The sequence below is a fragment of the Amycolatopsis sp. NPDC102522 genome (assembly GCF_055584485.1).
In genome coordinates, this window is sequence record NZ_JBVJLY010000014.1 from 55,100 (window position 1) to 111,378 (window position 56,279).

Genomic DNA, 56,279 nt, shown 5'->3' on the forward strand with positions numbered 1-56,279 from the left:
GCGCCGGCCGCTGACGCCGCCGGCGCGGAAAGAACCACCCCGACGAGTACAGCGGCGGCCCCCAGACCGGCGAACCGTGCAGGAAGTTTCGTCACCTTGCGTACTCCTTACCCCGCGACACTCACCCATTCGATGGAGTCGATTGCGGGGAAAGTAATCCAAAAGGAGTACAAAAGGGAACAACACGTAAGAAAATTTCTGAGATCAACCGACGAAAGACTGGCGCCGGTTCGTGACCTATTGGCCGGATTCGCCCTTCCACCTGGCGAGGCGTCCGGCGCGGTCGACGGCCCGCAGGCGTCGTTCGGCCGCGTCACGGACGTCGGAGGTGGTCACGACGAGTAACTGGTCACGTTCCTGGAGCCGGGTGTTCTTGTTCGGTGTGAAGCCGGTGCCGTCGCGGACGAGGAGGCTGATCGTCGCGCCCACCGGCAGCCGCAGTTCGGCCAGGTAGACGCCGTGCATCTTCGATCCGGAGTTGATCCGGACCTGCAGGAGTTCCGCGCCCATCTCGTCGAGTGGCGCGGAGTCGACGTCGATCTCGTGCGGTTCGGCGTGCTGGGCCAGCCCGAGCACTCTCGCGAGCGGGGTCAGCGTGGTGCCTTGGAGCAGCGTCAGCACGATGACCAGCACGAATACCGCGTCGACCAGTTCCTGCGCGCCGGGCACCCCGGACGAGAGCGGGATCAGCGCGAGCACGATCGGGACAGCCCCGCGCAACCCTGCCCAGGACAGGAACACCTGTTCTCGCCAGGGGATCTTGAACGGCAGCGCCGACAGCAGCACCGACACCGGGCGGGCGAGCAACAGCACGACCGCGCCGGCGACCAGGCCCTGGACCAGGCTCTCGAAGATCCTGCCCGGCGAGGCGAACAGGCCGAGCAGCACGAACAGCCCGATCTGCGCGAGCCAGCCGAGACCTTCGGCGAAGGACAGCGTGTCCGACCGGTGCGGCAGCTTCGAGTTCCCCAGCACCAGCGCCGCGACGTAGGTGGCGAGCAGGCCCGACGCGTGGGCGAGCTGCCCGCTCGAATACGCCACGACGCACACCGCGACCGTGGCCAGCGGATACAGACCTGTCGCCGGGAGCGCGGCCCGTCGCAGCGCCTGCGCCCCGAACCAGCCGAAGGCCAGGCCGATCACCAGCCCGGCCGCGAGTTCGTAGACCACCAGCAGCGGCAGCGACCAGTCCACGGTCGCGCCCTCGGCCAGGACGACGACCGCGATGTAGGCCGGGGCGTCGTTGATCCCCGACTCGATCTCCAGCGCGCCGACGAGCCGCTTCCCGATACCCGCCGATCTCAGCACCGAGAAGACCGCGGCGGCGTCGGTCGAGGCCAGCACCGCGCCCCACAGCAACGCCATCCGCCAGTCCAGGCCCAGCAGCCAGTGCAGGGCGGCGCCGGTGATCGCGATACTCACCGCGACGGCCACTGTGGACAGTGCGATTCCGATGCCCAGCGAGGGTTTCACGGCCGTCCACCGGGTGGTGAGACCACCTTCGGACAGGATCATCACCAGCGCGGCGAGGCCGAGCGACTGGGTGAGCTCGGGGTTGTCGTACTGGATGCCGAACCCGGCTTCGCCGAGCAGGACGCCCATCCCCAAGTACAGCAGCAGCGAAGGAAGGCCGACCTTGATCGACACCCGGACGGCGATCACGGCGACGAGAAGCACGGCACCGCCGGTGCCGAGGATGAGCGGGAGTTGCTCCATGTCGCCTCCCGTCCGGTCGCCGTGAGGGCTCCAGAATAGTGAGGCGGTGGTCGTCACTCGTTCGTGTACCGGTCGAAAACCGTCCGGTAAGCCTGTGTTACAGACTGTCCTTTACGGACTGCGCAGGGCAACCAGGTCGACACCGAGGTCCGCGAACGGCTTTTCCGCAGCGGGCAGGACTTTCACCGCGCGGTTGCCCTCACGGGACAACCAGCCGGCACTCACTCCGTGAGACAGTAACGCCGCGGGGACACGTCCCGCCAAATGATCACGGCGCACTGTCCAATCCAGACAGTCACGCAGCATCGGACGACGGCTGTCCGCGATCTCCACCCCGAGCGTGCCGAGCACCTCGCGGCCGCGACCGGTCAGCGTCAGGCCGTCGGCCTCGTCGATCAGCCCGGTGGCGAGCATCCCGTCCCGCAGCGCGACGCCGACCGTCCCGGCGAGGTGGTCGTAGCAGGTCCGGGCGAATTCGAGCCGTTTCACCCGCACCGACGAGCGCAACCCCTTCACCGGACGGTGTTCGGCGTGCTGCGCCAGATGCTCGATCAGCTCCGCCACCCGGGGGTCGGCGATCCGGACATAGCTGTGCCGCCCCTGCTTGACCCGGACGACGAAGCCGGCGTCGGTCAGCTTCGTCACGTGTTCGCTCGCCGTCGACGCCGCGACCTCGGCCGCTCCGGCCAGCTCGGTCACCGTCCAGGCACGTCCGTCGAGCAGCGCGAGGCACATCGACGCGCGGCTCGGATCAGCCAACACGGCCGCGACCTCGGCCAAGGCGATCGTTTCCATGCGTTCACCGTAGAAGACCCACGGTTCGGCGAAGGCCGAAACGTCAACCGGCCAGGAACTTCGCCGCCAGCCCGACCGCGGGTTTGGAGTCGTTGGAACCCGCGAGCATGACCGCGAAAGCCACGTCCCCGCGATAGCCGACGAACCAGCCGTTGGCGTCGGCGCCCGAGCCGAACTGCGCCGTCCCTGTCTTGCCGAAAACGGCGCCGCTGCTCTTCAACGCCTTCGCGGTCCCTGTCGTGCAGACCTCGCGCATCATCGCGCGGACCTGGTTCAGCACCCCGGCGGGCGGGGCCTGGTAACCGGCGTTGACCTTGGTCTCCAGCCCCTGCCACAGCTTCGGCACCACCGGCTTCCCGGTTGCGACCGTGGCCGCCATGAGCGCCGCACCCAACGGACTGACCTGCACCTTTCCCTGTCCGATCCCGGCCTCGACCTGCTCGTCACCGCTGCTCGACGGCTCTACCTTCCCGGTCTCGGTGGCCAGCCCCGGGATCTCGAAGTCGGCGTTGAGGCCGAGCTGGGTCGCGGCCTTCGCGAGGCCGTCCGCGGGCAGTCCCCCGGCGAGCCGCCCGAAGGTCGTGTTGCACGACGCGGCGAACGCGGTCTTCAGCGAAACGGTCCCCAGGTCGAACCCGTTCTCGTTCTTGAGCGTGCGGGTCCCGATCTGCTCACTGCCCGGACAGGCCACCGGCGTGTCGGCGGAGACCCCGCCCTTCTGCAACGCCGCGGTCGCCGTGGCGATCTTGAAGGCCGAACCCGGCGAATAGAGGCCGTTGAGCGCCGTCGGCTGGTTTCCGGCCGCGCCGTTCTGCGCGACCGCCAGGAGTTCGCCCGAAGTCTTCATCGCGACGATGATCGCGGGCCCCTTGAAGCCATCGACGGCTTTCTGCGCGGCGGTCTGGGAGGCCACGCTCAACGTCGAGACCAGCGGTTTGTCGGTCTCGACAGCCTGTCCGAAGAGGGTTTCGACCGGTTTGCCGGAGGCGTCGAGCCGCGACACGGCGACGGTGGCGGGAGTCCCGGTGCCGCCGTTCTGCTCGGACGCGACCTTGGCCAGCGCTCCCTGCAGGATCGGCGCGACGCCGGCCGCGTCACCACCGACCAGGGCTTTGCCGTCCCTGTCCGCCACGACCGGCTTGGCGGAAGCGCGCGCGACGGAGAGCTGCTGACCGGCTTCGAGCTTCGGGTGGATCACCGACATCGCCCAGCGGACCACCCATTTCCCGGCATTGCGGACCAGCTCCAGCTTGCCTTCGTACCGCCAGACGCTGTTGCCCGGGAAGCTCCACGCGGCGTGGAAGGTGGCCGACGTCGTGGTCGCGTCCCCCGCCGTGGTCGGGACTTCACCCAGGGTCGTCTTGACCGGCGCCGCACCGAGCGCGCCGCGCGTCACGGACAACGCGGCCGTGGCCGCCGCCGGGTCGTCGACCGGCGCGCCGGTCAGGTCGCCGGTGTCGAACTGCCGCAGGAACCGGGCCGCGACCTGGGTGGGACTGTCTCGCGCGCTCTCGGTGGACTCCCCCGGGCCGCCGGAAGCGGCGGGCGCCTGGTCTTCCCTGACCAGCAGCACCACCGCGGCCACCACGACGGCGACGACCGCCAGCGCGGCGCCGATCAGGATCCCTCTTTTCCGGGCAGGACTCATGGACTCGCTCTCCCCCAGTACGGCACGCGCCCCTCGCGCGTGCCCCCGGGCGTCAGCCTGCCGATTTCTCGCGCGCAAGGCTGGTAGGCGGCGAGAAAGCGACGGTTCCGAATCCGTTTCGTGATCCCGCTGATCGGGACCTCCCGGATGAGATGAATGGGACTTTCATTGCAAATTTTGCAATGAAAGTCCCATTCATCTCATGTGTGCGAGGGTCAGGCCTTGGCGACCGCCACGGTCACCTTGGTGCCCTCCCCGACCGTCCCGGCCGAGCCGTCGGCGACGTCGCCGTAAGCCACCGAAGTCGCCAGCGTCTCCGAAGCGATGAACCCCTCGTGCGTCTTCGCGGCGGTGACCACGTCTTCCGGCGCGTCTACCGTCAGCGCGATCCGGTCGGCGACGTCGAGTCCGGCGTCACGGCGGGCCTGCTGCACGACCCGGACCAGGTCACGGGCCAGACCTTCGGCCGCCAGCTCGTCGGTCACCTCGGTGTCGAGCAGCACCAGCCCGGCCCCGCCGGGCAGTTCCGCGGCCGCGCCGCCGCCCTTGGCGACCAAACGCCGGTCGTACTCGCCTTCGACGAGCTCGATCCCGGCGGCCACGACGGCGCCGCTCTCCGACGTCGTCCACTCGCCCGCCTTGACGGCCTTGATCACCGTCTGGACGTCCTTGCCCAGCCGCGGTCCGGCGGCGCGGGCGTTCACCGCGACCTCGAAACCGCCGTGGGCGGCGACGTCCGTGGTCAGCTCGACGGACTTGACGTTGACCTCGTCGCGCAGGATGTCGGTGAACTCGCGCAGCGAGTCGGCCTCGTGCGCGGCGACGACCAGCTTGGCCAGCGGCAGCCGCACCCGCAGCTTGTTCGACTTCCGCAGCGAAAGCGCCGAAGACGCCACCTGGCGCACCCGGTCCATCGCCGTCACCAGCGCCGCGTCGGCGGGCAGGTCCAGCGAGTTCGGCCAGTCGGCCAGGTGCACCGAACGGCCACCGGTCAGCCCGCGCCAGACGACCTCGGTGGTCAGCGGCAGCAGCGGCGCCACCACCCGCGACGTCACCTCCAGCACGGTGTGCAGGGTGTCGATCGCGTCCTGCTCGCCCGCCCAGAACCGGTCGCGCGACCGGCGCACGTACCAGTTCGTGAGCACCTCGAGGAAGTCACGGACGGTCGAGCACGCACCGGCGACGTCGTAGGTGTCGAGAGCGTGCTCGACGTCGGTCACCAGTTCGTGCGTCTTCGCCAGCACGTACCGGTCGAGGACGTGCTTCGAGTCCGTGCGCCACTGGCCTTCCACACCCTCGGCGTTCGCGTAGAGCGCGAGGAAGTAGTACGAGTTCCACAGCGGCAGCACGGCCTGGCGGACGGCGTCGCGGATGCCCTTGTCGGTGACGACCAGGTTCCCGCCGCGCAGGATCGGGCTCGCCATCAGGTACCAGCGCATCGCGTCGGAGCCGTCGCGGTCGAAGACCTCGTTGACGTCCGGGTAGTTGCGCAGCGACTTGGACATCTTCTGGCCGTCCGAGCCGAGCACGATCCCGTGCGAGATGCAGGTGCGGAACGCCGGCCTGTCGAACAGCGCGGTCGCCAGCACGTGCAGCAGGTAGAACCAGCCGCGGGTCTGCCCGATGTACTCGACGATGAAGTCGCCCGGATAGTGGTGCTCGAACCATTCGGTGTTCTCGAACGGGTAGTGCACCTGGGCGTACGGCATCGACCCCGAGTCGAACCAGACGTCGAACACGTCCTCGATCCGGCGCATGGTGGACTTCCCGGTCGGGTCGTCCGGGTTGGGCCGGGTCAGCTCGTCGATGAAGGGCCGGTGCAGGTTGTCCAGCCGGACACCGAAGTCGCGCTCGATCTCTTCGAGCGAGCCGTAGACGTCCGTGCGCGGGTACGCCGGGTCGTCCGACTGCCACACCGGGATCGGTGTGCCCCAGTACCGGTTTCGGGAGATCGACCAGTCGCGGGCGTTCTCCAGCCACTTGCCGAACTGGCCGTCCTTGACGTTCTCCGGGTACCAGGTGATCTGCTGGTTCAGCTCGATCATCCGGTCCTTGAACTCGGTCACCGCGACGAACCACGACGAGACGGCGCGGTAGATCAGCGGGTTCCGGCAGCGCCAGCAGTGCGGGTACGGGTGCTCGTAGGTCTCGTGGCGCAGCAGCACCGCGCCCTGACGGCCGGCCGATCCGGTGCCGTTCTTGAGATCCTTGATGATGTTCGGGTTGGCGTCGAACACCTGCTGGCCCGCGTAGTCCGAGACGGTGGCGTCGAACTTGCCCTGCGCGTCGACGGGGGTGACCGGGACGATGCCGACCGCGTCGGTGACGGCCTTGTCCTCTTCACCGTAGGCGGGCGCGATGTGGACGACACCGGTGCCGTCCTCGGTGGTGACGTAGTCCGCGGACAGCACGCGGTGCGCGTTCTCGTGCCCGGCGAAGTACGGGAACGGTGGGGCGTAACGGGTTCCGAGCAGTTCGGTACCGGTGTAGTGCCCGACGACCGTCGGCTCCTCACCGAGCTCGCGAGCGTACGAGGCGACACGCGCTTCGGCGAGCAGGAACCGCTTGCCTTCCTGCTCCTCGGATTCCACCACGACGTAGCGCACGTCGGGGTGCACCGCGGTCGCGAGGTTGGACGGCAGCGTCCACGGGGTCGTGGTCCAGATCAGCAGGTAGGTGCCGTCGAGCTCGTTGTCGTTGCCCTCCATGCGGAAACCGACCGTGACGGCCGGGTCCTGGCGGCTGGCGTAGACCTCGTCGTCCATGCGCAGCTCGTGGTTGGACAGCGGGGTCTCATCGCGCCAGCAGTAGGGCAGGACGCGGTAGCCCTCGTAGACCAGGCCCTTGTCCCACAGCTGTTTGAAGGCCCAGATGACCGACTCCATGTAGGACAGGTCGAGCGTCTTGTAGTCGTTGTCGAAGTCGACCCAGCGAGCCTGGCGGGTGACGTATTCCTGCCACTCGCCGGTGTAGCGCAGCACGGATTCGCGGCAGGCGTCGTTGAAGACGTCGATGCCCATCGCGTCGATCTCGGACTTCTCGGTGATCCCGAGCTGGCGCATCGCCTCGAGCTCGGCGGGCAGGCCGTGCGTGTCCCAGCCGAAGCGGCGCTCGACGCGCTTGCCCTTCATGGTCTGGTAACGCGGCACCAGGTCCTTCACGTACCCGGTGAGCAGGTGACCGTAGTGCGGGAGACCGTTGGCGAACGGCGGGCCGTCGTAGAAGACGTACTCGTTCGAGCCGTTGACGCCGGGGTCGCGGGCGTCGATGGAGGCCTGGAAGGTCCGATCGGATTCCCAGTACGCGAGGACGCGCTTTTCCGACTCGGGGAACGAAGGCTGGGACGGGACCCCGGTCTCGCCGTCCACCTGTGCCTTGGGATACATCTTCAGTGCTCCTCGCGGTTCGTCTCTCTCGTACGGGCTTTCACCCACACGGGGACGAGACGGCCGTTTCCGGCGCGTTCCGCGGTACCACCCCGCTTGCCCGGCCGGTGGTGTTCCGGCTGGGCCGCTCATTCGACGGCTGTGACGGGCCGTACCCGTCCGGTTCTACTGAGGGTGTGAGCCCTGTTCTTCCGGAGGCTCCCCGGTGATAGCCGGATCGGTGCCAGTTGGTTCAAGGGTAGCGCGCGAGGGCAACCGGGTTGTCCGGGGTGGGGTGGAAACCCGGAGGCGGCGGGCGGGTGCCGCGATCAGGCTGCCGCCAGGCCCCGCTTCGGACCACGCTTCCCGCGCGCTGGAAATCGCCGCGCGGTTCGACGCCCGCAACGGGAGCTCCGTCCCGGAGACCGTGGAGGAGCTGGCGTCCCGGGCCGAACGCAACGCGGACGATCCGAAGTTCGCGACCGCGATGTGGGACCGGTTCGACGAACTCCTGCCGAACCCCGAAGGCGTTCTGCTCGCCCGCCGCCTCGCCGGTTCCGGCGACCTCGCCAGGGCGGCGGACCTGTTCGGCTCGCTGGGCGACGAAGTACGCCGACAGGCCGTGCTCTCGCGGATCACCTCCACTGGTGTCTCTGAACCACAAGCATGCATCGACCGTCTGGCCACACTGAGCTTGGCGCAGGATCCCTTGCCTGGCTTGACGTTCGTCCGCGAGGCCGTCGACCGCTTCCAGTCGGAGTTCGACTACGTGAACGCCGCCCGCGTCCGGCTGATGGCGGTGTGGATCTTGGCCTTCACCGGGGACTCGAAGGCCGCGCTCGACCTGAGCGGCGAGTGCGACGCTGTCGGCGGGAACCATGAGGTGCAGGGCGAGATGCTGTACACCCACGGAAAGCTCTCGCAGGCGCTCGGCGATCTCGACGATCGACGAGGCCGCCGAAGACGGTCGGACTGAATTCGCCCCCTTCACGGGGATGAGCGCCGCGGAACGGCGGCAGGTCAGCACCTTGCCGTCCACGATCGCGATTCGGGTGCGTCGTGCTCGGATCCGTGACAGGTTTGTCTCCGTGCCGGACGATCATCACGCAGCGACATCGAACAGGCCGAAGCCGGATGTTCGTATCGTGCAGCTGACTGGACCCACGTTCGACTCGCTCGCTCGCGGCGATCTGGCCGGAGCGACCGCGACCAGCCCGGTACCGCTGACGACCTACCTGGCCGGGCCGAACCGGCGTGGGCTGTGGCAGAGGCGCAGCAGGCAGGTCGCGGCGGATCCTGGCTGTGCGGCCTGGGTCACCGGCATCATCTGGGATCAGCAGCAACAGTCGGCCGTCGGAACAGCCGGCTACCACGGCCCTCCCGACATGGCGGGGATGGTGGAGATCGGCTATGCCGTCGACCCGTTGCACCGCCGACGCGGTTACGCGAGGGCGGCACTGGAGTTGTTGCTGGCGCGGGCTGTCAGGGAGCCTCAGGTGCACACCGTCCGGGTCACGATCGGCCTCGGCAATACTGCCTCTTACCGGCTGGCATCGCAGTACGGCTTCGTCAAGGTCGGCGAACAGTGGGACGACGAGGACGGGCTGGAGATCATCTACGAGATCCCGGCGGACCACCGCCCGGGTCCGAGTTGCCGTCCCCGCCGACGCCTCTAGGTTGACGGGTATGTCGATCTACGGGGCCCGATGAAAGGGCCCGGACTCCTCCTCGTCCTGCTGGTGGTCCTCGGCGGTGTCAGCGGGCTCGGATTCCTGGCGGGACTGGGCAACGCGGCCGTCCTGGCGGCCCTCACCGCGCTCTTCTGCCTCATGGCGGCGGTCGGCGGGCCGCTTTGGGCGGATCTGCGGCTGCTGGCGTGGTTCGCTCCCGCGTTGATCCTCGCGGTCGGCGTGCCGCGGCTGCTGGGGGCGGTGTCGCAGTGGGCGGCGATCGGGCTGCTGGTGGTGATCGTGGTCGTCGCCGGGCTGCTGCCCGCGTTGGGGGCGCGGTTCGTCACTGTCGGGCTGGGACTCGGGATGGCGTCGCTGTTCGGCTACGGCTTCCAGCTGACGGGGACGGCTTCGGCGGGGCAGATCCTGGGCGCGCCCGCGCTCGCGGTGGGCGTCGTGCTCCTGCTGCGTGTGGTGATGGGCGCGAAGGACCCGGCCAAACCGACCCGTGACGCGCTGGCCGACGCGCTCGCGTCGAGCACCTCCGAAACGCAGGAGCGCGCGGCGAAACTGTGGCTCGCGGACCGGCCCCGTCGCTGGACTGCCAGGGTTCTCGGCGGAACGCTCCGGTACCGGGCGGCCACGGGACTGCTCGAAATCCGCCGGAAACGGCTGAACCACGAAGGAATCGGCGAAACGCTCGACGCGGCCAAGGAAGAAGCCGTCAGGCTCGCCGATGCCGTCCGGAACCCGGTAGCGCCGGACGACGTCGAGCCGGTGCGACGCAAGGAACCCGCCGAACTTCCCGGCGCCACGGCAAGGCTCGTCACCGCGCTTTGGGACTCCCTCGAAACCGTCCGGACCGCGGCGACCGAACGCGACGAGTCGCGTGTGGACGTTCCGAAAGGACTCCGGAAGGAACTACGCCGGATCGAGCTGAGCGGCGCGTTTTCCTGGCAGTCACCGCAGTTCCGGCACGCGCTCCGCTGCGGGCTCGGGGTGGCGCTGGCGCTCGTGGTCGCGAGTTTCCGGCCCGGCGACCCGCTCACCGTGTCCTTCCTGCTCGGCACGTTCGCGATCATGCAACCGGAATGGCGCGACAGTCTCAGCAAGGCCTGGCAGCGGATCGGCGGCTCACTCGGCGGCGCCGTCGTGCTCACCCTCGTCCTTTGGCTTCTGCCGCAAGGGTTTCTGCTGCCGATCGGGCTCGTGGCGCTGCTCGGCGGGTTCTCGTTCATGCAGACACAGCCGGCGGTGTTCAACGGCTGCATGGTCCTGATGTCGGTCGGCATGAACGCGACCACCAGACATCTCGACCCACGCTATGTGCTCGTCGAGTACCTGCTCCTGATGGTCCTCGCGGGCGCCATCGCCCTGCTGTTCGGTTTCGCCGCGATCCCCGGCGTCGCGAAACCCGGTCCGGTGGAACGGTTCGAGAGCGCCGTCGGCGCCACCCGCGCGCTGCTCGGCTCTGTGGGGCGGAAACTGCGCGGCGAGGATGTCGACCCGCGGACGCTCGGCCGCGAGTTCCGTACCGCCGCTGTCGCGCAACACGGTCTGGTCGCCGTGGAGCCGGGCACCAAGGAACCCGCACCCGGTCACCAGGACGCGCTGGAAAGCGCCGCCGAGGCTCTGCGCGGCCTATCCGTCACGGCGTCGTCGCTCTTGCTGCTGTCCGGATCGGCCGACGCGGCGGACGCCGTCGACGAGGCGGCGCGGACGCTCGGAACCGAAGAGGCGGCGGAGATTCCGGTGCCGCGAGACGCCGACGAAGAACAGCGCCTGGTGCTCGACACTATCGCCGCCGACGTGGTCGCGGTCGGCGAAGCGGCCCAGACGCTCAGGGACGTCTAGCTGTCTGTTTTGGTCTTGTCGCGGTGCTGCCCGGCGATATCCGCGTCGGGTGTGCACAGCGCGCACGGGGTGAACCCGAGCTGCCGCGCCTCACCGATACCGAGCGGGATCGTGTCCCGGCTTTCGAGCCACGCGCACGAAGTCACGTGATAACGCGGGTACTCGTCGACGACGACGACCTCGGTCTCGAGTTCGGAGACGATCGCCACATCCGCGGGATCGCTCTTCTCCTCGCCGGGATCGCCGTTGCGCTGAGGCTCGGGAGACTCGTCCGTGTCGCCCAGTTCACCGGCGGCGGGCATCAAGACGGTCTGCTCGGCGCCCTCGGGTTTTTTCTCGTCATCCGCGTCACTCTTTTCGGCCGGAGTCGAATCTTTGACCTCTTCCGAGTCTTCGGCGTCGGCCTCCTCGGAGTCAGACTCGGGCTCGGGCTCAGACTCGGCGCCGGCCTCGGCCGCGCGCTTCTTCCGGCGGCGCAGCCAGTCGAAGACGAGCAGCAACCCGGCGACGATGGAGAGACCGATGGAGATCCAAGCCCACAGGGAGTTCGCGGTGATGAGCGCCGCGACGAGCAGCCCCAGAGCCGCCAGTACCAGTACCAGGACGATGTAGAGCACGGTGAATTACAACACGAGCCGCAAGCGAAACGGCCCCGACCCTCCGGAGAGTGCCGAGGCCGTTCCACTGAGTAGAAATTTCAAGCACGGTAGAAATTTCACCAGCGTAGAAATTCGGGCCGGGTTAAAATCAGCCCGCTTCGGCCCGGGGGCCGAACGAGTAGCCCTGTCCGCCGCCCGAAGACGCCGCCGACTGCCCCGAGTTCGTCGAGGACGCCGACGCGGGAGCGGCCGAACCACGGTCGTCGAGCTCACGCAGCTGGGATTCGAGGAATCCGCGCAGCCTCGTGCGGTATTCCCGCTCGATCGTGCGCAGCTCTTCGATCTTCTTGCCCAGCGAGCCCTTCTCCGCGTTCATGCTGTTCATGGTTTCGGTGTACTTGCGCTGAGCCTCGCGCTCCATGGTCGTCGCCTTGTCGCGCGCCTGGCGCTCCAAGGTCTCGGCACGGGTCCTGGCGTCGTTCAGCATGGTCTCGGCGCGAGTACGCGCCTCGTTCACCATCGAGTCCGACTTCGACCGTGCGTCCGAAAGCAGCTGCTCGGACTTGGTCCGGGCTTCGGCGAGCATGCCGTCCGACTCGGTCTTGGCCTCGGCGGTGAGCCGGTCGGCCATTTCCTGCGCCAGTCCGAGCACCTTCGCGGCCTGGACGTTGGGCTCCCCGTTGTCCGGCACCATCGAGTGGGCCTGGGTCTGCTCCATCGCCGACTGCGGTGGTGGCACCGGCGCCAGGCGACGCGACGGCTCGTCGCGCACCTGTGGCGGCGGGCCGACTGCTCCCGCCTTGGCGTTCTCGAGCTCACCACGGGTGGTCTCGAGCTCGTTGTCGAGCTGTTCGACCTGCTGCCGCAGCTCGTTGTTGTCCTCGATCAACCGGGCAAGCTCGGTCTCCACCAGGTCGAGGAACGCGTCCACCTCGTCCTCGTTGTAGCCCCTTTTGCCTATGGGCGGCTTGCTGAACGCGACGTTGTGCACGTCAGCGGGGGTCAACGACATCAGATCACCTCACGCACTCCATGGCCTGCAGGTCCACCCGGGCTTCCCCGAAAATCACCCTGGCGTTGCCAGCTGCATCGCAAAGAACACAACCAACAGCAGCACCATAATCGATAAGTCCAGTCCGACGCCGCCGATTCGTACGGTCGGGATGATTCGTCTGAACAGACGAACCGGTGGGTCGGTCACTGTGTAGATGGTCTCCAGCGTTACCGCAACCCCTCCGGCAGGACGCCACTCGCGAGCGAAAGCACGCACGAGTTCGACGACGATCCGTGCCGTCAGCAGGAGCCAGAAGGCGAACAGCACGTACCAGACGACCAGCAACACAGCATTCACGTAACCACTCTGCCATGCCTCGCGTCAAAAGACGCAGTTGACGGGCACGAGATGCCGATGAGTCGACAAAATCACATCCGGCTGCGCTCAGCGGTCACCGGGTGATCAGCCGCGCAGGAATAATCCGCCTTCGGCAATCCGCCGACGGTCCTCCGCGGTGACGTCCACATCGGGCGGTGAGAGAAGGAACACCTTGTTGGTGACCTTGTCCATCGACCCGCGCAAAGCGAAAGCGAGCCCCGCGGCGAAGTCGACGAGACGCTTCGCGTCCGCGTTCTCCATCTCCGTGAGGTTCATGATCACCGGGATGCCTTCCCGGTAGTGCTCCCCGATCGCCCGCGCCTCGCCGTAGCTCGTCGGGTGCAACGTGGTGATCCGGCTCAACGGATCACGCACCGCGGCACGGACCGGCTCGGTGACCGGACGCAGCCGCGCGACCGGCTCCGGCTGGCGATCGATCGCCAGCGCCCCGTGGACCGCCGGCTCCGGACTGGCCACGGAGCGTGACCGAGGCCGGGACGCGGGCTCGTCATAAGTGTCATCGACGTCCCGGTAACGTCCACCTCGTGACCGGGCCGGTGGCTCGTCGTCGTAGTCGTACTCGTCGTCGGCATACTCTTTTGGGGCGTAGCCTCGCCGGTAGTCCTCTTCGACGTCATAGCCGTCTTCGTCCGCGGGCACCATCCCGAAGTAGGCCTTCAGCTTCTGCAGCGCGCTCATGCCTCTCCCTAGCCTTAGCCGCGTCCCGCACCGTACTCCCCCGCCCTCGCCGCCACTCCCCGTAACGACGAGACGGTATTCCCTAGGGCGAGGCTAAACCGCGTCCACCGAGCAACGCGGTTCCGACACGCACACAGGTCGAGCCGTGCGCTATCGCCTGTTCGAGATCATTGCTCATTCCGGCGGAGATCTCACGGGCATTTGGGTGGTCCTCCCGTAGACGCTCCGACGCACGAGCGAGCTTCTCGAACGCCTCTGAGGGGTCTGTACCCAGCGGAGCGACCGCCATAAGCCCTTGGAGACGGATATCACCCACATGGGCTATCCGCTCCGCCAACTGGTCCAGTTCGCTCACCCGAGTGCCCCCGCGCTTCGGATCGTCATCGAGACTTACTTGAATGAGGACGTCCAACGGGTGATCGCGTTGCCCGGAATCGAGCGCCGACCTGGTCGCCTTTCCCAGTGCGTCGGCCAGGCGCTCGGAGTCGACGGACTGGACCTCGTCGGCCCAGCGCACGACCGATTTGGCCTTGTTCCGCTGCAGACTGCCGACCATGTGCCAGCGGACGCGGGCGTCCGGGCGCAGACCGGCGACCTCTTCGGCCTTCGCCCCCGCCTCCTGATCACGGTTCTCGGCGAGGTCGAGCGCGCCGAGGTCGGCGAGCAGCGCGGCGTCGAGCGCCGGGAAGGTCTTGGTGACCGCGAGCAATTTCACTTCGTCGCGTTCCCGGCCCGCGGCCTTGCACGCGGCCGCTATCCGCTCTTCGACTTCGGCGAGGGAAGCGGCGAGCTCCCCCTTACGAGCGTCACTCACGACGCGTCCAGCCACGTGATCCCCGCGATCCGGCCGGTGGTGCCGTCGCGGCGGAAGCTGAACAGGGTCTTGTCTTCGTTGGTACAGCGCGGATCGAGGCCGATCTTGCCGACACCGAGGTCGGCCAGTTGCCGCCAGAGGCCAGCGCGCAGGTCGAGCCCCGGCGTTCCCTTGCGGGTTTTGCAGGCACTGCCGGGGACGTGCTTTTCGACGTCGGCGGCCATGTCTGCGGGGACTTCGTAGCAGTCGCCGCAGATCGCGGGACCGAGCAGCGCTTCGGTCCGGCCCGGTTCGGCACCGAGCGAACGCATCGCCTCGATCGCGGCGGGGACGACGCCGACCCTGGCGCCGACGCGGCCCGCGTGGACGGCGGCGACGACACCGGCTTCGGCGTCGGCCAGCATCAGGGGCACGCAGTCGGCGACGAGCACCACGAGCGCGAGACCGGACTGAGCCGTCACGAGCGCGTCGGTCGCTTCGGCGGCGGAGGTTTCCGAGCCGTCGACGACGGTGGCGGTGCGGCCGTGGACCTGTTCCATCCAGGCCAGCCTGTCCTCGGCGAGGCCGAGTTCGGTGGCGAGGCGCTTGCGGTTGGCGTAGACGTCGCCCGCGTCGTCACCGACGTGATCACCGAGGTTGAAGGTGTCGAAAGGCGGCCGGGAAGCCCCGCCGGCCCTGGTCGTGACAACCCGCCGTACCCGCAAAACAAGCCTCCCACGCCAAGGCGACCCGGCCGAGGTGACCACGGCTGAGGCGACCAAGGTCTTTTGATCTTTTGAAGTCGCGCCTTTTGGCCGACAGGCCCCGCCATCACGATGGCAGGGCGCCCCTTCGAGGAAATGTACCTTCCCTCTGAAAGAGCGCCCTGGCAGCGTGATGGCGGTAGCGCGATAAAACTAGCGCCGCATGAAGGGCGGCACGTCGACTTCGTCGTCCGAAGGGTCGTCGTGTACCGGGGTGGCGCGGCCGGGCAGGCTGCCGTGGGTCGAGTTCGACCCGATCGGCGAGTAGCCGCGCGAGCCGACGCCGGACTGCGGGAGCCCGCCGGACAGCGAGCCGTTGCCTTCGTTACGGGCGGGCATCGGCGAGTGGGTGCGCGGCGGCGCGACCGGGTAGCCGTTGGAACCGGTCGACGGCACCGGCGTGGCACCCGAAGGCGGGCTCTGCACCGGCGTCGCCCCGCCACCGTTGACCTGGCCCGCCTGCGCGGACGCGGTCGAGTTCGCCCGGGAGCCGAACGTCGACGGGTCGAGCTTCTTGTGGGTCGGCGTGCCGGCGTCGAAACCGGCCGCGATCACGGTGACCCGGACCTCGTCGCCGAGCGAGTCGTCGATGATCGTCCCGAAGATGATGTTGGCGTCGGGGTGCGCGGATTCCTGCACCAGCGACGCGGCCTCGTTGATCTCGAACAGGCCGAGGTCCGACCCGCCCGCGATCGACAGCAGCGCGCCGTGCGCCCCGTCCATCGACGCTTCCAGCAGCGGCGAGTTGATCGCCTTCTCCGCCGCCTGGATCGCCCGGCCCTCGCCGCGCGCCGAGCCGATGCCCATCAGCGCGGAACCCGCGCCGGACATGACGCTCTTGACGTCGGCGAAGTCCAGGTTGATCAGACCCGGCGTGGTGATCAGATCGGTGATGCCCTGGACACCCGAAAGCAGGACCTCGTCCGCGGAGCGGAAGGCGTCCATCAGCGAAACGCCGATGTCACCCAGCTGCAGCAGCCGGTCGTTCGGGATGACGATGAGGGTGTCGCATTCGTTGCGCAGCTGCTGGATGCCGTCTTCGGCCTGCTTGCTGCGGCGCTTGCCCTCGAAGGTGAAGGGGCGGGTTACGACGCCGATGGTCAGCGCGCCGAGTTTGCGGGCGATCTGGGCGACGACCGGCGCGCCACCGGTGCCGGTGCCACCGCCCTCACCCGCGGTCACGAACACCATGTCGGCGCCCTTGATGACCTCTTCGATCTCTTCGCGGTGGTCCTCAGCGGCCTTCTGCCCCACTTCGGGGGCGGCGCCGGCACCGAGGCCGCGGGTCAGTTCCCTGCCGATGTCGAGCTTGACGTCGGCGTCGGACATGAGCAGTGCCTGAGCGTCGGTGTTCACCGCGATGAACTCGACGCCCTTGAGGCCGACCTCGATCATGCGGTTGACGGCGTTCACTCCGCCGCCGCCGATACCGACGACCTTGATCACCGCAAGGTAGTTGTGCGGGGGCGTCATCGGGGCCGCCTTCCTGATCGTGTGTGCCCGTGCTGCCCGCCGGTCGCTGAACCTGGATCGAACCCTCGAGCTGAACCTCAGATTGAGAGTTATGTCAACTGCCGACGTTGAAGCAGGACGGTATGCACCAGGCAGGCTCGAATCCAGTAGCCACGCCGTGTGTCGCAAAGGTGTTTTGCCACAACATGTTCGCGGGCGCAAGAGCGAGACCCGGTCGCAGCGGCGAACGGCGGCCTGGTACAAGCGAAGATCAGGTGGGCATCGACATGACCATGACGACGTCGTTCGACGGCGATCCGGTCGCCGAACCGCCCGCCTGTTCGACGCTCAGCGCGAACTTCTCGGCCCCGCCGAGACCGTCGGCGACCAGCAGTGCACCGTCCTGACCACCGGAAATGAGCCCGGCGGGCTTGGGCGAGGTGCCCGGGTACATCAGCCACGCCTGGTACGTCCGGCCCGGATCGTTCTTCGGTAGCTGTGCCGCCATGAAGACGAGCCGGTCCTTCGCGCGCGACATCATCACGGTCCCGCCGCCCCCGGCGGAGGTCTCGGCGTGCCCGGTCCGGAGATCGGTGGCCGAAAGGACGTCGGCGACCGGGGCGTACCGGTCCGCGTACTGCGCGGCCCGTTCCCGCGCGGCGGTCAGCTGGGTGTGGTTGTCGTAGGCGATGCCGCCGAACACGGCGGTGCCCGCCAGGCCGACGACGGCCGCCGCGGCCGCGGCGATCGCCCAGCGCGGGGCGCGACGGCGGTCCTTGACGCGTTCTCCGGTTTCGAAGCGTGTCTTCGGCGGCTGTTGCCTGGTCGCCATCGCCTCCGCGAGCACCCGGCGCTTGAGTCCGGGCGGCGGGTCTTCGGCCAGCGCGGCGCCGAGCCGGGTCGCGGTCATCTGCAGTTCGAGGACCTCTTGAGCGCACGAAGCGCACTCCCCGAGGTGCCGCTGGAACTGGGCACGCTCCACTTCGGACAGCGCGTTGACGGCGTAGGCCCCGGTGAGCGTGTGCATTTCGGGCATGGTCATGCCGTCACCCCCAAACAGTCCCGGAGCCTGATCAGGCCGTCCCGGAGACGGGTCTTGATGGTCCCGTGCGGGGTCTGCAGTACCTCGGCGACCTCGCGATAGGTATAGCCCTGGTAGTAGGCGAGCAGCACGGATTCCCGTTGCAGCTCGGTGAGACTGGTCAGGCAGCGGCGCACCTGCGAACGTTCCCAGCGGGCCGCGACGGCCTCGGCCACCTCGTCGAAGGGCCGGGCACGGGCGGCCTCGAAGGTCGCTTTGACCTCACGATCCGAGCTGGCCCGTGCCGAGCGGACGCGGTCGACGGCACGGCGGTGCGCGAGCGTCATGGCCCAGTTCAAGGCGCTCCCCCGCTCCGGGGAGTAGCGCGTGGCCGTGCGCCACAACTCCACCATGACCTCCTGAGTGACCTCTTCGGACTGTGCGACGTCACGGAGGATCCGCCGCACCAGGCCGAGGACCGGGCCGGCGAGCCTGTCGTACAAGGCGTCGAAGGCCCTCTCGTCCCCCTTCGCTACCCGCACGAGCAGGTCCTCGGACGTCGGCCCCGCCGGTTCGCCGTCCGTCGCGGGAACGGGCGCCATCCGGCGCGGACGTGCCGATTCATCCATCAAGCCTGCCTCCGGCCGTCTGCGGCGTCCGTGGGGTCATCGGCGCCTTCTTCAACCACAGTTTGACCCCATGCCGCCGGATCAGCGCGGAGACCCGGTGCGGCATGAGGGGGCGGGTGATCAGCATGTGCACCAGCCACTTGGTGGTCGCGGGCCGCCGCACCCCGCGCAGCGACGCGGTCAACGGCGTCTGCCCGCCCTGACGGAGGGCGATCTTGACCGAGAGCAGGGACTCCGGCCGCGGCACCTTCATCCGGTACTCGCCGTCCATCGACTGGAACGGCGAGACGTAGAACTCCTTGTCCGCGAAGGCGTTCCCGTCCGCGTCGGGACGCAGGAGGTACGCGTGCCTGCCGCGGTAGGTGTTGTGGACCTCGGCGACGACGCATTCGAGTTCACCGTCGGGCCGGTGGCACCAGTAGAGGGTGATCGGGTTGAAGTTGTGCCCGAGCATCCGAGCGCCCGCGAGCATCAACACCCGACCGCCCTGGAGGTCGACGTCGCGCGCCGCGAGCCAGCGGTCCAATTTGGACCGGATGCTGGAGGTGTCCTCGGCCGCGAAGTGGTCTCGCGGGTCGAAGCGGGCGAAGGGGCGCAGCCACCACGGCAGCTTCGGTGGCTTGTCGAGATCGACGAGCCACAGATAGACACGGTGGGCGAACGAGATCGGCGGATCGTTGCGCCGGACATGCGCCACCGTGGAGTCGTAAAGCACGGCCATGACGGTCACCATCGCACTCCGAAGCTCTCGGCCGCGCGGACCCCGGACGCGCAGCCGTCCTCGTGGAACCCCCATCCCTGGTACGCGCCGGCGAAGGCGACCGTGCCGTCGTTGAGTTCCGGCAGACGGCGCTGGGCGGCCACGGATTCCGGCGTGTAGACGGGGTGTTCGTAGGTCATCTTGGCCAGCACCGAACCGTCTTCGGGGGCGGTGCCGGGGTTGAGCGTGACGACGTAGCCGGTCGGTTCGTCGAGCCGCATCAGGCGGTTCATGTCGTAGGACACCTGGACCGCGCCCGCGTTCGCGCCGCAGGCAGGCGTGGCGTAGTTCCAGCCCGCCCGCGCCGATTCCGCCGTCGGGAGCACACCGGTGTCGGTGTGCAGCCACGCCTCGTTGCTGGAGTACCGGAACGAGCCGAGGACGTCGCGCTCGGCCTCCGTCGGCGACGCGAGCAGCTTCAGCGCCTGGTCCGCGTGCGTGGCCAGGACGACCTTGTCGAGCCGGTGCCGGGTGTCGGCGTCGTCGCGGACTTCGATCCCCCGCCCGGTGCGCTTGACCGAGCGGACCGGCGTCGACAGGTGCACGGCGGTCAGCTGCTTGGCGGCCAGGTCGACGTACTCGCGTGAACCGCCGACGACGGTGCGCCAGCTCGGGGACCCGCCGACCGACAGCATCCCGTGGTTGCGCAGGAACTCGAACAGGTAGCGCGCCGGATACTTCAGCGTGTCGTCGCGGTCGGCCGACCAGACCGTCGAGACGACCGGGAGCATGAAGTGGTCGACGAAGTACTTCGTGTACCCGCCGATGGCGAGGAACGCGCCGAGGGTGACGTCCCCGGCCTCGGGCGATTCGAGTACGCGCGTCGCGTGCCGGTGGAAGCGCTTGACGTCGGCGAGCATCCGCAGGTAGCGCCCGCGGGCGACGTTGCGGGGCTGGGCGAACAGGCCTTTCAGCCCCTTGGCTCCGGCGTACTGGAGGCCACAGCCGTCGCAGCGGATGCTCATGGACATCTCGGTGTCGCGGGTGGCGACGCCCAGTTCGGCGAACAGGCGGAGCAGGTTCGGGTAGGTGCGCTCGTTGTGCACGATGAACCCGGAGTCGACGCCGACGGTGCCGCCGTGCGCGCTCGGGACGTCGTGGGTGTGCGCGTGCCCGCCCAGCCTGTCGTCGGCTTCGAACAGCAGCACTTCGTAGCGGCGTTGCAGCAGGTAGGCGGCCGTGAGGCCGGCCACGCCGCTGCCGATGACTCCGATGCGTAGACCCTTGGTGTGCACGAAAGGCATTCGGAACAGGGGCCGGGCCGGATTGGACCGGGTGAACCGGGGCATCATCCGACCCATCCTTTTCCTGTCCGGGGTCGAATGACGACTATGCCGAACAGTCCCGCGTCTCGCCTAGCCCCGTTCGTCGAGCGGCTCCTCGGTGGCTCGCTCCCGGTCGGTCTCCGTACCTGGGACGGCGAACGCGCCGGTCCACCGGATGCCCCGACCGTGGTCCTCCGCAACCGGCGCGCGCTGCGCCGTCTCCTCTACGCTCCCGGGGAACTGGGCCTGGCCAGGGCCTATGTCTCCGGGGATCTCGACGTCGAGGGCGACCTCGCCGACGGATTCCGCCGCATCTGGGCGCTGACCCGCTCGGGTGCCGTGCGCGGGGCGAAGCTCGGCCCGCGCGAGTGGGCCGAAGCGCTCCGGCTCGCGGTGGGTCTCGGCGTCGTCGGGCCGCCGCCCAAGCCGCCCGCCGAGGAGGCCCGGCTGTCCGGGAAGCTGCACACCCTGCTCCGCGACAGGTCGGCGATCGCGCACCACTACGACCTCAGCAACGCCTTCTACCAGCTGCTGATGGACGAATCGATGGCCTACTCGTCGGCGTACTGGACGTCCGAGGAGGACGGCTACGACCTCGAACAAGCGCAGTGGGACAAGCTCGAACTGATCTGCCGCAAGCTCGGCCTGCGGCCGGGGATGCGGCTGCTCGACGTCGGCTGCGGCTGGGGCTCGCTGCTGGTGCACGCGGCGAAACACCACGGCGTGACCGCGGTCGGCATCACGCTTTCGGCGGAACAGCTCCAGCACATCCGGAGCCGCCTCGCCCAGCACGACCTGGAGGATCGCGTCGAGGTCCGTCGTCAGGACTATCGGGAGCTGACCGACGAGCCGTTCGACGCCGTTGCCACCATCGAGATGGGCGAGCACGTCGGCGAGGAGAACTACCCCGAGTACACGCGGACGCTGTACCGGATGCTCAAGCCCACCGGACGGCTGGTCCTGCAGCAGATGTCGCGCGGCGCGGTGGCGCCGGGCGGCGGCGCGTTCATCGAGCGCTACATCGCCCCCGACATGACGATGCGGCCGTTGAGCCGCACGCTCGGGCATCTGGAGACCGCCGGCTTCGAGATCCGCGACGTCCACGCGCTGCGCGAGCATTATGTGCGTACGGTCCGGGCATGGGAGAAAACGCTCGAGAGCAACTGGGACGATGTCGTGGCGCTGATCGGTGAGTCCGGCGCGCGGGTCTGGCGGCTCTACCTCGTCGGCGGCGCGCTCGCGTTCGAGGAGAACCGGATGGGCGTGGACCAGATCCTCGCGGTCCGTGCGTCGGATCAGGGCTTGAGCGCGCTGCCCGCCACCCGGGAGTGGTCCTGATGTCCCTCGGGGGGACCCTCGCGGTCACGGCGGGCACGACTCTCGTGGCCTTCGTCGTCACCTTCGGCATCGCGCTGTGGCGCAAGCGGTACGACACCGTCGACACGCTCTGGGGGCCGGGCTTCGCGCTCGTCGCGCTGGTCGCGGCCCCGCTCGGGGACGGGTCGGTGGCCTTGCGCGTGGCCACCGCGCTGCTGACCGCGGTCTGGGGGGTGCGTCTCGGCGTCCACCTCCACCTGCGCAACCACAAACTGCCCGAAGACCCGCGCTACGTGCGGATGGCCGAGAGCGCCGGCCCGAATCCGGCGCTCAAGCTGTTCGTCCGCGTGTACCTGGTCCAGGCGGTGGTGCTCTGGTTCGTCTCGCTGCCGGTCCAGTTCGCGATGTACGGCGACTCCTTCGGGGTGACGGCGTGGCTCGGTGTCGCGGTGTGGCTGGTCGGCTTCGGGTTCGAGACTGTCGGCGACGACCAGTTGCGCCGCTTCAAGGCCGATCCGCACAACAAGGGGAAGGTCCTCGACAGCGGGCTGTGGCGCTACACCCGGCATCCCAACTACTTCGGGGACGCGTGCGTCTGGTGGGGCCTGTACCTGCTGGCGTGTTCGAGCTGGGTGGGAGCGGCGACGATCCTGTCGCCGATCGCGATGACGTACACGCTGGCCAAGGGCACCGGAAAACCTTTGCTGGAGAAGGGTTTACAGCGTTCAAGGCCGGGATACGCGACGTACGTCGAGCGGACCAGCGGGTTCTTCCCGCTACCCCCTCGCCGCTGACGTGTCTCCTGAGGTCGGGCTGAGTGAGTGACCACCCGTACCGCGGCCCGGCTACGGAAATCCGACAGCGCGCTCAGGGAGACACCGCAAGCTCACTCCCCGGTGAGACCGTCGATCATTTCGCGCAACAGGTCGAGGTGGCCGGCGTGCCTGCCGGTCTCCTCGACCATGTGCGCGACCACGAACCGGACGTTGACCTCGCGATCCCCGCGGAAGGGGACCTTGTCGTCCAGGTCCATCCCCGCGACGATCTTGCGGCTCCGCTCGCATTCGGCCTCGTAGGCGGCGATCAGCTGATCGAGCGGGGTCTGCATGGCGACCCGGAACTCGGCGTCGGGGTCGGTTTCGAGAGCCTCCTTCCAGAGGTCCTCCTGCCCGTTGAGCACCACGTTGAACCAGTACTGCTCGACCAGGGTCAGATGCCCGAGCAGACCGGCGACGGTGGTCAGTTCGCTGGGCACGAGCGCCCGCCGGGCCTGCTCGTCGGTGAGGCCGGAGCACTTCCACACCACCGTGGCGCGAAGGAAGTCGAGAAAGCCGTTCAGCTGGGTGCGCTCGTCGCCGGTGAGCGGCGGTTCGGGACGCTTCGGTTCGTCGGTCATGGTCGTGCAGTCTGCCGGTTTCCTCCGATGATCCGCCAACGAGTTACCCCGCGACGCCCTGTCCACCATCTGCCGCAGAGCCGTGGTCCATGTCCGAACGTGATCCCATCGTTCGAGTGAAACCAACGGTAGTTAGCGCCCAGGAAACATGACGACCACCCGCCCGTCATGTCAGGCTGGTGCAGTTGTGCCCCTAGCCGGAGCGTCAAGGAAAGGCAGATGATGTCAGGCCTGCAGCTGAGCGCACTCGATGTCGCTTTCCTTTGCATGGAAAGCGAAACGACGCCCATGCACATGGGCGCGGTGGTCACCTTCCGCCCGCACGGGCAGGTGCACGCGCGCAAGCTGACAGCGCTGCTCGCCGAGCGGGCCGCGCTGCTCCCGAAGCTGCGCCAGCGCCCTCGCACCGCGCTGTTCCCGCCCGGCGCCGCCATCTGGGCCGAGGACCCGGATTTCGTTGCCAGTGAACATATTTCACATCACCACCTGAGCTCCCTGTACGAACCGGACCCGCTCTCCGCCTACGCGTCGCGCTGGATGGGACGGCCGCTCGACACCGGGAAACCCTTGTGGGACTTGCATCTCGTCACCGGCCTGCCGGACGGCGAGTTCGCGTTGCTGCTGAAATTGCACCACGCGCTGACCGACGGAGCGGGTGCGTACGCCGTCGCCGTCGGCCTGCTCGACGGGCTACCGCGAGTGGCGAAGCGCACGCACAGCGGCGCCGTCCCGCCCGCCCCACGCTCCCCTGTGGACGCGGTCAAGGACGCCCTCGGCACCACCCTGGCCCAGGCCGGGGAAACGGCCGGGATCGCCTCTTCCGTCGTCCGCGCGACCCGTTCGCCGCTGTCCCCGATCAGCGCGCCGCCGTCGACCGAACGACGGCTCGGTCTCGTCCGGCTGGACACCGGCGAGATCCGGCGGATCCGCCGGTCCCACGGCGGGACCGCCAACGACGTCGTGCTGGCGATCCTCTCCGGGGCCCTGCGCGAATGGATGATCAACCGCGGCCAGCGCGCCGACGACCGGACGCTGCGGGCGCTCATCCCGGTCAGCGTCCGCGGGCGGTCCGCCGAGCAACTGGGCGGCAACAAGCTGTCCGGCTATCTCTGCGACCTGCCTGTCGGCCTCGACGATCCGGTGGACCGGCTGAAGGCCGTCCAGCGCGAGATGAGCCGGAACAAGGCCGCGGGCCCGGCGCGTGGGGCAGGCGCGTTCCCGCTGCTCGCCAACCGGGTGCCGCCGATGCTGCACCGGCTCGGCAGCAAGGCCGCCGGGCTGGCCGCGCCGCTGCTGTTCGACCTCGTGGTGACCACGGTGCCGGTGCCGCCCAACCGGCTCACCCTCGACGGGACGAAGATCGAGAGCGTGTACCCGTTCGTGCCGCTGGCGCCGCGGCAGGCGATCGGGATCGCGGTGGCGACCTACCGTGACTCGGTCCACATCGGACTGCAGGCGAACGGGGCGGCGGTTTCGGACGTGGGCTCGCTGCGGGACGGCGTGCTCAAGTCGGCTTCGCGCCTTCTGGACACTGTTTAGCGAGTGACATGAAAGGCCCGTTCATTGCAAAATTTGCAATGAACGGGCCTTTCATGTCACTTGAGGGCCGGAGTGGCGCTGACGTGATGCGTCGCGAAAGCCACTTTCGGGACGTCCGGTGTCCCGAAAGTGGCTTTCGCGACACCTTGGGGCTGGGCCTCGGCGATCGTAGGCGCGCGAAGGCACATGTGGCGGATCAAAGTGAGGTGAAGGGGTCTTTCCTCGCATCGCATGCGGGGAAAGACCCCTTCACCTCGCGGCCGCTGGCTTACTGGCCGCCGCGGATGCGGATCGGGGTGAAGTGTCGGGTGTTCTTGTGGTTGATGTGACCGATGCGGCGGGTGAGGTGTCGGTCGGGGTGGTCGTGAGTGGCAAGTCGGCTTATTGAGGGGTAAGGCAAACCTGGCGTGTTTGTGGACGGTGTCGGTGACTCTGCGCGACACCGGGCCTGTGGCGTCGACTGTGTGGATTTTGGTGCGTTGGATGACCAGAAATCCACACAGTCCTGTCGTGACCGGACCGGTCACGACAGTCGGACAGGGAGGGTGTGTGGAAATAGGGACGTTGAGCGTCCCTATTTCCACACACTCCTCACCCTGAGTGACAACACGCGCCCTCGTCGACCCGACACCTTTGCTTACCCCTCAATAGAACACGAATTGCCACTCACGACCACCCTGCCCGGCGCGGCCCGACTTGGCCCGGCGCGGTCCGGTGGGTCGGCAGTGTTGTGAAAGGGCCTTTCATCGCAAATTTCGCAATGAAAGGCCCCTTCACAGCACTTGAGAAACCAGGAGGCGTCAGCCGCGCAGCATCTCCGCGACCAGGAACGCCAGCTCCAGTGACTGCTGCGTGTTCAGGCGCGGGTCGCAAGCGGTCTCGTACCGGCCGGCGAGGTCCAGATCCGAGATCTCCTGCGCGCCGCCGAGGCATTCGGTGACGTCCTCGCCGGTGAGCTCGACGTGGATGCCGCCCGGGTAGGTGCCGAGTTTGCGGTGCACCTCGAAGAAGCCCTGCACCTCATCCACGATCCGGTCGAAGTGCCGGGTCTTGTACCCGGTCGAAGACTCGTGGGTGTTGCCGTGCATCGGGTCGCACTGCCAGATGACCTTGTGCCCGGACGCCTCGACCTTCTCGACGATCGCGGGCAGCACCTCGCGGACCTTGCCGTTGCCCATCCGGGCGATCAGCGTCAGGCGGCCGGGCTCGTTGCGCGGGTCGAGCCGCCGGACGTACTCGACGGCCTGCTCGGGCGTGGTCGTCGGGCCGATCTTGAGGCCGATCGGGTTGGCCAGCAGTTCGGCGAAGGCGATGTGCGCGCCGTCGAGCTGCCGGGTCCGCTCGCCCACCCACAGGAAGTGCGAAGACAGGTTGTACAGCTTGGGGTTCGCCGCGTCCGCGCGGTCCATCCGCAGCATGGACCGCTCGTAGTCCAGGAGCAGCGCCTCGTGGCTGGCGAAGATCTCGGTGGACTGGAGCGAGGTGTCGGTGACGCCGCAGGCCGACATGAACCGCAGGCCGCGGTCGATCTCGGCGGCCAGCGCCTCGTAGCGCTCGCTGGCGGGCGAGGACTTCACGAAGTCCTTGTTCCAGTCGTGCACCTGGTGCAGATCCGCCATGCCGGCGCCGGTGAGCGCGCGGACGAGGTTCATCGCGGCGCCCGCGTTGGCGTAGGCGCGGATCATCCGGCCGGGGTCGGGCACGCGCAGTTCGGGCTTGGCGACGAGCGAGTTGATGATGTCGCCGCGGTACACCGGCAGGCCGAGCGCGTCGGTGCCCGCCGAACGCGGCTTCGCGTACTGGCCCGCGATCCGGCCCACCTTCACCACCGGCAGGCTCGCGCCGTAGGTGAGGACGACGGCCATCTGCAGCAGGGTGCGCAGGTTGGCGCGGATGTGCGGCTCGGTGTTCGACTCGAACGTCTCCGCGCAGTCACCGCCCTGCAGCAGGAACGCCTCGCCGCGGGCGACCATGGCGAGCCTGTCGGAGAGCCTGTCGATCTCGGCGGGGACGGTGATCGGCGGCACGCTCTCCAGCACTCCGCGGACACGTTTCGTCAGCTCGGGGTCCGGCCACTCGGGCTGCTGCGCGGCGGGCCGGGAAAGCGCGTCGTCGAGCCTGTCACGCAGCTCGGGAGGCAGAGGAGGCAGTTCGGGGAGCGTGTCGACGGGAACGTCCACTGTCCAGTTCACGCGCACCAGGATATGCCCGACCGAAAGCCGCCCGCCCACCGGGACGAAAGTCCCAAAAGGTGGACGGGCGACGGGCTGATCAGGCGGCCTGCGCCTTGTTGTAGAGGTTCTGCGCGTCCGTGCCGAAGTACGGGCCGAACATGTAACCCGGCAGGAAGTTGTAGCCGAAGCTGTTCACCGAGGCCTGGACGCCCGCGCCGGTCGCCTCGCTGAAGTTGAGGAACCACGGGCCGCCGCTCGAACCACCGGTCATGTTGCAGTTCATCCCGTGGTCCTTGGTGAGCAGGAAGTCGGTGAACGTGCTCCCGCTGCAGTAGACCAGCTTCGTGCCGTCGTACGGCGCCGCCGCCGGATACCCGAACGTGTACATCGACTGGTTGCGCGCCTGGTTGAACGCGATGCCCTGCGCGCCGACGACGTCGGTCAGCTTCTGCCCGTTGAGCGGGTTGACCACCGCCGCGCCGACGTCGTAGTTCATGTCTTCGCTCGCTTCCCACTGCGGAGTGGTCAGCGTGCTCTTCGCGGCCCAGGTGCCGTAGGGCGTGTTGCCGTTGTTGTAGCCGGGAGCGAAGGTCCAGTTCGTGTGCCAGGCCCCCTGGTACTTCACGCAGTGCCCGGCGGTGATCACGACGCTGCCGTTCGTGCTGGTGACCGCGTCACCGGAGCACGACGCGTTCCGCCCGCCCATGGTGAAGAACACGCGGCCGGCGGTCTGCACGACCTTGCCCGCGCCCGTCCACGCGCCTCCGCCGTTGGGGATGCTCTGGATGATGGCGCTCTTGCCCTTCGCGACATCCTTCGGCGTGAAGGCGGGCGCGTCGACCAACTGGTCGATCGGCACCGCCGACCTCATCCGTTCGGGTGTCCAGTAGGCCGCCACGGCCTGCGCGTCGACCGCCGCTTGATGGTGGGCGGGCGCGGCCTGCGCTGGACTCACGACAGCCGTCAGCGCCGTCACCGCCAGCCCCGTGAGCGCCGCCAGGATCCCCGTCCGGAAAGCCGTCCTCTGCATGGCGTACCACCTTTCGCCACCGGTGAATTGCCGTATGACTTGCACGACATTTCGAAAGTATTTGTCCTGCTACCGTGCGTACAAGCGGCCGTTCGGCCGCATCCGTGGCCGCGTATGGGCCGTTCGGCCGAACATGATGTCGATCCCGCGCCAGTGAGACCGGACGCCGTCTGGGCGTCTGTGTCGCCACCCGGAAGAGTTAGCCTTGCTTGTGGGGATATCCGTGGACGGTTTCGCCCGGCTGGGCACGTACGTTTTGGCGCCGGTCGCCTGGATACTTCTGACACCGATCGCGGTCGGCTTCGGCGATCCCAGTGGCCTGGTCTGGCCGTCGCTTCTCGTTGTGGTCGGAGCGGTGCTCCTGTCTGTCGCCGTAGGGTGGGCGATCAATCACGGATTCGGCTTCAGGATCTCGCCGTACACCTCGCCCGAGTCCGCCGCGGTCACCGTGCTGACGTTCGCCGTCGGACCGTTGATGCTGCTCGGCGGCCTGCTGGTGGCCTGGGTGTGCTGGGCGCGCGTCAAGCTGGGCGAAGACACCTCCGCCGAAGCCGCCGCCGGGGTCATGACAGGGATCCTGGTCGGCGGCCTCGGCTGGCTGGGCTTGGCCCTCCTTCTGTTCGAGTGATCAAGCAGGGCAGTGCGAATCGGCGGCCGGAAGGGCGCCGTCCCGCAGATACCGCACGACGAAGTCGTTGCCGCAGGCGTTCTCCTTGGTGAAAACGCCGTGCCCGCCGGCGTCGACCGTGACGAACTTGGCCCGTCCGCCCAGCGCCGAACGCAGTTCCCTGGCACCGGACAACGGCGTCGAGGGATCGCGGAGGTTCTGCACCAGCAGGATGTTCGACGGGCCGCGGTCGTGGATCCGCACCGGGCGTTCGCGACGCTCCACCGGCCAGAAGGCGCAGGGAGTGATGTTCGAGGCGGCGGGGCCGAACATCGGATGCGTCACGCGGGCGCGCTCGACCGCCTTCTGGTAATAGCGAACGCTTTCCGGCCAGTCGGAGTCGTTGCACAGCACCTGGAGCTGGAGGGCGGCATGGTTGTCGTCGTCGAGCGGCCCGCCCTGCGCTGACGCAGCCGGAGCGGCCCATTGCGCGGCGAGGCCGGGGAAGTTCGCGTCGTCGTACAGCGCTCCCCAAGTGTCCGTCCGGACTCCCGGGCGTTCCTCCACCAGTGCGAAGAACTTCGCCGTCACCTCGGCGGGTGTCCTCCCGAGGTGGTAGATGTCGTCCCGTGCCGCCGCCCAAGCCGTGAAATCACCGAAGCGGTCGTCGAAACCGTCCGCGATCCGCTGGTGCGCCCGGACATCCAGCCCGTCGGGGCCGAGGAGGCTGTCCAGCACGATCCGGTCCGTCTTCGCCGGGAACATCGACGCGTAGGAAGCGCCGAGGTAGCTCCCGTACGAGACGCCGTAGAACGAGATCTTCCGCTCCCCCAAGGCCTCGCGGATCCGGTCCATATCGCGCGCGGTGTTGGCGGTGGTCATATGCGGCAGGAGAGCCGCGGTCTCCGACTCGGCGCATTGCCTCGCCACCACCCGGGATTTCGCCGCCTTTTCGACGACGTCACCCGGGCCGTCCGCGTACGGTCCGGTGAGGATGAACCGCTGATCTTCGGTCAGATCGCAGGTCACCGGCGTGCTGTAGGTGGTCCCGCGCGGGTCGAAACCGATGACGTCGTAGCTGTCGAGCAGGCCGGTGTGCCCCTGACGCTCCGCGAGTTGCGCGGGCATAGCCAGGCCGGGGCTCCCGGGACCGCCGGGGTTCATCAGCAGCACGCCCCGGCGCTTCGGCGAGGTGCTCGCCTTACGGGAAACGGTGAGTTCTATGGTCCGGCCGCCGGGGTCGGCGTAGTCCAACGGCACCTTCAGTTTCGCGCATTCGAGGCCCGCGGTCGGTGAGGGTGTCATGCCATAGTCCGGACAGGGTGACGTCCACTTCAGTGCCGGAGCCGCTTCGGCTGTCGCCGGAAGCGCTGCGGCCAGTGGCAGGAAAGCCAGTATCGCCAACGTTTTTCTCATGCCGGAGAGCTTGGCGCGACCGGCGGCCCTACCGCGTCAGACCGGAGCCTGATCCGGGACCTCGACCTTCGGTAGGAGACGGGGCTTCCTTCAGCACACCCTCGGCCAGCCGCGTCTCCACGACGCGCGCGAAGCTGGGGCAAGTCCGGATGTCCTCGTGCGGACAGGCCAGGACATGAGCGATCGCTGTCCTCGCCGCCTCGATCCGGGCGAGCCGCCGGTCGAGTTCAGCCAGCTTCCGCCGATGCAGTTCGCGCCAGCCTTCCGCGGCCCGCTCACGCGCGGCGATGAGCTCCTTGAGCTCGCGCAAGGTGAAGCCCACGTCCTGCAGCAGCAGGATCTCCCCGACCCGCCCGATCGCCGACGGCGGATACCTCCGCTGCCCGGAGACCCTGGCGGGAGGTGGCAGGAGGCCGATCTCCTCCCAGTAGCGCAGGCCCGAGGTGGCGACCCCGGTATGGCTCGCCAACTCGCCGATCGTCAACTCGCCTTCGCCCATCTTGACTTCAAGCGTACTTGAAGCCGTTGACTCGATTCATGACGAAAACAGGCGGACTTTTCACCGAACACGTATTCCCCAAGCTCTTCCGGCAGTTCGGCCATCCCCGCGGGCCGGTGGGGCAGGTGGTCGGCTGGGTCATGGCGAACAGCGAATCCAACCGGCGGCGCAACGGCTGGGTGGTTTCGCTGCTGGAGATCCGGCCCACGGACCGGGTCCTCGAAATCGGCTTCGGCCCTGGTCTCGCCGTCGCCGAAGTGGCGGGCCTGGCGGGCCGGGTCCACGGCATCGACCACTCCGCGGCGATGGTGCGGAAAGCCACCCGGCGCAATGCTCGCGCGATCCGCTACGGCCGGGTCCGGCTCGTGCACGCTTCCGTGGATCGGTTGCCGGAATTCGGCGAACCCCTCGACGTGATCCTGGCGGTCAACTCCGCCAAGTTCTGGGCGGAGCCCGCCGCGCGGTTACGCGATCTGCGACGCCTGCTCCGGCCTTCGGGACGCATAGCGCTGGCCATCCAGCCACGGTGTCCTGGCGCCGACGGCGCCACCACCGCGCAGGCGGCCCAGGAACATCATGACCTGCTCGTCGAGGCGGGATTCACCGCGATCCGCGTCGAGACGCTCGACCTCGATCCACCCGTCGCCTGCCTGCTGGCCGTCAACCCGGGGTGAAGGTGCGCGCCGACGACACTGTCGGCGCGGACCGGGATCAGACGACCGCGAGCGGCAGCGCTGTCGGGTGCACAGGAGCGGGCAGGTCCGAAGCGCCGGTGAGGTAAGCGTCCACCGCGCTCGCCACCGAGCGGCCCTCGGCGATCGCCCACACCACCAGCGAAGCACCGCGATGCGCGTCGCCGCAGACGAACACGCCGGGCGACTCGGTCTGCCAGTCCGCACCACACGAGAGCGTGCCGCGTTTGGTCAGCGACAGCCCGAGCCCGTCCAGCAGCGGCATGTGCTCGACACCCTCGAACCCGATCGCGAGCAGCACGAGGTCGGCGGGCAGTTCCTCGACCTCGTCGTTGACCGGGATGACCTCACGCCGTCCGGTTTCGGGATCCTTCTGGACCCGCACCTGCTGCACTTCGACGGCGCGCACGTTTCCGTTCTCGTCGCCGGTGAAACGCTTCACCGCGACGGCGAACTTGCGCTCGCCCGCCTCCTCGTGCGCCGGGTAGGTGCGCAGGATGTACGGCCAGGTCGGCCACGGCGAGCGCTCGTCGTCCCTTGTGGACGGTGGCGTCGGGTACTGGTCCAGCTGTGTCACCGAAAAAGCGCCCTGACGGGTCGCGGTGCCATAGGAGTCGGCACCGGTGTCACCGCCGCCGATGATGACCACGTGCTTGCCGGCCGCGTCGACCGGCGACGGGCCGTCACCCTCGACGTACTTGTTGGCCGGGACCAGATGCTCCATCGCCAGGTGGATCCCGGACAGCTCACGGCCGGGCGTCGTCGTGTCGTCGCGGCCGCGCAGCGCGCCCACGGCGAGGACCACCGCGTCGTAACCGGCCCGCAGTTCCTCGACGGTCAGGTCGACGCCGACCTCGCAGCCGGTGACGAACTTCGTGCCCTCCTTGCGAAGCTGCGCGAGCCGCCGGTCGAGGACCTTCTTCTCCATCTTGAACTCGGGGATGCCGTACCGCAGCAGGCCGCCGAGGCGGTCGTCCCGTTCGTAGACGGTCACCTCGTGGCCGGCGCGGGTCAGCTGCTGCGCGGCGGCGAGCCCGGCGGGACCCGAGCCGACGACAGCGACCCGCTGCCCCGAAGACACCGCCGAGATCTGCGGCTGCACGTAGCCCGCTTCCCAGGACTGGTCGGCGATCGTCTGCTCGACCCGCTTGATGGAAACCGGACCGCCGGACAACGGCGAGATCGACAGGACGCAGCCCGACTCGCACGGCGCGGGACACAGCTTCCCGGTGAACTCGGGGAAGTTGTTGGTCGCGTGGAGCCGGTCGCTCGCCGCGGCCCAGTCGCCGCGGCGCACCAGGTCGTTCCACTCCGGGATCAGGTTGCCCAGCGGGCAGCCGGAACCACCGGAATGGCAGAACGGGATACCGCAGTCCATGCAGCGCGAAGCCTGCTTGCGCACCTTTTCGTTGCGCTCGCCGGGTTCGACGTCGGCATACACCTCGCCCCAGGTGGCGAGACGGTCCTGTGTGGACTTCTTCTTCGGCTCTTCGCGTTCGTGCTTCAGGAAACCCGTCGGATCAGCCACGAGCGGCCTCCATGATCGCTTCGTCGACGTCGCGGCCCGCGGCACGTGCCGCCTTCGCCGCGTCAAGGACACGCCGGTAGTCGCGGGGCATCACCTTGGTGAACGCCGCCGAGCGACGCGGCCAGTCGCCGAGCAGCGACGCGGCCACGGCCGAACGTGTGAGGTCGTAGTGCTTCTGCACGGTCTTCTTGAGCCAGGCGAGGTCCTCGGCCGACGGCGGCTGGAGGTCGACCATCTCCTCGTTGACCCGGCCGCGGTCGAGGTCGAGCACGTAGGCCTCGCCGCCGGACATACCCGCGGCGAGGTTGCGCCCGGTCGGGCCGAGCACCACGGCCTGGCCACCGGTCATGTACTCGAAGGCGTGGTCGCCGACGCCCTCGGCGACGACCACCGCGCCGGAGTTGCGCACGCAGAAACGTTCGCCGACCTGGCCGCGCAGGAACATCTCGCCGCCGGTGGCCCCGTAGGCGAGGGTGTTCCCGGCGATGGTCTGGCCCTCCGCCGCGAACTTCGCGTCCGGATGCGGGCGCACGATGATCCGCCCGCCCGAAAGCCCCTTGCCGACGTAGTCGTTCGCGTCGCCGACCATGTCGAGGGTGATGCCGCGCGGCAGGAACGCGCCGAGCGACTGGCCGGCGGAACCGGTCAGCAGCACGTGGATCGTGTCCTCGGGCAGGCCCTCGCCGCCGTAGCGGCGGGTGATCTCGGATCCGAGCAGGGTGCCGACGGTCCGGTTCACGTTCCGCACCGGCAGCTCCAGCCGGACCGGATGCGCGTCTTCCAGCGCCGCCTCGGCGAGCTGGATCAGTGTCCGGTCGAGCGCGTGCTCCAGGCCGTGGTCCTGCGTCCGCGTGCGCCGCTTCGCCCCGCCGTACGGAGTCTCGGTGGGCATCTCGAAGATCGGCGAGAGGTCGAGACCGGAGGCCTTCCAGTGCTCGATCGCCTTGTCCGTGTCGAGCACCTCGGCGTGCCCGATGGCTTCGTCGAGAGTGCGGAAACCGAGTGCCGCCAACGTTTCCCGGACTTCTTCGGCGACGAACCGGAAGTAGTTCACGACGTGGTCGGCCTGGCCGGTGTACCGCTTGCGCAGATCCGGGCTCTGGGTCGCGATGCCGACCGGGCAGGTGTCGAGGTGGCAGACGCGCATCATGACGCAGCCCTCGACGATCAGCGGCGCCGTCGCGAAGCCGTACTCCTCCGCGCCGAGCAGCGCGGCGATGACGACGTCGCGTCCGGTCTTCATCGCGCCGTCGACCTGCACGGTGATCCGATCACGCAAACCGTTGAGCAGCAACGTCTGCTGTGTCTCGGCGAGCCCGATCTCCCACGGTGTGCCCGCGTGCTTGAGCGAGTTCATCGGGGAGGCGCCGGTGCCGCCGTCGTGCCCGGAGATCAGCACGACGTCGGCGTGCGCCTTGGACACGCCCGCCGCGACCGTGCCGACGCCGAGCGAGGACACCAGCTTCACGTGGATGCGGGCGTTCTCGTTGGCGTTCTTGAGGTCGTGGATCAGCTGGGCGAGATCCTCGATCGAATAGATGTCGTGGTGCGGCGGCGGCGAGATGAGCCCGACGCCCGGCGTCGAGTGCCGCGTGCGGGCGATCCACGGGTACACCTTGTTCGGCGGCAGCTGCCCGCCCTCGCCCGGCTTCGCGCCCTGCGCCATCTTGATCTGGATGTCGTCGGCGTTGACCAGGTACTCGCTCGTGACACCGAACCGGCCGCTCGCGACCTGCTTGATCGCGCTGCGCCGCTCCGGGTCGTAGAGGCGTTCGGGGTCTTCCCCGCCCTCACCGGTGTTGGACCGGCCACCGATGCGGTTCATCGCGATGGCCATCGTTTCGTGTGCCTCGGCCGAAATCGAGCCGTAGGACATCGCACCGGTGTTGAAGCGCTTGAAGATCGCCTCGACCGGCTCGACCTCGTCCAGCGGGACGGGCTCGCGCGCGCCCTCGCGGAAGGAGAACAGCCCGCGCAGCGCGCCGCCCTGGCGGTACAGGCGGTGCACCTCGTCGGAGTACTGCTTGTACACCTCTTCGCGGCCGGTCTTCGTCGCGTGCTGCAACAGGAAGACGGTCTCCGGGGTGAACAGGTGCAGTTCGCCCTCGCGGCGGTACGCGTACTCGCCGCCGGTCTCGAGTCCACGGTGGACGCGATCGGTCGGGTTGTCCGGGTACGCGCGGCGGTGGCGCGTGGCGACCTCTTCGGCGAGCACGCTCAGCCCGACTCCGCCGAGCTTCGACGACGTCCCGGTGAAGTACTCGTCGAGCAGATCCTGGGCCAGCCCCAAGGATTCGAAGACCTGCGCCGCGGTGTAGGCGCCGACTGTCGAGATGCCCATCTTCGACATGATCTTCAGGACGCCCTTCACGAGCGCCTTGACGTAGTTCCGGATCGCCGTGGCGGGCTCGATCCCGGTGACCGCACCGGTCGAGATCATGTCCTCGATGGTCTCGAAGGCGAGGTACGGGTTCACCGCCGCGGCGCCGTAGCCGAGCAGCAGCGCGATGTGGTGGACCTCGCGGGCGTCACCGGTCTCGACGACCAGCGCGACCCGAAGCCTTTCCTTGGTGCGCACCAGATGGTGGTGCACCGAGGACACCAGCAGCAGCGACGGGATCGGCGCCATGCGGTGGTCGGAGTCGCGGTCGGACAGTACGAGCGTGCGCGCGCCGGCCTCGATCGCTTCGGACGCCTCGCGCCGGACCCGCTCGATCGCGGACGCCAGCGCGTCGGCCCCGCCGTCCACTTCGTACAGTCCGGAAAGGACACTGCACGCGAAGCCGGGGAGGTCGCCGTCGTCGTTGATGTGGATCAGCTTGGCGAGCTCGTCGTTGTCGATCACCGGATACGGCAGCTGCACGTGACGGCAGGAGGCCGGACCGGGGGCGAGCAGGTTGCGCTCGGGCCCCATGATGCGGCTCATCGAGGTGACGAGCTCTTCGCGGATCGCGTCCAGCGGCGGGTTGGTGACCTGCGCGAAGTTCTGCTTGAAATAGTCGTAGAGCAGCCGCGAACGCTGCGACAGCACCGCGGGCGGGGTGTCCGAGCCCATCGAGCCGATCGGCTCCATGCCCTTGACCACCATCGGCGCGAGGAGGATCTTCAGCTCTTCTTCGGTGTAGCCGAAGGAAAGCTGGCGCCGCAGCACGGAATCGTGGCTCTGCACGATGTGGTCGCGGTCCGGGAGGTCGGCGATCTGCAGCAGACCCGCGTGCAGCCAGCCCTCGTACGGGAGTTCCTTGGCCAGCTCCGACTTGACCTCTTCGTCGTCGACGATCCGGCCCGCCTCGGTGTCCACGAGGAACATGCGACCGGGCTTGAGCCGGCCCTTGGCCACGACGTCCTCGGGGGCGACGTCGAGGACCCCTGCCTCACTGGCCAGCACGACGCGGTCGTCGGCGGTGCGCCACCAGCGGGCGGGGCGCAGGCCGTTGCGGTCCAGCACCGCGCCGACGAGGGTGCCGTCGGTGAAGGTGACACAAGCCGGCCCGTCCCACGGCTCCATCAGGCTGGCGTGGAACTGGTAGAACGCACGACGCTGGGCGTTCATCCCGGCGTGGTTCTCCCACGCTTCGGGGATCATCATCAGCACCGCGTGCGGCAGCGGCCGCCCGCCGAGGTGCAGCAGCTCCAGCACCTCGTCGAACGAAGCGGAGTCCGACGCGTCGGCCGAGCAGATCGGGTACAGCCGGGTGAGGTCACCGGCGATGAGGTCCGATTCGAGCAGCGCCTCGCGGGCGCGCATCCGGTTGCGGTTGCCCCTGATGGTGTTGATCTCGCCGTTGTGCGCGACGAACCGGAACGGGTGCGCCAGCGGCCACGACGGGAAGGTGTTGGTGGAGAACCGGGAGTGCACGAGCGCGATGGCGCTGGTGAGCCGGGTGTCGGTCAGGTCGGCGAAGAAGAGCGGGAGCTGCCCGGGGGTCAGCATTCCCTTGTAGACGATCGTCCGCGAGGACAGCGACGGGAAGTAGGTGCCGCAGCCCGCGGTCACGCTTTCGTTCTCGACGCGCTTGCGGAGGCAGAAGGCCAGGCGGTCCAGTTCGAGCCCGCCGGGACGGCGTCCGTCGGCGACGGCTCCCGCGACGAACAGCATCACGAAATGCGGCATCACCGAACGCGCTGTCGGGCCGATGCCGGCGCGGTCCGCGTCGACAGGGACCTCACGCCAGCCGAGGACGTCGAGGCCTTCTTCGGTGGCGATTCGCTCGATCAGGGCGACGGCCTTGTTCCGCTCCTCGATGTCCGAGGGCAGGAAACCGATCCCGGTCGCGTAGGTCTGGTGGCCGTCGGCGTCCGCTTCGGGCAGCGCGAAGTCCACTTCCGCCCGAAGCAGCTCGTCGGGGAGCTGCACCAGGATGCCCGCACCGTCGCCACTGGTCGGTTCCGCGCCGGCGGCACCACGGTGGTCGAGGTTCGTCAGCGCGGAAAGACCGTCGGTGACGATGCCGTGCGAACGTCGCCCGCGGACGTCGGCCACCATGGCCACACCGCAGGAGTCCTGTTCGGATTCGGGATCGTAAAGACCCTGTTTGCCTGGAATGGCGGAGAAGATCATGAAGGGACCTCCTTCGTCGTCTGTGCTCAGCGGCCGGACGGGCCGGCCGGGGGATGCGCACGGGACGACGATGGCCCGTTCGTTAGCGCGACTTTAACACCTGTGAAACACGTCGGCACCAGTTCGCCGGGCGGGAAAGCCCGTCGATGGGTAACGATCTGGACGCCCGGAACGACTGAGTTCCTGATGGGGTCACGGTAGTTCGTTCCGCTAAGTATATGTCTTGTTCCGGGATGTCACGAGACACGGTGAGGCGACCCTAGTCACTCCGGACACTCTTCGCCCACCGGGGCACTCAACTAGAACATGTTACAGTTCCGCGCATGATCCTGGACCGTTTCCGGCTCACCGACCAGGTCGCCGTGGTCACCGGCGCCGGACGCGGGATCGGCGCGGCGACGGCCGTGGCGCTCGCCGAAGCCGGCGCCGACGTGGTGATCTCGTCCCGCACCGAAGCCCAGCTCGACGAAGTGGCGGCCCTGGTCGCCGCCACCGGCAGGCGCGCCCACGTGGTCCCCGCCGACCTGAGCGATCCGGCCGCCGCGGCCGAGCTGGCGCGGATCGCGACAGTGGAGTTCGGACGGCTGGACCTGGTGGTCAACAACGTCGGCGGCACCTATCCCCGGCCGCTGCTGGAAACCGGCACCGAATTCCTCGAAGAAGCCTTTCGCTTCAACGTCTCCACCGCGCACGCGCTGACCGTCGCGGCGGCACCGTCCTTACTGGAGGCGGGCGGGTCGGTCGTCAACATCTCGTCGGTGATGGGCCGCGTGACCGGCCGGGGCTTCGCCGCGTACGGGACGGCGAAGGCCGCGCTGGCGCACTACACGCGGCTCGCGGCGGCCGACCTCGCGCCGAAGGTGCGGGTGAACGCGATCTCCGTCGGCTCGGTGGCGACGTCGGCGCTCGAAGTGGTGGTGGGCAACGACGAGCTGCGCGGCCGGATGGAAGCCGCCACGCCGCTGCGCCGCATCGGCGAGGCCGAGGACATCGCGGCCACCGTCGTGTTCCTGGGGTCGCGCGCGGGCCGGTACGTCACCGGCAAGATCATCGAAGTCGACGGTGGACTGCAGGCCCCGAACCTGGAACTGGGCCTGCCCGATCTGTAGGAGGCGAACGCCGTGCGCGTGGTCCAGTGGAGTACCGGGAACGTCGGGCGTCACGCGCTGGCGGGGATCGACGCCCGGCCCGATCTCGAACTCGCCGGGGTCTGGGTTTCGAGCGAGGCCAAGGCGGGCGTGGACGCCGGGGAGCTGGCCGGGCTCGGGCGCTCGCTCGGTGTCTCCGCGACGACCGACGCGGACGCGCTCATCGCGCTGAAGCCGGATTGCGTGCTCTATACGGCGATGGCCGACGACAGGCTCGTCGAAGCCGTCGAGGACCTGAAACGGTTCCTGCGCGCGGGGATCAACGTGGTGTCCAGCAGCCCGGTGTTCCTCCAGTACCCCGAAGGTGTCGTCCCGCGGGAGCTGATCGAGCCGATCCGCGAGGCCGCCCGCGAAGGCGGCGCTTCACTGTGGGTCAACGGCATCGACCCCGGTTTCGCCAACGACTGGCTGCCGCTGGTGCTCACCGGCGTCTGCGAACGGATCGACGAGGTTCGCTGTCTGGAGATCCTCGACTACTCGACGTACAACCAGGCCAAGGTGCTGTTCGACATCATGGGCTTCGGGCGGGAGATGGACGACCTTCCCCTGCTGCTGCAGCCCGGTGTGCTGTCGCTGGCCTGGGGCAGCGTCGTGCGGCAGCTCGCGGCCGGGCTGGACGTCGAACTCGACGCCGTCGAGGAGGTCTACGAGCGGCTTCCGGCGCCCGAGACGTTCGAGATCGCCTCGGGGACGATCAAAGAGGGCACGGCGGCGGCGCTGCGGTTCGAGGTGCGAGGCATGCGCGGCGGACGGGCGGTGTGCGTGCTGGAGCACATCACGCGCCTGCGGGGCGACCTCGGCCCGGACTGGCCGCAGCCGTCCGGGCAGGGCTGCTACCGCGTCCAGGTGACCGGTGAGCCCAACTACGTGCTGGACCTGCGGCTGGTCGGGACCGACGGCGACCACAACACGGCCGGGCTGAAGGCGACAGCGATGCGGCTGGTGAACGCGATCCCGGCGGTGGTGGCGGCTCCGCCCGGGCTGCTGACGGCGCTGGACCTGCCTCTGGTGACAGGGCGGGGCCTGGTCTCCCCCTGAGGTATCGCGCGCCGGGGTCGCGTCGAGCGTGTTCCAGCGGCGAACTCGCGTGATTGGGGACGGAACACGCGTGACTGAAGCCGGAACTCACGTGACTGGAGACGGAACACGCGTGACTGGATGGACAACACACGTGACTGTGTGGACGACCCGCGGTGAGGCTCGGTCGCGAGCGTGTTGTCCGTCCGGACACGCGAAAGTACCGGCTGGGGCCAGTGGGTCGTGAGTGGTAAGTGTCGTTAGAACGACACTTACCACTCACGACCGCTGGTCGGCGAAGTAATGAAGGCCTCCTTTGCCTACCTTGAGCGTAGGGAAGGAGGCCTTCACGGACTTGCTCGGAGCGCTACTTTTCGGCGTCGGGCTTCGGGTCCTCGGTCGCCTTGTCGGCGGCGGAGTCCCGGACCGTGTCCGGAGCCGCGGCGACCTCCGCGTGTGCTTCGTCCTTGGGTTCCGCAGGCTCGGCGGACTCGGCGGACTCGCCTTCCCGCGGCACGTCCTTGCTCCACAGCGTTTCCGGCGCTTCCCTCGGCCCCCGCTTGGCGGCCAGGACGAAGTACACGATCGCCGCGACGAACAGGATGATCGCGGTCCACACGTTGACCCGCAGGCCCAGGATGTGGTTCGCGGTGTCGGTCCGCATCAACTCGATCCAGAACCGGCCCGCGGTGTACCCGGCGACGTACAGCGCGAACACGCGGCCGTGGCCGAGGCGGAACTTCTTGTCCGCCCAGATGACCAGCAGCGCGACACCGAGGTTCCAGATCAGCTCGTAGAGGAACGTCGGGTGCACCGGGCTGTCCTGCAGCGGGATGTGCCCGATCGCGATGCCGTTCAGGAAGTCGTCCGGGTTGTTCACGTTGATGCGCTGGTAGATCTCCAGACCCCACGGCAGGTCGGTGTGCGCGCCGTAGAGCTCCTGGTTGAAGTAGTTGCCGAGCCGCCCGATGGCCTGCGCGATCACGAGCCCCGGCGCGAGCGTGTCCGCCATCGCGGGCAGCGGGATCCCCCGGCGGCGGCAGGCGATCAGCGCGCCGACCGCGCCGAGCGCGACCGCGCCCCAGATGCCGAGGCCGCCGTCCCAGATCTTCAGCGCGTCGATCGGGTTCTTGCCCTCGCCGAAGTACAGCTGGTTGTCGGTGATGACGTGGTACAACCGCCCGCCGACCAGGCCGAACGGCACCGCGAAGACGGCGACGTCGATGACGGTGCCCTTCGTGCCGCCACGGCTCACCCAGCGCCGCTCACCCAGCCAGATCGCCACGATGATGCCGGCGATGATGCACAAGGCGTACGCCCGGATCGGGACCGGCCCGATATGCCAGACGCCCTGGTCGGGGCTGGGGATGGTCGCGAGGAACGCTGCCGAGGCGGTATTCACGTCGGCCACCGTAGCGCTTCATCCACTTCTGGGGACCGTCAGCCCTCGACGGCGGCCAAATAGCCTGCGATCAGCGCCGACGCGACCTGCCGGATGGCGGAGTCGGGCGGCAGGAACAGTTCGTCGTGCAGGCTGGGCGCGCCCGCGGTGTCGCCGAGGCCGACGAACATCATCAGCCCGCGCGTCATCCCGCAGTAGTGCGCGAAGTCGTCGGCGCCGAACGACCGGAAGTCGGTGTCCACGCCCGCCCCCGCCCGGACGAGCCGCCGGTGCGCGTGCTGGGTGAGCCCGGCGTCGTTGTGCAGTACCGGCTCGCACGGGCTGATCTCCAGCTCCGCCCGGCAGCCGTGCGCCTTCGCGGTGCCGTGGACGATCTCGGCGAGCCCTTCCAGCGCGAGGTCGCGGTCTTCGGCGCGCATCAGCCGCAGCGAGCCGGACAGGCGGGCTTCGTTCGGCACGACGTTCGCCGTCCGTCCCGCCTCGATCCGGCCGACCGAGCAGACCGCGCCGAACACCGGGTCGACCCGGCGGCTCGCGAGCTGCTGCAGGCTCACCACGAGCTGGCTGAGCGCGAGGATCGGGTCGCGCAGCAGGTGCGGGTAGCCGGCGTGCCCGCCCTGGCCGCGGACGATCACGTCGAACTCGTCTGTCGAGGCGTTGACCGGTCCCGGCACGGCTGACACGACGCCCGCCGCGAGCCGCGGCTGGACGTGCGCGCCGATGACGGCGCCGACGCCGTACTCGGTGAGGACGCCGGAGTCGACGATGTCCAGCGCGCCCGACGGCGAAGTCTCCTCACGCGGCTGCAGGAGCGCGAGGATCGGCCGCGGTACCCCGACGACGGCCGCCGCGCGGCAGGTCGCGACGAGCGCGGCCATGTGCACGTCGTGCCCGCACGCGTGCATCAGCGGCGTCTCCGAAGCCCACGGGACCCCGGTGCGCTCCGTGACCGGCAACGCGTCCAGTTCGGTGCGCAGCGCCACCGCCGGTCCCGGCCCGGTGCCGGGGAACAGCACGGCACGCCCGGTCTTGGCGACCAAGACCCCTTCGTCGGCGCCCAGCGCCTGGACGAGGACCCGCGTGGTGTCCTCTTCATCCCCCGACGCGCGCGGATCGGCGTGCACCCGGTGCCGCAACTCGATCGCGGAAGGCAGCTCCGCCTCGACGGCGGCCTCCCACCGGTCCTGCAGTTCGTCCAGTTCCGTCATGTCCCCTCCAGCCCGTACACCCGTTCGGCGTTGCGGTGCCCCACCAGCGCCACTATCCGATGTGCGTCCACTTCGGACAGTACGTCCGCGGTGAGCCCCGCGGACAGGAAATCCGACAGTCCCTGTCGGAACAGCGCGGTGCCGAGGTGGTAAAGCTCGGCCAGCCCGAACGCGTCCGTGGAGAACAGCAGCTTCCCGAACGGCACTATCTCCATTGTCTCCGCGATGATCGCGGGCGCACGGTGACCGACGTTGTGCGTCGCGAGGCCCACGTCCATGAACACGTGCTCGAAGACCTGCGCCAGATACGCGGCGTTCCGGTGGAAGGGATAGTTGTGCAGCAACAGGATCGGCACTCCGCGTGACCGCGTCGCCCGCAACAGCCCGGTGAGCAGCAGCGGATCGCACCGGTGCAGGTCCACGTCGGAATCTCCGAAGCCGACGTGGAACTGGATCGGCAACGCCAGATCCATTCCGGTCCAGACGAGGAACCGGTGCAGCACCTCGTCGGCGAGCCGGACCGGTTCGCCCGCCTCGATCCTGGCGAGCCAGCGGCCCGCCGCCTCGATGACTTCGGCGTCCGTGGGCCGCTCCCCCGCCAGTTCGAGGCCGACCCGGTAGGCGGCGATGGACTTGAACCCCACCGCCGTCGTGGCACGTTTCGCCAGTTCAGCGGCGAAGGCCGAGGCGAACCCTGCCGCAGTGGTGGACTCGATCACCGCTTCGGCGACCTGTTCGAGCCGGACGATGTCCCGCGCGCGGGCCCCGGACAGCTGCGCGAACTGCTCGGTCGTGGTCAGCGAGTCCGGCAGGAAACCGCCGTCGAGCAGGAACTCGGCCGTGCCGGTGGCGCGCAGGAATCGCGCGTTGACCTCGGCGGCGCCCAGTTCGGCGCGACGGGCGAGGTAGACCTCCGCGGGGACGTGCGGCGGCAGGTCCAGCATCGGGGCGCAGCGGGCCCGGACCGCGAGCCCGATCAGCGAGTCGAACAGGGTCGTGCCCAGTGACGAGACGGTGTCGGCCTCGGTGAGCATCTGTTCGAACTCGATCCGGCCCAGGTCTCCGGTGACGACGCCGTGGCAGTGGTGGTCCACCAGCCGCGTCGCGGCCACGAACGGCAGGATCCCGGGTCCCGGCATGAGCGCGTCCCTTCTCGTGATCGACGAATCGCGCCTCACCCTATGGCCGGATCCGGGCATGGCAAGGGGCCCGGGATGGGGCCAGGATGAGCAACCATGGTGAACCGGGAAGAACTGACCGCCCGCGCGACCGCCCTCACCGCGGATCTCCGGGCGAAGGGTGTCGAACTCGTGGCGCTGACCTTCGTGGACAACGCCGGGATAGCCAGGGTCAAGGCGGTTCCGCTGCGGAAACTGCCGTCCGCGGCCGCGTGGGGTGTCGGTGCTTCGAAATCCTTCGACTTCTTCGGTTCCGACGACGTCATCACCGGTGGCGAGCATTCCCTCGGGCCGGTCGGCGACCTGCGGCTGCATCCGGACCTCGACGCGCTGACCGTGCTCGCCGGGCAGCCCGGCTGGGCCTGGGCACCGGTGACGAAACTCGACCAGGAAGGCGAGCCGCATCCGCAGGATCCGCGCGCGCTGCTGGCGACGGCGGTGGAGCGGCTCGCCGCGCGTGGTCACCGGGCGCGGATGAGCTTCGAACTCGAATGGATGGTCACCAGCGCCGACACCCCGGACGATCCGACGTCCGCCACCGCGGGCCCGGCGTACGGCTACGCGAGGCTTTCCGAGCACGCGGACTATCTCCGCGCCCTGGTGTCCACTTTGGACCAGCAGGGGGCCGGGGTGGAACAGATCCATCCCGAGTACGCCGACGGCCAGTTCGAACTGTCCGTCGCCGCCGCCGATCCGGTGCGCGCGGCCGACATCGCCGTCCTGACGAAGGAGACGATCCGCGCGCTCAGCCACCGGCACGGGCTGAAAGCGTCCTTCACCCCGAAGTTCGCGCCCGCCGGCGTCGGCAACGGCGGGCACGTGCATCTGAGCGTCTGGGACGGCGGGCGGAACCTCTTCTACGGCGGGGAACGGATCTTCGGGCTGACGCCGGTCGCCGAGTCGTTCAGCGCGGGCATCCTGCGGCGGCTGCCCGCGCTGCTCGCGATCGGGGCGCCGTCGGTCGTCAGCTATCTGCGGCTGGAGCCGCACCACTGGGCCGGGGTGTACGCCGCGTGGGGGCTGGAGAACCGGGAGACGCCGCTGCGGCTGGTGCGCGGGGTCGCCGGCAACCGTGAGTCGGCGGCGAACCTCGAGGTCAAATGCTTCGACCTGACCGCGAATCCCTATCTACTGGCCGCCGCACTGCTGTTCGCCGGGATGGCCGGTGCCGACGAAGAGGCGTCGCTGCCCGAACCGGTGGACGTGGATCCGGGAACGCTGACCGAGGCCGAACGCGCCGCGCGCGGGATCGAGCGGCTGCCGATGAACCTGGCCGACGCCGTCTCGGCGTTCGAAGCGGACAAGGGCCTGGCGGCCGCGTTCGGCGCGCCGCTGGCGACGACGATCGTGGACGTGCGGCGGGCGGAGATCGAGCGGTTCGCGCACGCAAGCGCGAAGGAGGTCACCGAAGCTCAGCGGTGGCGGCACTGAGCGGGGCTGAAGGGGACTTTCCCCGCGTCAGATACAGCGAAAGGGCCCTTCACCGCATCGCATGCGGTGAAGGGCCCCTTCAGCCCACGTCAGATTCAGGCGGGGGCGACGGCCTTACGCACGCCCGCGGCCAGTTCGGCCGACAGTTCGCGGACCGCGTCTGTCCCGCTCGCCGCGGCCGTGACCAGCGCGGACCCGACGATGACGCCGTCCGCGAACCCGGCGACCTGCGCCGCCTGCTCGCCGGAACGAACGCCGAGTCCGACACCGATCGGGAGTTCCGTATGCGCGCGGACCCGCTCGACCAGGTCCTCGGCGTGCACGCCGACCTGGTCACGAGCCCCTGTCACACCCATCACCGCGGTGGCGTACACGAAGCCTGAAGACGCCGCGACGGTCTTCGCGATCCGCTCCTCCGAGGAGGACGGCGCGACCAGGAAGATCCGGTCCAGCCCGTGCTGCTCGGACGCCGCGATCCAGGCGTCCGCCTCGTCCGGGATCAGGTCCGGGGTGATCAGGCCGAGCCCGCCCGCGGCGGCGAGGTCCCGCGCGAAGCGGTCGACGCCGTAGCGGTGCACGGGGTTCCAGTACGTCATCACGACGGCCTTGCCGCCGCGCGACGACACCGACTCGACGACCTCGAACAGGTGCTTGAGTTTGAAGCCGCCGGAGAGCGCGCTCACCGACGCGGCTTGGATGGTCGGGCCGTCCATCACCGGGTCCGAGTAGGGCACGCCCACCTCGACCAGGTCGGCGCCGCCGTCGACCACCGCGGCCAGCAGGTCCTTCGACCCGTCGACCGTGGGGAACCCGGCGGGCAGGTACCCGATCAGGGCTCCTCGTCCCTCGGCCTTGGTCTTCGCGAAGACGTCGTCCAGCCCACTCATGCGTTCTCCACCAGGCCGAAGTACTTCGCGGCCGTGTCCATGTCCTTGTCGCCGCGACCGGACAGGTTCACGATGATGAGCCCCTCGGGACCCAGTTCGCGGCCGAGCACCAGCGCGCCTGCCAGCGCGTGCGCCGACTCGATCGCCGGGATGATGCCCTCGGTGCGCGAAAGCAGCTTGAACGCGTCCATCGCCTCGGCGTCGGTCACCGGCCGGTACTCGGCGCGGCCGCTGTCCTTGAGCCACGAGTGCTCCGGGCCGACGCCCGGGTAGTCCAGGCCCGCGGAGATCGAGTGCGACTCGACGGTCTGGCCGTCCTCGTCCTGCAGCAGGTACGTCATCGCGCCGTGCAGGTTGCCCGGCGTGCCCTTGGTCAGCGTGGCGCCGTGACGGTTGCCCTCGATGCCCTCGCCGCCCGGTTCGAGACCGATCAGGCGCACGGAGGCGTCGTCGATGAAGCCGTGGAAGATCCCGATCGCGTTCGATCCGCCGCCGACGCAGGCCGCGACGGCGTCAGGCAGGCGTCCGGCCTGCTCCAGGATCTGGACGCGGGCCTCCTCGCCGATGATCTTGTGGAAGTTCCGCACCATCATCGGGAACGGGTACGGGCCGGCCGCCGTGCCGAACAGGTAGTGCGTGGTGTCGGCGTTCGTGACCCAGTCGCGCAGTGCCTCGTTGATCGCGTCCTTGAGCGTGCGCGAACCCGTCTTCACCGGAATGACCTCGGCGCCGAGCAGCTTCATGCGGGCGACGTTCAGCGACTGCCGCTCGGTGTCGACCTCGCCCATGTAGACGATGCATTCCAGGTCCAGCAGTGCGCAGGCGGTGGCAGTGGCCACGCCGTGCTGCCCGGCCCCGGTCTCGGCGATGACCCGCTTCTTGCCCATCCGCTTGGTGAGCAGCGCCTGGCCGAGCACGTTGTTGATCTTGTGCGAACCGGTGTGGTTCAGATCCTCGCGTTTGAGGAAGATCCGGGCGCCGCCGGCGTGCTCACCGAAGCGCTTGGCTTCGGTGAGCAGCGACGGACGGCCGGCGTAATCACGCAGCAGGCGACGGAACTCGTTGACGAAGTCCGGGTCGGTCCTCGCCTTGTCGTATTCCGCCGCGACCTCGTCGACGACGCCGATCAGAGCCTCGGGCATGAACCGGCCGCCGTACGGGCCGTAGTAGCCCCGCTCGTCCGGGTCGTGCTCGCCGTGCGGTGTTTCGGTGTATTCGGTGGTCATCGGGAAGGCCTCGGGCACGCGGGGTGCGAACCGGCCGTGACCAGCTTGACCAGCGCGCCCTTCGGGTCGCCGGAAGCGACGAGGCCTTCACCCACGAGGACGGCGTCGGCGCCGTGACCCGCGTAGGACATCAGGTCACCGGGGCCGCGGACACCGGACTCGGCGATCTTGAAGACGTCCATCGGCAGGCCGGGGGCCAGCCGCGAGAAGACGTCCCTGTCGACCTCGAGGGTGTGCAGGTTGCGGGCGTTGACGCCGATCACCTTCGCGCCGGCTTCGAGGGCCTTGTCGGCCTCTTCGGCGTTGTGGATCTCGACCAGCGCCGTCATCCCGAGGGATTCGACCCGGTCCAGCAACGCGATCAGGGCGTTCTGCTCCAGCGCCGCCACGATCAGCAGCACCATGTCCGCGCCGTGCAGCCGCGCCTCGTGGACCTGGTACGGGCTGACGATGAAGTCCTTGCGCAGCACCGGGATGTCGACCGCCGCGCGGACCGCGTCGAGGTCGGCGAGCGAACCGCCGAACCGCCGCTGCTCGGTCAGCACGCTGATGACCCGGGCTCCGCCGTCGGCGTAGTCCTTCGCCAGCGCGGCCGGATCCGGGATCTCGGCCAGATCGCCCTTGGACGGGCTGCGCCGCTTCACCTCGGCGATGACGCCGATGCCGGACTCACGCAGGGCCGCGAGCACGTCACGGGGAGGTGCGACCTGGGTCGCACGCTTCTTCAGTTCGTCGAACGGCAGAACCGCCTCGCGCTCGGCGAGATCGGCACGGACGCCGGCGACGATGTCTTCGAGCACGCTCACCGGAGTCCCTCACCGGCTGTCGTACTCACGGATTCCTTCGCAAGGTCGCTCACAAAAACCTTCCCCTTCCCGCCGAAATGATGCTAACCCCCGCACGGATACGGCCTGGTTCCGGGTATGTCCGTTACTCCGAATGCCAACCGTGTCATCTTTGCCGGGAAAGATCCCCGAAACCCGCGAAATCCGTCGCCGTCACCGGGTCGCGGTGGGATCTTCGCCTTCGGACAGCGCCTCCCACAGCTCGGTCTCCGGATCCTTCGCGGCCCGCTTCTTCGTCCCCGGCGCCGAGTACTTCGCGCCGAGGCGTGGCATCCGGCCCGCGCCCTTGATGGCTGCCAACCCGCCCGCGGCCACGAGAATTCCCCCGAGGATCGCCAGCCCGCGGGCTCCCAGCAGCTGGGCGACCGGCAACCCGTCGGCGAATCCGGTGAACGGGCCGTCCGCCACGCCGATCCACACCGCGGCGACACCGGACACGGCGAGTACCACTCCGAGCACCCGGCGTGGCCAGCCACCGGTGGCGATCAGGCCCGCCGTACCCGCCAGGGCCAGCAGCGCGAGCGGAATCAGCGCGACCGCCCGCGTTGAACCGATTTCCGTGTACACCACGGTGCCGCGCACCCCGCCGTCACGGAACTCGGCGAACCACACGAGCTGTGAGGACCCCCACAGCGCGACCGCGCCCAGCAGCAGGCCCACCACGGCGATCCACAGTGGACGCTTGGCCTTCTTCGCCGGCGGGGCGGTACTTTCCGGGGCCTCGCTTTCCGGGGCAGTGCTTTCCGGCAGCTCAGACACGGGTGCTGTCACCCGCCGGGTCGAGTTCGTCCGCCGCGATCATCGTCTGCGCCGCCGCGACGGCGGACAGCACGGTGCGGGCCTTGTTGAGCGACTCGTTGTCCTCGTAGTCGGCCACCGAGTCGGCGACCACTCCCCCGCCCGCCTGGACGTACGCGACGCCGTCCTTCATCAGCGCGGTGCGGATCGCGATCGCCGTGTCGGCGTCCCCGGCGAAGTCGAGGTAACCGACGACGCCGCCGTAAAGCGCCCTGCGGGTCGGCTCCAGCTCCTCGATCAGCTGCATCGCGCGGACCTTCGGCGCGCCCGAGAGCGTCCCTGCCGGGAAACAGGCCGCGACCGCGTCGAAGGCCGTCTTGTCGTCGAGGAGTTCGCCGGTGACCGTCGAGACGATGTGCATGACGTGGCTGTAGCGCTCGACGTCGAAGAAGTCGACGACGCGCACGGTGCCGGGCTTGCAGACCTTGCCGAGGTCGTTGCGGCCGAGGTCGACGAGCATCAGGTGCTCGGCGCGCTCCTTCTCGTCCGCGAGCAGGTCCTTGGCGAGCTGCGCGTCCTCTTCCGGATCGGCGCCGCGCCAGCGGGTGCCCGCGATCGGATGCGTGGTCGCGCGGCCGTCCCGCACGGTGACCAGCGACTCCGGGCTGGATCCGACGATGTCGAAGCCGGGCAGGCGCAGCAGGTACATGTACGGGCTCGGGTTGGACGTGCGCAGTACGCGGTAGACGTCCAGCGCGTCGGCCTGGGTCTCGATCTCGAAGCGTTGCGAGGGCACGATTTGGAACGCTTCGCCCGCCTTGATCGCCTCGACGGCCTTCTCGACGGCCGCGTGGAAGTCCGGCTTGGAGCGGCGGCGCGTGAATTCGGGCGCGGGGCGGTCGAAGACGGCGGCCGTGGCCGGGGCCGCGACGTGCAGCTGCCGGGTCATCGCGCCGAGGCGCGCGACGGCGTCGTCGTACGCGGCGTCGACCCGCTCGGGCGAGTCGTCCCAGTTGACCGCGTTGGCGATCAGCGTGACGGTGCCCTCGTGGTGGTCGAAGGCGGCCAAGTCGGTCGCCAGGAGCATGGTGAGCTCGGGGATGTCGAGGTCGCGCTCGGCGAGTTCGGAGAGCCGTTCGAGCCAGCGGACGGCGTCGTAGCCGATGTAGCCGACCATCCCGCCGGTGAGCGGCGGCATGCCGGGCAGCTGCTCGGTGTGGAGCGCGGCGACGGTCTCGCGCAGCACCGTGAGCGGGTCGCCCTCGGTCGGCAGGCCGACCGGCGGGGTGCCGGTCCACACGGCCTTGCCGTCACGCACGGTCAACGCGGCGGGGCTGTCGACGCCGATGAACGACCATCGGCTCCAGGAAGCGCCGTTCTCCGCCGATTCGAACAGGAACGTCCCCGGCCTGTCGGCGGCGAGCTTGCGGTAGACCCCGATGGGGGTCTCACCGTCGGCGAGCACGCGGCGGACAACGGGGATGACGCGTCGGCCCTCGGCGAGCGCGCGGAACTCGTCGCGCGAAGGGCTGACCGAGCCGAGCCCCGACGGGCTGGCGTTTGCGGCGCTGACCATGGACCTCATTGTGCTGCACCGCCGGACGGGCGGGGACCGGGGGATGAATTCAAGGATTGTTGAATTTCGCGCCGGGTCCGTTCATGATGACGCCATGGCTGGTGAAGACACTACCGTCCGGCGCCGGGGACGGCGGCCCGGCGGGCAGGACACCCGGACCGCGCTGATCGAAGCGGCGCGCGCGGTGTTCGGCGAGAGCGGCTTCGACGGTGCGACGGTCCGCGCGATCGCGACCCGCGCCGGGGTCGACGCGGCGATGGTCAACCACTGGTTCGGCAGCAAGGAAGGGCTGTTCGCCCAAGCCGTGCTGAAGCTGCCGTTCGACCCGCACGAACTGCTCGCGGAACTGACGAACGGCCCGGACGAGGAGTTCGGGCGCCGGATCGTCCGGACGTTCCTCACCCGCTGGGACGGCGCGGGCGGCGAGGTGTTCCAAGCGCTCGTCCGCAGCGTCGCCGGGCACGAACAGGCCGCGCTGGTGCTGCGCGGCTTCTTCCAGAACTTCTTCACGAAGATCATCGCCGGACTCGGCTCGGACCGCGTCGAACTGCGGACCTCGCTCTGCGCTTCCCAGCTGGTCGGGATGGGGCTGGTGCGGTACGTCGCGAAGTTCGAGCCGATGACGACGAGCGAGATCGACCCGCTGGTGACCGCGATCGCGCCGACGGTGCAGCGCTACCTGACCGGGGACATCGACTGAGACGTCCGTGCGGTTTCGCCGAGCGCACAAGTGATCAGGGACCGAGGCGCGACTGTCCACAAGGGACGCCAATCCGGATCACGGTGCCCGATTTGGGCGCTTTGCACAGCTGCGCAAAGGGGTCGTGAGTGATAAAGAGGGTTAGAACGACCCTTGCCACTCACGACCCCTTGACGGAATCGCTCATTTCGCCACGAATCGGACATTCAGTCCCGCGGAAAGTGTCCACAGTGGACGCTTGAGGCATCAGGGATCCGTTCTCGCGCCTGCCATTTCGGCGGCTGGAACCGCGTACCGTTTGGCCGAAAGCCGGCCGTAGGGGAACAGCACCACCATGTCCTCCCCTTCTCCGCCGACCCACACCGGTACGTCCCGCCTGTCCCGGTAAGGACGAACGACGTGACAGGTGGAATCCCACGTCGCCACGTGCCTTTCGGCCCCGTCCGGGAAGTCGAGCCGGATATCCGCCGGCGAGCCGAAACGAGACCCCACGGAGCGCGGTTCCCCCGTCGCCCGCGCCTCGCGCCAGCCCGTCGCCGCGACCGACCGATACCGCCGCGGCCACCGCGTCGCGGCCAGCAGTGAGTTCATACCGATGACGGAACCGAAAGTGAGGGCGAGGATCGAGCCGAACACGAGCAGCCCGTGCCCGTGGAAGTGGTGTCATAGCCGGGAAGCGACGAGTTCGCCACCGCGCGGAGAATGCCCGCTATCCCGGCGGCCAGCACCCCCGCCCAGAAGATCGTCAGCAGGAGCGCGCGGCGTCCGAACGGAAGTAGCCGTCGCGTTTCGAGGTCCCCGATGACCTCGTCGAGTTCCATACCGAGCGCTTCCGCCGGAAACGGCTCCTCAGCGGCCTTCGCCGCCGCGAACGTCGCGTCGTAGCGGCGCGCGTTGCGCCTGCTGCGGCGATCGGCGAAGACCGCGCCGATCGTCCCTATCGACAGGAGAGCACCCGGAGAAGATCCCGCCGGTTCATGTAGGTCTCCGGCCAGACGTATCTGCCGTCGCTCATGGGATGAGCCTGGCCGGCACCGCGCACGGAGGAATCGAGGGCCCACGGGAGAACAACAAGACCATGGTCTCGCCTTCACCGCCGATCCAGACCGGAATGTCGGGACGCCAACTGAAACGAAGGCCGTTGCGGAACGTGAACCGCAGACCACGCAACCGGATCCGCTCGCCGTCGGGGTACTTCACCTCGAAGATCCGGGGCTCGCGATGCGGGTTCGGCGCCTCGTAGTCCACTTTCACGGTCACCGTCGCGGGGTGCCATCCGGTGGCGAGGACGGACCGGTACCGCCTGCGCCAAGCCTCCTTCATGAACAGCCCCGCCCCGACGCCGGCCAGGCTCAACAACACCGTCGCGGCGACGGCGGCCTGGCGATCGTCGGCCGGATCAGGCAGGTAATTCACCTCTAAGGCCACGATCGCGACCGCCAGCGGGACCCAGCCGATCGTGTAACGCCACACTCTCCGGCACAAGGTGAGCAGCCGTCGCGTCTCCGTTTCCGGATCGACGCCGTCCAAGGTCGAGGAGGCCGGGAGTTCGGCCACCGCCTTGTCCAAGAGGCGGTCGTTGACCCACACCCGATGTCCGCAGACAACCGCCAGCGCCGCGGTCACGAGCAGGATGCCGATCGTGATCATTCCCGCGCCATCGGACCAGCCCTCGAAGACTCCGATTTCAGGAGCGAGCTGGAGGAGCCCCACCATCACGGCGGGCCCGCCCACACCCACGAGCATGCTGAAGGCGAGATATCTGGTTCGTCTGAGCCAGTACGTCTCCGCCGTCACTTCTTTGACAACCATGCGAACGCCCCATTCAGGCGGCCGACGTCGTTCCCCCCAGAGGAACTCGTCTGGTCGCCCTTGACCTGGGAGAAGCGTACGCCCGGAAAGTCCTGGCCGAGAAGGGACCAAGGTCCTGCCGGGCGGGCTCAGTCCGTGTCCGGCTCGATCTCCTTGACGGGAACCGCGTAAAGCGTGTCTTTGCGGAACCGTCCTCGCGGGAAGATCACGATCATGTCCGTTCCTTCGCCGCCGACGAAGACCGGAACCTTCTTGACCCTGGGCGCGATCCTCAGCGACCGTCGCGTGGCGAGAAACTTGTACTCGTTTTCGAAGTACACGTCGATCTTGGGGAACAGCCAGCCCGGCCGCACCGTCGCGGTGGCCTCGCGCAAGCCGGTCTTCGAGGCCGAGCGATACCGTTCGCGCCAGAGCCAGGCGGCGTACAGGCACACCGGAAATCCGAGGAATACAAAGAAAGACAGCGGGGCCGGTGCGCCGCCGATAGCTGTCTGGCAGATGACGAAGAAGCCCAGCCAGAGCACCGACAAAGCCAGTGCGCGCACCTTGTAGTGCGACAGTCTTTCGATAAGCGGAACGGCGACTTCTCCGTGCACCGTCTGCGCGGCAAGGCTCTTGACGGCGTCGACATCCGAAGCGGGCAGAGGCCGTCCGGCGACGTGCTGACGTCGTCTCACACGGTCGCGCTCGGCCGGTCTTCTCTTCCCTCGCCCCAGCTTCATGCACTGAGGTTAGCCGGGGACAGCGGCTTTTCCGGCCAACGAGGTCCATCTCGCTCCCGGGCAACCGCGAACGTTCGCCGAGCGTTCAAGTGAGCAGGAGGTCAGCCCGCGATCAGCACCGCGATCAACGCCAGTGTGCCCGGGACCACCTGCACGAAGAAGATCTTCTTGCTCGCCGTCGCCGTCCCGTAGAGCCCGGCCACGATCACGCAGGCGAGACCGAAGATCTTGAACTGCCAAGCGGTGCTGCCGGTCGCGATCAAGCCCCAGATCAGCGCGGCGGCGAGGAAACCGTTGTACAGCCCCTGATTCGCCGCGAGCGCGGAACTCTCCTTCGCGAACTCCTCGGTGGTACCGAAGGAGGCGCGAGCACGCGGAGTCGTCCACAGGAACATTTCGAGCACGACGATGTACAGGTGGATCAGCGCGACGATGCCGACCAGGACGTTGGCGACGACATTCACGGGTTCTCGCTCTCGTCGGCCAGCAGCAGCCGTTCGTCGGTGTCGAAACAGGTGTGCGTGCCGGTGTGACAGGCCGGGCCGGTCTGCTCGACGCGCAGCAGGACGGTATCGCCGTCGCAGTCGATCCGCACCTCGCGCACGTGCTGGACGTGGCCGGAAGTCTCGCCCTTCACCCACAGTTCGCCGCGGCTGCGCGAATAGTAGGTCCCGCGCCGGGTGGTGAGGGTGCGTTCCAGCGCCTCGTCGTTCATCCAAGCCATCATCAGGACGTCCGATGTGGAGTGTTCGACGACGACGGCGGCGATCAGCCCGTCGGCGTTGCGCTTCAAGCGATCCGAGAGGGCGGGGTCAAGCGTCATTCGTGGCTCCGAGAAGGTGCCGTTTCACCGGCATCGAGTTGAGCAGGACCGCCGTGTAGATGTACCCGGCGAACAGGAGCCCGGAGACGATCTTCACCCAGAAGAGTTCCGCCGCCAGCATGGACAGGGCGTGCAGCAACGCGAACAGGAAGCTGACGCCGAAACCGGCGAACCGCGCCGAACGCATCCTCAGCACCAGCCCCGCCACGACGAGACCGCCGAGCACCACCGACGTTCCCGGCAGCAGGAACGTCCGCGCGGTGGAATACGGCGCGAACATGAGGATCGCGGCCATCCCGACGTACGCGACGCCGAGCCCGAGCAGCATCGCGCAGACGACCTTGACCTCGGTGGAGGCCTTCCACTTCTTCGGGATCACCGGACCACGACTCCCCCGGCGCGCAGGGCGCTCTTGACCTCGCCGATCTTCAACTGTCCGAAGTGGAACACGCTGGCCGCGAGCACCGCGTCCGCGCCGGCCTCGACGGCGGGCAGGAAGTGTTCGAGCGCGCCGGCGCCGCCGCTGGCGATCACCGGGACACGGACGGCCGCGCGTACCTGGGTCAGGAGATCGAGGTCGAAGCCGTTCTTGGTGCCGTCGGCGTCCATCGAGTTGAGCAGGATCTCGCCGACGCCGAGTTCTTCACCGCGCGCGGCCCACTCGACGGCGTCGATCCCGGTGCCGCGGCGGCCGCCGTGCGTGGTCACCTCGAACCCGGACGGCGTCGGTTCGGTGCCCTCGGGGACCCGGCGGGCGTCCACCGACAGCACGACGCACTGCGCGCCGAACCGGCGGGACGCCTCGCGCAGGAACTCCGGCCGCGCGATGGCCGCGGTGTTGATGCTCACCTTGTCCGCGCCGGTGCGCAGCAGCCGGTTGACGTCGTCGTTCGTGCGCACGCCGCCACCGACGGTGAGCGGGATGAACACCTGCTCGGCGGTCCGGCGGACGACGTCGAAGGTGGTCTCGCGGTCCCCGGAGGAGGCCGTGACGTCGAGGAACGTGAGCTCGTCCGCACCCTCGGCGTCATAGCGGCTGGCGAGCTCGACGGGGTCGCCGGCGTCGCGCAGGTCGGCGAAGTTGACGCCCTTCACCACACGGCCCGCGTCGACGTCGAGACACGGGATGACCCTGACTGCGACTGACATGGGGGCAAGCGTAGTCAAGGGCGTTCTAAGCTCGCGGAATGGCACAGGCGGGGCGGCGGCCGGGGCAGAACGAGACGCGGGAGGAGATCCTCGACGCGGCACGGCGCAGATTCGCCGAACAGGGTTACGACGGGGCGACCGTGCGCGGCATCGCGGCCGACGCCGGGGTCAACGCCGCGCTGCTGCACCATTTCTTCGGGACCAAGCAACGGCTCTTCGCCGCGTCGATGAACCTGCCGGTCGACCCCGGTGAGCTGGTCCCCCGGATCCTCGAAGGCCCCGAAGACGAGATCGGCGAGCGCCTCGTCCGCGCGTTCCTCGGCCTGTGGCAGGCGCCGGAGGGCCGCGCGCCCTTCCTCGCGATGATCCGGTCCGCGACCACGAACGAGCAGGTCGCGACCATGATGCGGCAGTTCCTGGAACGGGCGGTGCTGGCGCGGGTCGCCGAGGCGCGCGGCGTGCCGAAGGTCCGGGTGGCCGGGATCGCCGCGCAGATGGTCGGATTCGCGCTGCTGCGCTACGTCATCGGGCTCCCGCCGCTGGTCGCCGCCTCGGAGGACGAGGTCGTCGCGATGCTGGCCCCGGTCGCGCAGTACTACCTGACCGACGGCGTTCACCGGCCGGACACCCCGCGCGGCTAACTTCCCGAAGATGCGCATCGCCCTCGTCCCCCTTGTTGCGGCCTCCCTGCTCACCGGGGTGCCCGCCGAAGCGAGCACCGATCCGTCGCCCGTGGCCCAGACCAGGGCGTTCGTCGACGACGCGAGCGCCGATCCGGCCAACGCCGATGCCGACGACCCGGCGATCTGGGTGCACCCGAAGGACTCTTCGGCCAGCGTCGTGCTCGGCACCCTCAAAGAAGGCGGGCTGGCCGCGTTCGATCTGAAGGCGCGGCAGCTCCAGCAGCTCGCCGTGCCTGCGGGCGGGCGCTTCAACAACGTCGACGTCGTCGGCGATCTCGCGGTGGTGAGCGACCGCGGCCGGGACCGCGTGCGCGTCTACCGGATCGACCCCGCCGGTGCCGCGGCCGGCTCGCACGTGCTGCGGGACGTCACGGATCCCTCCGCCGCGCCGGTTTTCTCCGCGTCGGAGTCCGAAGTGGACGAACAGCGGACGGCGTACGGGCTCACCGCCGGGCGCGACCCGCGCACCGGCGCGCGCTGGGTCGCGGTGACCCGGCGGCACGAGACCCGCGTGGCACTTTTGCGACTTGTCGACAAACCGGGCGGTACCGTCGGCACGGCGCCGATCGGCAC

The 56,279-nt window shown here is 68.8% G+C and carries 53 protein-coding genes (2 of these 53 running past the window's edge); 14 read left to right on the forward strand and 39 right to left on the reverse strand.

Annotated features, from left to right (window positions below; all coding sequences use genetic code 11):
- The 5 genes from ACZ6YV_RS28490 to ileS all read right to left on the reverse strand — a co-directional run.
- Positions 1–95 carry the beginning of a M23 family metallopeptidase gene (locus ACZ6YV_RS28490; RefSeq protein ID WP_465512525.1) on the reverse strand. 589 nt of this gene lie to the left of the window's left edge, so only the first 95 of its 684 coding nucleotides appear in the window; it begins with the start codon at positions 93–95; its stop codon lies off the left edge, out of view.
- Between the two features lie 142 nt (positions 96–237).
- Positions 238–1,716: a potassium/proton antiporter gene (locus ACZ6YV_RS28495; RefSeq protein WP_465512526.1), complete on the reverse strand. Its 1,479-nt coding sequence runs from the start codon at positions 1,714–1,716 to the stop codon at positions 238–240.
- 111 nt (positions 1,717–1,827) lie between these two features.
- Complete coding sequence (locus ACZ6YV_RS28500; protein WP_465512527.1) at positions 1,828–2,511, reverse strand: ArsR/SmtB family transcription factor; 684 nt, start codon at positions 2,509–2,511, stop codon at positions 1,828–1,830.
- 43 nt (positions 2,512–2,554) lie between these two features.
- Positions 2,555–4,159 carry a penicillin-binding transpeptidase domain-containing protein gene (locus tag ACZ6YV_RS28505; protein WP_465512528.1) on the reverse strand — a complete coding sequence of 535 codons (1,605 nt, stop codon included), beginning with the start codon at positions 4,157–4,159 and terminating at the stop codon, positions 2,555–2,557.
- 215 nt (positions 4,160–4,374) lie between these two features.
- Complete coding sequence (gene ileS / locus ACZ6YV_RS28510; RefSeq protein ID WP_465512529.1) at positions 4,375–7,545, reverse strand: isoleucine--tRNA ligase; 3,171 nt, start codon at positions 7,543–7,545, stop codon at positions 4,375–4,377.
- 274 nt (positions 7,546–7,819) lie between these two features.
- Here ileS and ACZ6YV_RS28515 point away from each other — a divergent pair, with 274 nt between their 5' ends.
- The 3 genes from ACZ6YV_RS28515 to ACZ6YV_RS28525 all read left to right on the forward strand — a co-directional run bounded on the left by ACZ6YV_RS28515 (position 7,820) and on the right by ACZ6YV_RS28525 (position 11,048).
- Positions 7,820–8,500 carry a hypothetical protein gene (locus ACZ6YV_RS28515; protein ID WP_465512530.1) on the forward strand — a complete coding sequence of 227 codons (681 nt, stop codon included), beginning with the start codon at positions 7,820–7,822 and terminating at the stop codon, positions 8,498–8,500.
- A gap of 169 nt (positions 8,501–8,669) precedes the next feature.
- Positions 8,670–9,200 carry a GNAT family N-acetyltransferase gene (locus ACZ6YV_RS28520; RefSeq protein WP_465512531.1) on the forward strand — a complete coding sequence of 177 codons (531 nt, stop codon included), beginning with the start codon at positions 8,670–8,672 and terminating at the stop codon, positions 9,198–9,200.
- A 30-nt stretch (positions 9,201–9,230) separates the two neighbouring features.
- Positions 9,231–11,048: an FUSC family protein gene (locus tag ACZ6YV_RS28525; RefSeq protein ID WP_465512532.1), complete on the forward strand. Its 1,818-nt coding sequence runs from the start codon at positions 9,231–9,233 to the stop codon at positions 11,046–11,048.
- Here ACZ6YV_RS28525 and ACZ6YV_RS28530 read toward each other — a convergent pair.
- From ACZ6YV_RS28530 to ACZ6YV_RS28580, 11 genes are all read right to left on the reverse strand, one after another.
- A complete protein-coding gene (locus tag ACZ6YV_RS28530) occupies positions 11,045–11,665 on the reverse strand; it encodes a hypothetical protein (protein WP_465512533.1) in 621 nt (206 codons plus the stop codon). The two genes, ACZ6YV_RS28525 and ACZ6YV_RS28530, sit on opposite strands and share 4 nt — an antisense overlap.
- Positions 11,666–11,795: 130 nt before the next feature.
- Positions 11,796–12,659, reverse strand: coding sequence for a DivIVA-like cell division protein Wag31 (gene wag31 / locus ACZ6YV_RS28535; protein ID WP_465512534.1), 864 nt, complete (start codon positions 12,657–12,659; stop codon positions 11,796–11,798).
- Between the two features lie 54 nt (positions 12,660–12,713).
- Positions 12,714–12,989 carry a YggT family protein gene (locus ACZ6YV_RS28540; protein ID WP_005155180.1) on the reverse strand — a complete coding sequence of 92 codons (276 nt, stop codon included), beginning with the start codon at positions 12,987–12,989 and terminating at the stop codon, positions 12,714–12,716.
- 114 nt (positions 12,990–13,103) lie between these two features.
- Positions 13,104–13,718, reverse strand: a complete 615-nt coding sequence (locus tag ACZ6YV_RS28545) for a cell division protein SepF (protein WP_465512535.1) — start codon at positions 13,716–13,718, stop codon at positions 13,104–13,106.
- Between the two features lie 82 nt (positions 13,719–13,800).
- A complete protein-coding gene (locus ACZ6YV_RS28550) occupies positions 13,801–14,532 on the reverse strand; it encodes a YggS family pyridoxal phosphate-dependent enzyme (RefSeq protein WP_465512536.1) in 732 nt (243 codons plus the stop codon).
- A complete protein-coding gene (gene pgeF / locus ACZ6YV_RS28555; protein ID WP_465512537.1) occupies positions 14,529–15,236 on the reverse strand; it encodes a peptidoglycan editing factor PgeF in 708 nt (235 codons plus the stop codon). The genes ACZ6YV_RS28550 and pgeF overlap by 4 nt, the downstream gene beginning before the upstream one ends.
- A gap of 192 nt (positions 15,237–15,428) precedes the next feature.
- A complete protein-coding gene (gene ftsZ, locus ACZ6YV_RS28560; RefSeq protein WP_465512538.1) occupies positions 15,429–16,748 on the reverse strand; it encodes a cell division protein FtsZ in 1,320 nt (439 codons plus the stop codon).
- A 250-nt stretch (positions 16,749–16,998) separates the two neighbouring features.
- Positions 16,999–17,769 carry an anti-sigma factor gene (locus tag ACZ6YV_RS28565; protein ID WP_465512539.1) on the reverse strand — a complete coding sequence of 257 codons (771 nt, stop codon included), beginning with the start codon at positions 17,767–17,769 and terminating at the stop codon, positions 16,999–17,001.
- Entirely contained in the window at positions 17,766–18,377 is a 612-nt protein-coding gene (gene sigK, locus ACZ6YV_RS28570; RefSeq protein WP_465512540.1) for an ECF RNA polymerase sigma factor SigK, read from the reverse strand. The genes ACZ6YV_RS28565 and sigK overlap by 4 nt, the downstream gene beginning before the upstream one ends.
- Positions 18,370–19,110 (reverse strand): DUF1365 domain-containing protein, encoded by a 741-nt coding sequence (locus tag ACZ6YV_RS28575; protein WP_465512541.1) that lies wholly within the window; start codon positions 19,108–19,110, stop codon positions 18,370–18,372. The genes sigK and ACZ6YV_RS28575 overlap by 8 nt, the downstream gene beginning before the upstream one ends.
- A complete protein-coding gene (locus ACZ6YV_RS28580) occupies positions 19,104–20,381 on the reverse strand; it encodes an NAD(P)/FAD-dependent oxidoreductase (RefSeq protein ID WP_465512652.1) in 1,278 nt (425 codons plus the stop codon). The genes ACZ6YV_RS28575 and ACZ6YV_RS28580 overlap by 7 nt, the downstream gene beginning before the upstream one ends.
- An 87-nt stretch (positions 20,382–20,468) precedes the next feature.
- Between ACZ6YV_RS28580 and ACZ6YV_RS28585 the strand changes: the two genes are divergently transcribed.
- Together ACZ6YV_RS28585 and ACZ6YV_RS28590 are read left to right on the forward strand one after the other, a co-directional pair.
- Positions 20,469–21,740, forward strand: a complete 1,272-nt coding sequence (locus ACZ6YV_RS28585; RefSeq protein WP_465512542.1) for a class I SAM-dependent methyltransferase — start codon at positions 20,469–20,471, stop codon at positions 21,738–21,740.
- On the forward strand, positions 21,740–22,513 hold the full coding sequence (locus ACZ6YV_RS28590; RefSeq protein WP_465512543.1) for a DUF1295 domain-containing protein: 774 nt from the start codon (positions 21,740–21,742) through the stop codon (positions 22,511–22,513). Before ACZ6YV_RS28585 ends, ACZ6YV_RS28590 begins: the two co-directional genes overlap by 1 nt.
- A gap of 92 nt (positions 22,514–22,605) precedes the next feature.
- On the opposite strand, the gene ACZ6YV_RS28595 is transcribed toward ACZ6YV_RS28590, so the two are convergent.
- Complete coding sequence (locus ACZ6YV_RS28595; RefSeq protein WP_465512544.1) at positions 22,606–23,115, reverse strand: DinB family protein; 510 nt, start codon at positions 23,113–23,115, stop codon at positions 22,606–22,608.
- Positions 23,116–23,334: 219 nt separating this feature from the next.
- Between ACZ6YV_RS28595 and ACZ6YV_RS28600 the strand changes: the two genes are divergently transcribed.
- On the forward strand, positions 23,335–24,654 hold the full coding sequence (locus tag ACZ6YV_RS28600; protein ID WP_465512545.1) for a wax ester/triacylglycerol synthase family O-acyltransferase: 1,320 nt from the start codon (positions 23,335–23,337) through the stop codon (positions 24,652–24,654).
- Between the two features lie 800 nt (positions 24,655–25,454).
- Here ACZ6YV_RS28600 and ACZ6YV_RS28605 read toward each other — a convergent pair.
- Positions 25,455–26,846 carry a class II 3-deoxy-7-phosphoheptulonate synthase gene (locus ACZ6YV_RS28605; protein WP_465512546.1) on the reverse strand — a complete coding sequence of 464 codons (1,392 nt, stop codon included), beginning with the start codon at positions 26,844–26,846 and terminating at the stop codon, positions 25,455–25,457.
- A 79-nt stretch (positions 26,847–26,925) separates the two neighbouring features.
- A complete protein-coding gene (locus ACZ6YV_RS28610) occupies positions 26,926–27,858 on the reverse strand; it encodes a trypsin-like serine peptidase (RefSeq protein ID WP_465512547.1) in 933 nt (310 codons plus the stop codon).
- 223 nt (positions 27,859–28,081) lie between these two features.
- On the opposite strand from ACZ6YV_RS28610, the gene ACZ6YV_RS28615 reads away from it, so the two are divergent.
- A complete protein-coding gene (locus tag ACZ6YV_RS28615) occupies positions 28,082–28,486 on the forward strand; it encodes a hypothetical protein (RefSeq protein WP_465512548.1) in 405 nt (134 codons plus the stop codon).
- Here ACZ6YV_RS28615 and ACZ6YV_RS28620 read toward each other — a convergent pair whose 3' ends face one another.
- Together ACZ6YV_RS28620 and ACZ6YV_RS28625 are read right to left on the reverse strand one after the other, a co-directional pair.
- Positions 28,487–29,881, reverse strand: a complete 1,395-nt coding sequence (locus ACZ6YV_RS28620; protein WP_465512549.1) for an alpha/beta hydrolase — start codon at positions 29,879–29,881, stop codon at positions 28,487–28,489.
- Between the two features lie 28 nt (positions 29,882–29,909).
- Positions 29,910–30,380 (reverse strand): MerR family transcriptional regulator, encoded by a 471-nt coding sequence (locus ACZ6YV_RS28625; protein ID WP_465512550.1) that lies wholly within the window; start codon positions 30,378–30,380, stop codon positions 29,910–29,912.
- A 38-nt stretch (positions 30,381–30,418) separates the two neighbouring features.
- Between ACZ6YV_RS28625 and ACZ6YV_RS28630 the strand changes: the two genes are divergently transcribed.
- Entirely contained in the window at positions 30,419–31,054 is a 636-nt protein-coding gene (locus tag ACZ6YV_RS28630; RefSeq protein ID WP_465512551.1) for a class I SAM-dependent methyltransferase, read from the forward strand.
- A gap of 37 nt (positions 31,055–31,091) precedes the next feature.
- On the opposite strand, the gene ACZ6YV_RS28635 is transcribed toward ACZ6YV_RS28630, so the two are convergent.
- Both ACZ6YV_RS28635 and gltB read right to left on the reverse strand, forming a co-directional pair.
- Positions 31,092–32,600: a glutamate synthase subunit beta gene (locus ACZ6YV_RS28635; RefSeq protein ID WP_465512552.1), complete on the reverse strand. Its 1,509-nt coding sequence runs from the start codon at positions 32,598–32,600 to the stop codon at positions 31,092–31,094.
- Entirely contained in the window at positions 32,593–37,161 is a 4,569-nt protein-coding gene (gene gltB / locus ACZ6YV_RS28640; RefSeq protein ID WP_465512553.1) for a glutamate synthase large subunit, read from the reverse strand. The genes ACZ6YV_RS28635 and gltB overlap by 8 nt, the downstream gene beginning before the upstream one ends.
- A 323-nt stretch (positions 37,162–37,484) precedes the next feature.
- Between gltB and ACZ6YV_RS28645 the strand changes: the two genes are divergently transcribed.
- Entirely contained in the window at positions 37,485–38,270 is a 786-nt protein-coding gene (locus tag ACZ6YV_RS28645; protein ID WP_465512554.1) for an SDR family oxidoreductase, read from the forward strand.
- Between the two features lie 12 nt (positions 38,271–38,282).
- Positions 38,283–39,347, forward strand: coding sequence for an NAD(P)H-dependent amine dehydrogenase family protein (locus ACZ6YV_RS28650; RefSeq protein ID WP_465512555.1), 1,065 nt, complete (start codon positions 38,283–38,285; stop codon positions 39,345–39,347).
- Between the two features lie 346 nt (positions 39,348–39,693).
- Here the strand turns inward: ACZ6YV_RS28650 and lgt are convergent, their stop codons facing one another.
- The 3 genes from lgt to ACZ6YV_RS28665 are packed head-to-tail and all read right to left on the reverse strand — an operon-like array spanning position 39,694 to position 43,075.
- Positions 39,694–40,737, reverse strand: a complete 1,044-nt coding sequence (lgt, locus tag ACZ6YV_RS28655; protein WP_465512556.1) for a prolipoprotein diacylglyceryl transferase — start codon at positions 40,735–40,737, stop codon at positions 39,694–39,696.
- Positions 40,738–40,766: 29 nt separating this feature from the next.
- Positions 40,767–41,936 carry a M20 metallopeptidase family protein gene (locus ACZ6YV_RS28660; RefSeq protein ID WP_465512557.1) on the reverse strand — a complete coding sequence of 390 codons (1,170 nt, stop codon included), beginning with the start codon at positions 41,934–41,936 and terminating at the stop codon, positions 40,767–40,769.
- Positions 41,933–43,075 carry an amidohydrolase family protein gene (locus tag ACZ6YV_RS28665; protein WP_465512558.1) on the reverse strand — a complete coding sequence of 381 codons (1,143 nt, stop codon included), beginning with the start codon at positions 43,073–43,075 and terminating at the stop codon, positions 41,933–41,935. Before ACZ6YV_RS28665 ends, ACZ6YV_RS28660 begins: the two co-directional genes overlap by 4 nt.
- A gap of 96 nt (positions 43,076–43,171) precedes the next feature.
- Between ACZ6YV_RS28665 and ACZ6YV_RS28670 the strand changes: the two genes are divergently transcribed.
- Positions 43,172–44,545 carry a glutamine synthetase family protein gene (locus ACZ6YV_RS28670; RefSeq protein WP_465512559.1) on the forward strand — a complete coding sequence of 458 codons (1,374 nt, stop codon included), beginning with the start codon at positions 43,172–43,174 and terminating at the stop codon, positions 44,543–44,545.
- A 95-nt stretch (positions 44,546–44,640) separates the two neighbouring features.
- Here the strand turns inward: ACZ6YV_RS28670 and trpA are convergent, their stop codons facing one another.
- The 5 genes from trpA to ACZ6YV_RS28695 all read right to left on the reverse strand — a co-directional run bounded on the left by trpA (position 44,641) and on the right by ACZ6YV_RS28695 (position 49,817).
- Complete coding sequence (trpA, locus tag ACZ6YV_RS28675; RefSeq protein ID WP_465512560.1) at positions 44,641–45,432, reverse strand: tryptophan synthase subunit alpha; 792 nt, start codon at positions 45,430–45,432, stop codon at positions 44,641–44,643.
- Entirely contained in the window at positions 45,429–46,676 is a 1,248-nt protein-coding gene (trpB, locus tag ACZ6YV_RS28680) for a tryptophan synthase subunit beta (protein WP_465512561.1), read from the reverse strand. Before trpB ends, trpA begins: the two co-directional genes overlap by 4 nt.
- Entirely contained in the window at positions 46,655–47,464 is an 810-nt protein-coding gene (trpC, locus tag ACZ6YV_RS28685) for an indole-3-glycerol phosphate synthase TrpC (RefSeq protein WP_020630310.1), read from the reverse strand. The genes trpB and trpC overlap by 22 nt, the downstream gene beginning before the upstream one ends.
- A gap of 192 nt (positions 47,465–47,656) precedes the next feature.
- Positions 47,657–48,262 (reverse strand): Trp biosynthesis-associated membrane protein, encoded by a 606-nt coding sequence (locus ACZ6YV_RS28690; protein WP_465512562.1) that lies wholly within the window; start codon positions 48,260–48,262, stop codon positions 47,657–47,659.
- The gene (locus ACZ6YV_RS28695) at positions 48,255–49,817 is read right to left on the reverse strand and encodes an anthranilate synthase component I (protein ID WP_465512563.1); all 1,563 of its coding nucleotides are present in this window, start codon (positions 49,815–49,817) and stop codon (positions 48,255–48,257) included. The genes ACZ6YV_RS28690 and ACZ6YV_RS28695 overlap by 8 nt, the downstream gene beginning before the upstream one ends.
- 94 nt (positions 49,818–49,911) lie before the next feature.
- On the opposite strand from ACZ6YV_RS28695, the gene ACZ6YV_RS28700 reads away from it, so the two are divergent.
- The gene (locus ACZ6YV_RS28700; protein ID WP_465512564.1) at positions 49,912–50,517 is read left to right on the forward strand and encodes a TetR/AcrR family transcriptional regulator; all 606 of its coding nucleotides are present in this window, start codon (positions 49,912–49,914) and stop codon (positions 50,515–50,517) included.
- A gap of 246 nt (positions 50,518–50,763) precedes the next feature.
- Here ACZ6YV_RS28700 and ACZ6YV_RS28705 read toward each other — a convergent pair whose 3' ends face one another.
- The 8 genes from ACZ6YV_RS28705 to hisF all read right to left on the reverse strand — a co-directional run bounded on the left by ACZ6YV_RS28705 (position 50,764) and on the right by hisF (position 55,023).
- Positions 50,764–51,108: a hypothetical protein gene (locus ACZ6YV_RS28705; RefSeq protein ID WP_465512565.1), complete on the reverse strand. Its 345-nt coding sequence runs from the start codon at positions 51,106–51,108 to the stop codon at positions 50,764–50,766.
- On the reverse strand, positions 51,105–51,338 hold the full coding sequence (locus tag ACZ6YV_RS28710) for a hypothetical protein (RefSeq protein ID WP_465512566.1): 234 nt from the start codon (positions 51,336–51,338) through the stop codon (positions 51,105–51,107). The genes ACZ6YV_RS28705 and ACZ6YV_RS28710 overlap by 4 nt, the downstream gene beginning before the upstream one ends.
- A gap of 190 nt (positions 51,339–51,528) precedes the next feature.
- Complete coding sequence (locus tag ACZ6YV_RS28715) at positions 51,529–52,329, reverse strand: hypothetical protein (RefSeq protein ID WP_465512567.1); 801 nt, start codon at positions 52,327–52,329, stop codon at positions 51,529–51,531.
- Between the two features lie 128 nt (positions 52,330–52,457).
- Positions 52,458–53,051, reverse strand: coding sequence for a hypothetical protein (locus tag ACZ6YV_RS28720; protein ID WP_465512568.1), 594 nt, complete (start codon positions 53,049–53,051; stop codon positions 52,458–52,460).
- A gap of 101 nt (positions 53,052–53,152) precedes the next feature.
- Complete coding sequence (locus ACZ6YV_RS28725) at positions 53,153–53,515, reverse strand: DUF1304 domain-containing protein (RefSeq protein WP_378346562.1); 363 nt, start codon at positions 53,513–53,515, stop codon at positions 53,153–53,155.
- Positions 53,512–53,874, reverse strand: a complete 363-nt coding sequence (hisI, locus tag ACZ6YV_RS28730; RefSeq protein ID WP_465512569.1) for a phosphoribosyl-AMP cyclohydrolase — start codon at positions 53,872–53,874, stop codon at positions 53,512–53,514. The genes ACZ6YV_RS28725 and hisI overlap by 4 nt, the downstream gene beginning before the upstream one ends.
- Complete coding sequence (locus ACZ6YV_RS28735) at positions 53,864–54,253, reverse strand: hypothetical protein (RefSeq protein WP_465512570.1); 390 nt, start codon at positions 54,251–54,253, stop codon at positions 53,864–53,866. The genes hisI and ACZ6YV_RS28735 overlap by 11 nt, the downstream gene beginning before the upstream one ends.
- Positions 54,250–55,023, reverse strand: coding sequence for an imidazole glycerol phosphate synthase subunit HisF (gene hisF, locus ACZ6YV_RS28740; RefSeq protein ID WP_465512571.1), 774 nt, complete (start codon positions 55,021–55,023; stop codon positions 54,250–54,252). Before hisF ends, ACZ6YV_RS28735 begins: the two co-directional genes overlap by 4 nt.
- A gap of 38 nt (positions 55,024–55,061) precedes the next feature.
- Between hisF and ACZ6YV_RS28745 the strand changes: the two genes are divergently transcribed.
- The gene (locus tag ACZ6YV_RS28745; RefSeq protein WP_465512572.1) at positions 55,062–55,664 is read left to right on the forward strand and encodes a TetR/AcrR family transcriptional regulator; all 603 of its coding nucleotides are present in this window, start codon (positions 55,062–55,064) and stop codon (positions 55,662–55,664) included.
- Positions 55,665–55,674: 10 nt separating this feature from the next.
- Positions 55,675–56,279, forward strand: the 5' end (the start) of a protein-coding gene (locus tag ACZ6YV_RS28750; protein ID WP_465512573.1) for a phytase. It continues 607 nt past the right edge of the window; 605 of the gene's 1,212 nt are visible here — the first part of the coding sequence; its start codon is at positions 55,675–55,677; its stop codon lies beyond the right edge, outside the window.

Excerpts from the sequence above, each read along its gene's own strand:
- ACZ6YV_RS28495 (WP_465512526.1), bottom strand. The coding sequence starts at position 1,716 with ATGGAGCAACTCCCGCTCATCCTCGGCACCGGCGGTGCCGTGCTTCTC.
- ACZ6YV_RS28500 (WP_465512527.1), bottom strand. The coding sequence starts at position 2,511 with ATGGAAACGATCGCCTTGGCCGAGGTCGCGGCCGTGTTGGCTGATCCG.
- ACZ6YV_RS28505 (WP_465512528.1), bottom strand. The coding sequence starts at position 4,159 with ATGAGTCCTGCCCGGAAAAGAGGGATCCTGATCGGCGCCGCGCTGGCG.
- ileS (WP_465512529.1), bottom strand. The coding sequence starts at position 7,545 with ATGTATCCCAAGGCACAGGTGGACGGCGAGACCGGGGTCCCGTCCCAG.
- ACZ6YV_RS28525 (WP_465512532.1), top strand. The coding sequence starts at position 9,231 with ATGAAAGGGCCCGGACTCCTCCTCGTCCTGCTGGTGGTCCTCGGCGGT.
- wag31 (WP_465512534.1), bottom strand. The coding sequence starts at position 12,659 with ATGTCGTTGACCCCCGCTGACGTGCACAACGTCGCGTTCAGCAAGCCG.
- ACZ6YV_RS28545 (WP_465512535.1), bottom strand. The coding sequence starts at position 13,718 with ATGAGCGCGCTGCAGAAGCTGAAGGCCTACTTCGGGATGGTGCCCGCG.
- ftsZ (WP_465512538.1), bottom strand. The coding sequence starts at position 16,748 with ATGACGCCCCCGCACAACTACCTTGCGGTGATCAAGGTCGTCGGTATC.
- ACZ6YV_RS28565 (WP_465512539.1), bottom strand. The coding sequence starts at position 17,769 with ATGACCATGCCCGAAATGCACACGCTCACCGGGGCCTACGCCGTCAAC.
- sigK (WP_465512540.1), bottom strand. The coding sequence starts at position 18,377 with ATGGATGAATCGGCACGTCCGCGCCGGATGGCGCCCGTTCCCGCGACG.
- ACZ6YV_RS28575 (WP_465512541.1), bottom strand. The coding sequence starts at position 19,110 with ATGGTGACCGTCATGGCCGTGCTTTACGACTCCACGGTGGCGCATGTC.
- ACZ6YV_RS28580 (WP_465512652.1), bottom strand. The coding sequence starts at position 20,381 with ATGCCTTTCGTGCACACCAAGGGTCTACGCATCGGAGTCATCGGCAGC.
- ACZ6YV_RS28585 (WP_465512542.1), top strand. The coding sequence starts at position 20,469 with ATGCCGAACAGTCCCGCGTCTCGCCTAGCCCCGTTCGTCGAGCGGCTC.
- ACZ6YV_RS28590 (WP_465512543.1), top strand. The coding sequence starts at position 21,740 with ATGTCCCTCGGGGGGACCCTCGCGGTCACGGCGGGCACGACTCTCGTG.
- ACZ6YV_RS28595 (WP_465512544.1), bottom strand. The coding sequence starts at position 23,115 with ATGACCGACGAACCGAAGCGTCCCGAACCGCCGCTCACCGGCGACGAG.
- ACZ6YV_RS28600 (WP_465512545.1), top strand. The coding sequence starts at position 23,335 with ATGATGTCAGGCCTGCAGCTGAGCGCACTCGATGTCGCTTTCCTTTGC.
- ACZ6YV_RS28610 (WP_465512547.1), bottom strand. The coding sequence starts at position 27,858 with ATGCAGAGGACGGCTTTCCGGACGGGGATCCTGGCGGCGCTCACGGGG.
- ACZ6YV_RS28620 (WP_465512549.1), bottom strand. The coding sequence starts at position 29,881 with ATGAGAAAAACGTTGGCGATACTGGCTTTCCTGCCACTGGCCGCAGCG.
- ACZ6YV_RS28625 (WP_465512550.1), bottom strand. The coding sequence starts at position 30,380 with ATGGGCGAAGGCGAGTTGACGATCGGCGAGTTGGCGAGCCATACCGGG.
- ACZ6YV_RS28630 (WP_465512551.1), top strand. The coding sequence starts at position 30,419 with ATGACGAAAACAGGCGGACTTTTCACCGAACACGTATTCCCCAAGCTC.
- gltB (WP_465512553.1), bottom strand. The coding sequence starts at position 37,161 with ATGATCTTCTCCGCCATTCCAGGCAAACAGGGTCTTTACGATCCCGAA.
- ACZ6YV_RS28645 (WP_465512554.1), top strand. The coding sequence starts at position 37,485 with ATGATCCTGGACCGTTTCCGGCTCACCGACCAGGTCGCCGTGGTCACC.
- ACZ6YV_RS28660 (WP_465512557.1), bottom strand. The coding sequence starts at position 41,936 with ATGACGGAACTGGACGAACTGCAGGACCGGTGGGAGGCCGCCGTCGAG.
- ACZ6YV_RS28665 (WP_465512558.1), bottom strand. The coding sequence starts at position 43,075 with ATGCCGGGACCCGGGATCCTGCCGTTCGTGGCCGCGACGCGGCTGGTG.
- ACZ6YV_RS28670 (WP_465512559.1), top strand. The coding sequence starts at position 43,172 with ATGGTGAACCGGGAAGAACTGACCGCCCGCGCGACCGCCCTCACCGCG.
- trpA (WP_465512560.1), bottom strand. The coding sequence starts at position 45,432 with ATGAGTGGGCTGGACGACGTCTTCGCGAAGACCAAGGCCGAGGGACGA.
- ACZ6YV_RS28695 (WP_465512563.1), bottom strand. The coding sequence starts at position 49,817 with ATGGTCAGCGCCGCAAACGCCAGCCCGTCGGGGCTCGGCTCGGTCAGC.
- ACZ6YV_RS28700 (WP_465512564.1), top strand. The coding sequence starts at position 49,912 with ATGGCTGGTGAAGACACTACCGTCCGGCGCCGGGGACGGCGGCCCGGC.
- ACZ6YV_RS28705 (WP_465512565.1), bottom strand. The coding sequence starts at position 51,108 with ATGAACTCACTGCTGGCCGCGACGCGGTGGCCGCGGCGGTATCGGTCG.
- ACZ6YV_RS28710 (WP_465512566.1), bottom strand. The coding sequence starts at position 51,338 with ATGGAACTCGACGAGGTCATCGGGGACCTCGAAACGCGACGGCTACTT.
- ACZ6YV_RS28715 (WP_465512567.1), bottom strand. The coding sequence starts at position 52,329 with ATGGTTGTCAAAGAAGTGACGGCGGAGACGTACTGGCTCAGACGAACC.
- ACZ6YV_RS28720 (WP_465512568.1), bottom strand. The coding sequence starts at position 53,051 with ATGAAGCTGGGGCGAGGGAAGAGAAGACCGGCCGAGCGCGACCGTGTG.
- hisI (WP_465512569.1), bottom strand. The coding sequence starts at position 53,874 with ATGACGCTTGACCCCGCCCTCTCGGATCGCTTGAAGCGCAACGCCGAC.
- hisF (WP_465512571.1), bottom strand. The coding sequence starts at position 55,023 with ATGTCAGTCGCAGTCAGGGTCATCCCGTGTCTCGACGTCGACGCGGGC.
- ACZ6YV_RS28745 (WP_465512572.1), top strand. The coding sequence starts at position 55,062 with ATGGCACAGGCGGGGCGGCGGCCGGGGCAGAACGAGACGCGGGAGGAG.